This window comes from Lutibacter sp. (assembly GCF_021647475.1).
In the GTDB taxonomy this organism is placed as follows: Bacteria; Bacteroidota; Bacteroidia; order Flavobacteriales; family Flavobacteriaceae; genus Lutibacter.
In genome coordinates this window covers 1-57,671 of record NZ_JAKIUR010000008.1, presented here as the reverse complement: position 1 = coordinate 57,671, position 57,671 = coordinate 1, and the positions used below count along the sequence as shown (strand labels likewise).

Below are 57,671 nucleotides of genomic sequence, written 5' to 3'. Positions count from 1 at the left end.
GCTAAGTCCATAGTAAATTGTCTAATTGTTCTTATTTAAGACAAAACTACTATTTATTTTTAATTTAACAATAAATTTTCATTTTTTTTCATTCGTTACAATTCTTACAAATAAAATCAAAAAAAATAGCTAATTTTAAAGAAGTTAAAAGTCACTTTTTGTAACTTTGAATTTCACTACTACGCTACTAAAAAATTTGATAAATTAAAACATAATCTTATAAAATTTTATTATGAAATACAGAATTGAAAAGGACACTATGGGTGAAGTTAAAGTTCCTGCAGATAAATATTGGGGAGCTCAAACAGAACGATCTAAAAACAATTTTAAAATTGGTCCAAGTGCATCTATGCCTCATGAAATTATTGAAGGTTTTGCCTATTTAAAAAAAGCTGCTGCACACGCTAATTGCGAATTAGGAGTTTTACCAGAAGATAAAAGAGATTTAATTTCTAAAGTTTGCGATGAAATTTTAGCGGGAAAGTTAGATGATCAATTCCCTTTAGTTATTTGGCAAACAGGCTCAGGTACACAAAGCAATATGAATGTAAATGAAGTTATTGCCAATCGTGCTCAAGAACTTGCTGGAAGAGTAATTGGTGAAGGAGAAAAAGTAATTCAACCTAATGATGATGTAAACAAATCACAATCTAGTAACGATACTTTTCCAACAGGAATGCATATTGCTAGTTATAAAATGTTAAATGATATAACTATTCCTGGAATTGAAAAACTTCAAAAAACATTTGTAGCAAAATCAAAAGAATTTAAAGATGTTGTTAAAATTGGTAGAACACATTTAATGGATGCTACCCCTTTAACTGTTGGACAAGAATTTTCTGGCTATGCATCTCAATTATCTCACGGTTTAAGAGCTTTAAAAAACACATTACCTCATTTAGCTGAGTTAGCTTTAGGAGGAACAGCTGTTGGAACAGGCTTAAACACACCAAAAGGATACGATGTTTTAGTAGCAAAAAAAATTGCTGAATTTACAGATTTACCTTTTGTAACTGCCGAAAATAAATTTGAGGCCTTAGCAGCACACGATGCTATTGTTGAAAGTCACGGAGCGTTAAAACAATTAGCCGTTTCACTTAGTAAAATGGCACACGATATACGTATGATGGCATCAGGACCACGTTCTGGTATTGGAGAATTAATTTTACCAGCAAATGAGCCAGGAAGTTCTATTATGCCAGGAAAAGTAAATCCAACTCAAGTTGAAGCATTAACTATGGTTGCTGCACAAGTAATTGGTAATGATGTTGCAATTACTGTTGGTGGACTTCAAGGTCATTTTGAATTAAACGTATTTAAACCTGTAATGGCGGCTAATTTTTTACAATCTGCACGTTTATTAGGTGATGCTTGTGTTAGTTTCAACGATAATTGTGCTGTTGGAATTAAAGTGAATACCGAAAGAATAAATGAGTTATTAAATAATTCGTTAATGTTAGTAACCGCTTTAAATCCAAAAATTGGTTATTATAAAGCTGCAGAAATTGCAAATACGGCACACGCTAATGGAACAACTTTAAAAGAAGAAGCTGTTAGATTAGGATATGTTACCGCCGAACAATATGATGAATGGGTAAAACCAGAAGATATGTGTGGTTCTTTAAAATAAATTGTAATTTATTAACCTAAAAAAGAGAGTATCTAAAAAGTAAAAAATTCGTCAACCTGAACTTGTTTCAGGTTCTTATAATAACTGGTAATCAGTAAGATGAGATTCTGAAACAAGTTCAGAATGACAGTTTTCAAGACTTTTTAGATACTCTCTTTTTTGTAATTAATATTACTTAACTAATTGATAGCTTTGTTTAGCAATTTCTACTTCTTCATTTGTAGGAATAATTAACACTTTTACTTTTGAAGTTTCTGATTGAATTTCAGTAAGTTTTTTAGCTCCTAAATTGTTCTTTTCAGTATCTAAATTAATACCTAAATAATCCATATTCTTACAAACTAAATCTCTAATTAAAACAGAATTTTCTCCAATTCCTGCGGTAAATACAATAGCATCTAAACCATTCATTGCTGCTGCATAAGAACCAATGTATTTTTTAATTCGGTAAGCATTCATATCTAAGGCTAATTGACATTCTTTATTTCCTTTAGCTGATTCTGCTTCAATATCACGTAAATCACTAAAACCTGTTAAACCTAACATGCCACTTTGTTTTTGCAACATATCATTAACTTCTTCTAAGGTATATCCTAAATTATGTACTAAATAATAAATGATTGTGTGGTCAATGTCTCCGCTTCTACTACCCATAATTAAGCCCGTAACTGGTCCAAATCCAAGGGTATGATCAATACTTTTACCATTTTCAATAGCTGTCATACTACATCCATTACCTAAATGAATGGTTATTAATTTAGAATTTTGTATTCCTAAATATTCAATGGCTTTTTCTGAAACATATTTATGACTTGTTCCATGAAAACCATAAACACGAATGTGTTCTTCTGTTAAAAATTTATTAGGAATAGCATATTTATAAGCAACTTCAGGCATTGTTTGATGAAAAGCAGTATCAAAAACAGCTACTTGTGTGGCTTTTGGAAAAATATTTTCACAAACGTTGATACCTTCTAAATTTGGAGGATTATGCAAAGGTGCTAAAGAAAATAATGATTTTATTTTATCTTTAACTTCATTATTAATTATAGTTGTATTTGAAAAAGTGCTTCCACCGTGAACAACTCTGTGCCCAATAGTTTTAATTTCATCCGTAGATTTTATTACTCCAATTTTATCATCTAATAAAAACTGAACTACTTTTTTAAGTCCAACTTCATGAGTTGGAATTTCTAAAACTTCATTAATTTTATTTTCTGATGATTTATAATGAATTTCTGCATTATTTAATCCAATTCGTTCAACCAACCCCGAACAAATTACTTCTTCCTGAGGCATATTTATCAATTGATATTTAATGGATGAACTTCCTGAATTTATTACTAATATTTTCATGTTTTTATGTTAAATGCCTTGTGCTTGAATTGCTGTTAAAACAACAGTGTTAAAAATATCATTAATAGTACAACCTCTACTTAAATCGTTAATGGGTTTATTTAAACCTTGTAACATTGGTCCAATTGCTAAAGCACCTGTTTCACGTTGTACTGCTTTATAAGTGTTGTTACCCGTATTTAAATCTGGGAAAATCAAAACATTTGCATGTCCTGCTACTTCTGAATTTGGTAATTTACTTTTACCTACTGATAAATCAACTGCCGCATCATATTGAATTGGTCCTTCTACTTTTAAATCTGGTCTCAATTTTTTAATAATTTCTGTAGCTTTTCTTACTTTATCTACATCTTCTCCTTTTCCAGAAGCACCTGATGAATAGGATAGCATTGCTATTTTAGGTTCAATTCCAAAATTAACGCTTGAATTTGCAGAAGATATTGCAATTTCTGCTAATTGCTCTGCATTTGGATTTGGATTAATTGCACAATCTCCAAAAACAGAAACTCTATCATCTAAACACATAAAAAATATAGAAGAAACTACTGAAACGCCTGGCTTGGTTTTAACAAATTGCAATGCTGGTAAAATAGTATGTTGTGTGGTATGTGCAGCACCTGAAACCATTCCATCAGCTAAACCTTTATACACCATCATAGTTCCAAAATAGGAAACATCACACATTAAATCTTCTGCCATTGCCATAGTTAAGCCTTTATGTTTTCTTAATTCAAATAATGAAGTAACAAAATCTTGATAATACTCAGATTCTCCAGGTTTAATAATATTAATTCTATCAATATTAGTTTTTAAATGAAGTCTTTTAAGAGCGTTTTCAATTTTAGCTTTTTCACCTAAAATGGTCAAATCAACTACATCCATTTCAATCAATTTGCAAGCAGCAGTAATTATTCTATCATCATTTCCTTCTGGTAAAACAATATGTTTTCTAACTTGTTTTGCTCTTTTGAGTAAATTGTATTGAAACATTCTTGGTGTTATTCCACTATTAGTAAATGAAATTAATTTTTCATTAAGTTTATGTGATTCTACATATTTATCAAATGTATTTAATGATGTAATAATTTTTCGTTTATTACTCGCATACATTTGAGCCCTAACAGACCCCACAATATTAGTGGCTTCAAAAGTGCCTTGTTTTGCAGAAATTATAGGTACAATTTGATTTAAACCATCAATTAATTTTACAATGGATTCATCTAGTTTAATACCTCCTGTTAAAACAATTCCAGAAATAGATGGATAATTTGAAGATATGTTTGCTTGTAACGCTCCTAAAATTACATCAGCACGGTCACCAGGAGTAATAATTAAACTATTTTCTTCTATATGTGTTAAGTAATTACGCAATTGCATTGCACCAACTTTAAAACTTGCTGCTTGGTTATTTAAATGTTCTTTTCCAAATAAAACTTTTGCATTAAGTGCTTTGGAAATTTCTTTAACCGTTGGATTATTTAAAGAAGGAATTAATGGAATTACATTAACAAAAACATTTTTAGGTAAATTTTTCTCAACTCCTTTTTTAACAATTTCAATATTTTCTTCTTTAACTTTATTTGCAATAACCGCCAATACTTCTACTTCTTTTTCTTTAAAGGAATCGTATGCCAAATGTAATCCGTTAATAAATTCTTCTAATGTTTTGCCAATACCAGTAGAAACTATAATTGCAGGTATTCCTAAATTTTTTGCAAATAAAATATTTGCATCTAATTCAATAGCTGCCGTTTCATTAGAAAAATCAGTACCTTCCACTAGCATAAAATCATATTGTTCTTCTAGTTTTTTGTACTTTTCAATAATTATATCTAAAACTTCTCCTTCTTTACCTTCATTACGTTTATTTATAAATTCAGAACGCGTTAATCCATAGGCATCTTCTGGATTTAAATTTAACTCAAAATAAGAAATAATCGTTTTAATATGATTGTCTTTTTTTCCTTTTTTTACATCATCTATTATAGGTCTAAAATAACCAACTTTTGCTGTTTTGCCAAGCATCATTCTCATTAAACCTAAGGTTATTAAAGATTTACCACTATGAGCTTCACTTGTAGCAATATATATTGCTTTATTCATTTTTTTAATTTTTTACAAAGGTAATTCAATATTGCATGAAAACCTTAAGAAATCATTCAAAAAATAGTAACTATTATCACGAAATCGTTATAGTTTTTATACCGTAAAATCTTAAGAAATTAACTGTATATTTGAATAGATAATTCAAGTGCAAAATGAAAGTTTTATTTACAAATATAAAAGAGTTAATACAAGTTGAAGATTTTCCAAAACAAATGATTATTGGAAAACAAATGAAAGTGCTTCCTACTATTAAAAATGCATACCTACTTATTGAAAACAATATCATTAAAGATTTTGGTGAAATGGCTAAAATTCCGAAATTAAATATTGATAAGATTATTGATGTAACAGGAAAGATGATTTTGCCAACTTGGTGTGATAGTCACACACACATAGTTTATGCTGGAAATAGAGAACAAGAATTTGTGGATAGAATAAATGGTTTAACTTATGAAGAAATAGCCAAAAATGGTGGCGGGATTTTAAATTCAGCTAGAAATCTTCAAAATACTTCTGAAAATGATTTATATGAGCAATCGGCAATCCGTATTAAAGAAATTATGAAAATGGGCACAGGTGCTGTTGAAATAAAATCTGGTTACGGACTTACTAAAGAAGCTGAATTAAAAATGCTTAACGTAATAAAAAAATTAAATGAAAATTTCCCTATTACTATAAAAGCAACTTTTTTGGCTGCACATGCTTTACCAAAAGCATTTAAAAATAACAAAAGTGGTTTTATAAATATGGTTATTAATGAAATTTTGCCAGAAGTAGCAAAAGAAAATTTAGCTGAATTTATAGATGTATTTTGTGAAACTGGATATTTTTCTGTTGCTGATACCGTTAAAATTTTAGAAGCTGCTTCAAAATATAACTTAAAACCAAAAATACATGTAAACCAGTTTACTGCGATTGGCGGAATACAAGCTGGAGTGAAATTTAATGCACTTTCTGTTGATCATTTAGAAGAAATGAGAGATGAAGATATTGAGGCTTTAAAAAACTCTAAAACAATGCCTGTTGCATTACCATCTTGTTCTTATTTTTTAAGTATTCCATACACTCCTGCACGTAAAATAATAGATGCTGGTTTACCATTAGCACTTGCCACAGATTACAATCCTGGCTCTACTCCATCTGGAAATATGAATTTTGTGATTTCTACTGCCTGTATAAAAATGAAAATGATTCCTGAAGAAGCTATAAATGCTGCTACTATAAATGGAGCTTATGCCATGGGAATTGAAAAAACTCATGGAAGTATCTGCAAAGGTAAAAAGGCTAATTTTATTATTACACAATCTATACCTAGTTATAGTTTTTTACCATATTCTTTTGGAAACAATTTTATTGATAAAGTGTTTATTGAAGGAAAAGAAATTTAATAGTTAGCTGTTTTTCTTTTTAAACCATTTTTTAAAAAATGATTTCTTTTCATTTTCATGGTATCCATTAGAATATTTACCATAACCGTATCCATAACCATAAGAATATCCATAAGAATATCTGTATTTGGCTTTTACTTTAAAGTCATTTAAAATAATGCTAATGTTTGAAATTTCTTCTTTCAAATATTTTTCATTAATCATTTTTAACATCCCTTTTTGAGAATAACCATGCCTGGCAACATACATAGTAGTATCTGCGTATTTCAATAATTCAATAGCATCACTAACTAAGCCAATTGGCGGAGTATCGAGAATTATATATTCATAATCTTCTTTTAATTTATTAATCATCTCATCCATGCTAGAGTTAATTAATAGTTCTGATGGATTTGGAGGAACGGGACCAGATGTAATTACATCTAAATTAGGAATTTTAGATTTATGAATGATTGAAGATAAATCAGCATCATCAATTAAAAAATTAACAACTCCTTTTTTATTAGTAATTTCAAAATCACCAAATATTTTAGGTTTACGTAAATCTAAACCAACTAATATTGTTTTTTTCCCTCCTAATGCAAATACTGTTGCCATATTTATAGAAACAAACGTTTTACCTTCTCCACTAACCGATGATGTAACTAAAATAGTTTTAGGCTTATCTTTTAATTCTCTTGAAATTAAAAATTGAATATTTGAACGTAACGACCTAAAAGATTCTGCTACGGTAGATTTTGGTTTTAAAAAAACGGCTAAATTATTTTCAGCTAAATTTTTACCTAATACTCCTAAAATTGGAATTGGTGAAATACGCTCAATATCTTCTACTGTATTAATTTTATTGTCAAAAACTTCAAGTGCTATAATTACAAATAAAGGTAAAATAATACCTAATAAAAGTGCAATCATATAATTAAAAGAAGTTCTTGGTAAAATAGCTCCTTGACCTGTATCTTTTGCGGAATCTAAAACTGTAATATCCGATACACTTGCAGCAATGGCAATGGCTGCTTCATATCTTTTTTGCATTAAAAAAACTACATTAGATTCCGTTAAGCTATATTGCCGTTGATAATTTAAAAGTTTTTGCTCTTTATTTGGTAATTTATTTAACTTGTAATTATAAGAACTCAATCTTTTTTTGCTATTATCTAAACTCACCTCAATAGCATTAATTAAGGATGAAATATTTTCTAATAATACCTTTCTTGTGGTTTCAATTTCTTGTGTTGCTAATTTTAAAGAAGGATGATTTGCTGTAACTTCATTAGCTAATTGTTCTTTTTTTACTGATAATTCTGTTAATTTACCTACCATTCCAGCAATAGAAGCATCATCTACATTAATTATTGCAGGTGCCGGAATTTTAGCATAATTGGTATGTGTTTTAATGTAGTTTTCTAAATTTTTTAAATAGGCAATTTTATCGGTAAGTTCTTTTTGAACTTTATCTAAACCTGTAGTTTGTGAAAATATTTCAACACCTTGTGCTGATAAATCATAAATGGCATTTTTCTTTTTAAATTTACCTATATTATCTTCAATTAATTTTAAGCTATCTGAAGTGTTTTTAAATTGTTCGTCAATAAATTTTTTGGTGCTACGTGCATAATCTGTTTTTTCTGCAAGTTGATCTTTTGCCAAAACTTCTACCGTTTTGTTTAAAAAATCTACCAATTTATATTTATTAGCTCCAGTTAATGAAACTTCAATTAAGGAAGTTCCTGATAAACCTTTTGCTCTAATATTTCTATATTCGTTAGTAACTTCATTTATAGATTTTAATTGAATATAATAGGTTTTTCCCGTTAAATTACTGGTGCTGTCTTTCTTTATTAGTTCTCCTTTTAAAAAAGGTTCATTTATATATTCATTAAAAGAATATTTTTTACTAAAACTATATGTTTTTGGGATAAAATTTTTAGTAGTTTCATTGTTGTAATTCATTAATTTATACTTAGAATCTTCATTAAAATCAACAGAAACTGTAAAATTATTGTTATCCTGAAAAGTTATTTTTATAAAATTATCTAATAACTGATATTGATTAGGTTGTAATTTAATTTTAAACGGATTTTTACCATAAACATCTTCCTTTCTAAATTTCCCATCTACAAAATAATCAATATAAAATTTAAGTTCTTTCACCACTTTTTCATTATGTGATCTTGATGTAAATGTTTTTCTAATACTTTCAACTTTATCACTAACTCCTCCCCAATTAAATGCAATATTTGTACCTGTAGCAAATAGCGGATTTTGTTTTTCTTTTACTGCAATTGTTGTTTTTAAACCATAAATTTTTTGAGTTGAAATATTAAAGAAGTAAGCAATTGCTAATGCAATTATTATTGCTAATACAAACCATTTCCAATTAGCTAATATTCTAAATAAATAGTCTTTAATATCTGTAATTTGTTCGTTTGCTTTTTCGGAAAAATTAAATTGCTTATCCATCATAAACCACTATAAGTTTTTAACTAATAAAACCGAACTTACTAAAAAAGACAATACGGTAACTACCGTTGAAAATGATTGAAGTCCAGTAGTACCTGTTCCCCAAGATTTTTGTTTTAATGGAGCTACATACACAATATCATTAGGTTGTATATAAAAATGTTTTGAGTTAAATACATCAATATTTGTTAAATCTAAATGATATTTTTTTACACCATCAATGGTTTTTCTAATAATAATTACATCTTTTCTATTACCAAATTGCGTTATTTCTCCAGCATTTGCAATAGCATCTATAATAGAAACTTCATTTTGAGCTAAATTTAAAGTTCCTGGAGAATTAACTTCACCTGTTACTACAAATTTAATTCCTGTTAATTTTACGGTTACAAAAATTTGTGCTGGATTTTTAAAAAATTTACCCAATTCCATTTCAATTTTTTCACGAACTTCTTTCGTTGTATATCCTAAAACATTAATTTCTCCAATGTAAGGAATTCTAATATTTCCATGTCTATCAATAGTATAGCCTTTAAAATATAAATTACCTCCCACATTAGCTGCACTTCCAGAATTGCTTTCAACATTTTTAAACATAGAAACAATTTTAGGATTATCAGCTTTTATATCGATATATAAAATATCATTAACCTGTAACCGATAAGGTGCATTATTTAACTTATAAAGTTCTGATTTTTTTACTGGATCTCCTTGATAATAAGTCATTTGTTTTGTAGTAACACAAGAGGAAAACAAACTTATAACTAAAAGGTAAACAAAATATCTATTCATAAAATTTTATTGAAGCTAAGGCAAATATAATTTTAAATGACCTATTAAAATAATTTTTCTTTTAATTTCGCATTTAAATGTACTAATAATGTGGTTTAAAATTAAACGATATATTCTTTTTTTATTCAAATCTACTAATAAGCACGGTGTTCATTCCCCTTTTGTTTTTAATTTAATTACTAAATGTTTTAATTGTAAAACTAAATTAGAGCAAAAAAATGAATTTTACAACGTTAAAAAGTGGTTATTAAATGATAAAACAATACTTAATGTAAAGGATTTTGGAAGTGGTTCTAAAATATTTAAAACCAATAAAAGAAAAGTTTGTGATATCACAAAAATTGCAGGAATAAAAACAAAAAATGCACTTTTATTAATTCGGTTAGTCGCTTATTTTAAGCCTAAATATATTTTAGAAATTGGTACATCAGTCGGTTTAAGCTCATCTGCATTGCAAATTGGAAATCCAAAAGCTAAAATTATAACGTTAGAAGGTTGTCCAAATACGGCTAATTATGCAAAACAACTTTTTGAGAAGTTTAAATTTTCAACCATAAAAGTAATAACAGGTAAATTTGAAAACACGCTACCTAAATTAATTGATTCAAATTCTTTTGGCTTGATATATTTTGACGGCAATCACACTAAAAAAGCCACTTTAAACTATTTTTATGAATGTTTAAAAACAGTTAAAAATGAATCTGTTTTTATTTTTGATGATATTCATTTATCTAAAGAAATGTTTCAAGCTTGGAATAAAATAAAGGAACATCCTAAAGTTACGGTAACTATCGATACTTTTTATTGGGGAATTGTGTTTTTCAGAAAAGAACAAGTTAAACAACATTTTACCATTCGCATTTAAATTCAGTAATATTTATTTAAATTTACCTTATGAAAATTTACACAAAAACTGGCGATAAAGGAAAAACCTCATTGTTTGGAGGAGAACGAGTTCCTAAACATCATATTAGAATTGAAGCTTACGGCACTGTAGATGAACTAAATTCCTTCATCGGTTTAATAAAAGATCAAAAAATTGATGATGATACCAAAACAACTTTATTAAAAATTCAAACGGAGTTATTCACATTAGGTGCAATGTTAGCAACACCAACCAACAAAGAAAAATTAAAAACTGGAAAAGATCGGCTAAACATTCCAAAAATCACAACTAAATCTATCCTTTTTCTTGAAAATGAAATGGATAATCTAAATAAAAATTTAGAGACAATGACCAATTTTATTCTCCCTGGAGGTCATCCCGTAGTTTCATATTGCCACATTGCAAGATCCGTTTGCCGAAGAGCAGAACGAATTTGCACTCTATTAAATGAAAAAACAACTATTAATGAATTAATTGTAATTTATTTAAATCGATTATCCGATTATCTATTTACTTTAGCCCGCCATTTTTCAAGCTATTTTAAGGTAGATGAAATTAAATGGATTCCTGAAAAATATTAGCAATTATTTTTTTAAAATTAAAATCATAAAAAAGCTTGTTTTATTGTATAAAAAATTTATTTTTGCAAAAAAAATAATACTATAAAATTATGTATTGGACTTTAGAATTAGCATCTTATTTATCAGATGCACCGTGGCCCGCAAAAAAAGATGAGTTGATTGATTATGCAATAAGAACTGGAGCTCCATTAGAAGTAGTCGAAAACTTACAAGATATTGAAGATGAAGACGAAAATTATGAATCTATCCTTGAAATTTGGCCTGATTATCCTTCCCAAGATGATTACCTGTGGAATGAGGATGAATATTAATAACCCTAAAAAATTAAAAAAGTCTCGTTTGAGACTTTTTTTTTGTTTAAAAAGCTATATTTTTGAAGAAAATTTTAACACTTATCCAGTTAAAATAAATTAAATTCGTACACAAATTCATTATTCATTAAAATTGAGTAATAAAACATAACATTGAAAAAAAAAGATGAGTATATTAAATTCAGTATTAAAAATTTTTGTTGGAGATAAAAAGAAAAAAGATTTAAAAATTCTTCAACCAATTGTTGCAAAAGTTAGAGCTTTTGAACAGGAAATGAATAATTTAACTAATGATGAACTAAGAGCTAAAACTGCTTATTTTAAACAAAAAATAGCAGATGGAATTAGTGAATTTAAACAAAAAATTAATACTTTAGAAGAAGAAGCTAAAACTGCAAACATTGATAGAAAAGAAGAAATTTATGATGAAATTGATGCTTTAACAGATCAATCCTATGAAGTTTCTGAAACTATTTTAGAAGAAATTATGCCAGAAACGTTTGCTGTTATGAAAGAAACTGCAAAACGTTTTACTGAAAATAAATCTATTACCGTTACAACTACTGCTTTTGACCGTGAAATTTCAGCCATTAGAAATAATGTTACACTACTAAATGATGACCAAACAGAATGGGTAAACATTTGGGATGCACAAGGAATGGAAATAACTTGGGACATGATTCATTATGATGTTCAGTTAATTGGAGGTTCAGTTTTACACCAAGGTAAAATTGCGGAAATGATGACTGGTGAAGGTAAAACGTTGGTTTCAACCCTACCCGTTTATTTAAATGCACTAACAGGCAATGGCGTTCACGTAGTAACTGTAAATGACTATTTAGCAAAACGTGATGCCGCATGGATGGGAACAATGTTTGAATTTCATGGATTAAGCGTAGATTGTATTGATTTACACCAACCTAATTCCGATGAAAGACGAAAAGCCTACAATTCTGATATTACTTACGGTACAAACAATGAATTTGGTTTTGATTACTTGCGTGATAATATGGCACATTCACCAAATGATTTAGTTCAACGACCACATAATTATGCTATTGTAGATGAGGTCGATTCAGTTTTGGTTGATGATGCAAGAACTCCATTAATTATATCTGGTGCAACTGCTAATGCTGATAGACACGAATTTAATGAACTTAAACCAAGTGTAGATAGAATTGTAAACACACAAAAAAATCATTTAATTGGAGTTTTAGCAGAAGCTAAAAAACTAATTCAAGAAGGGAATACTAAAGAAGGTGGATTTTTATTGCTTCGCGTTTTTAGAGGATTACCTAAAAGTAAAGCCTTAATTAAATATTTAAGTCAAGAAGGAATTAAGCATTTATTACAAAAAACTGAAAACTTCTATATGCAAGATAATAATAGGGAAATGCCTAAAATAGATAATGACCTATATTTTGTAATTGACGAAAAAAATAATTCCATAGAACTTACTGATAAAGGAATTACATTTTTATCTGGAGATGATACAGAGGATGATTTCTTTATACTTCCCGATTTAAGTATGGAAATTCATAGAATTGAAAATGAATCAAATTCCCCAGATGATATTGCGACAAAAAAAGAAGAATTGTATCGCGATTATAGTTTAAAAAGCGAACGTATTCATACTATGAATCAACTTTTAAAAGCATATACCTTATTTGAAAAAGATGTGGAATATGTTATTATGGAAGATAAAATTAAAATTGTTGATGAACAAACAGGGCGTATTATGGAAGGGCGTCGTTATTCTGATGGTTTACACCAAGCAATTGAAGCTAAAGAAAACGTAAAAATTGAAGATGCCACGCAAACCTATGCAACCGTAACCTTACAAAATTATTTTAGAATGTACCGTAAATTAGCTGGTATGACAGGTACTGCGGTTACGGAAGCTGGTGAATTTTGGGAAATCTACAAATTAGATGTGGTTGAAGTACCTAGTAATAAACCTTTAATTAGAGATGATAGAGAAGATTTAGTTTTTAAAACAAAACGTGAAAAATATAATGCGGTTATTAATGAAATTGAAACTTTAGTAAACCTAGGTCGTCCAGTTCTAGTAGGTACAACTTCCGTAGAAATATCTGAATTATTAAGTAGAATGCTTAATATTAAAAAAATTCAACATAATGTATTAAATGCAAAACTTCATAAAAAAGAAGCTGACATTATTGCCGAGGCTGGTAAATCTGGCGTGGTAACTATTGCAACAAATATGGCGGGTCGTGGTACCGATATTAAATTAACCGATGAAGTTAAAAAAGCTGGTGGTTTAGCTATTATTGGTACAGAACGTCATGATTCTAGACGTGTTGACCGTCAGTTACGTGGTCGTGCAGGACGTCAAGGAGATAATGGATCCTCTCAGTTCTATGTTTCATTAGAAGATAATTTAATGCGTTTGTTTGGTTCTGAAAGAATTGCCAAAATGATGGATAGAATGGGATTAAAAGAAGGCGAAGTAATTCAACATTCTATGATTTCCAAATCAATTGAAAGAGCTCAACGCAAAGTAGAAGAAAACAACTTTGGTGTTCGTAAAAGATTATTAGAATATGATGATGTAATGAATTCACAACGTGAAGTTGTTTACAAACGTAGAAGACACGCTTTATATGGCTCTAGACTAAAAGTAGATATTGTAAACATGGTTTATGATACTTGTAATTCATTAATACGTGAAAATAAAGTAACAAGTGATTTTAAAAACTTTGAATACGAATTAATTAAGTTTTCTACAACCACTTCTCCTTTTACAGAAGAAGAATTTAAAACGCTATCGGAACAAGAACTTACCGATCAATTATTTGATGTTGTTTACAAACATTATAAAAATAAATTAGAGCGAAGTGCAAAAATGGCTTTCCCTGTAATTAAAGATGTTTATGAAAATCAAGGTGATAAATACGAACGTATAGTAGTACCATTTACTGATGGTAACAAGGAACTTAAAGTAATTACCAATTTAAAAGAAGCGTATGATTCTAAAGGAAAAGAATTAGTTACTGATTTTGAAAAAAACATCACCTTAGCCATTATTGATGATACTTGGAAAGATCATTTACGTCAAATGGATGAGTTAAAACAATCTGTTCAAAATGCTACTTATGAACAAAAAGATCCACTTTTAATTTACAAATTTGAATCTTTTGAGTTATTTAATGGAATGTTAGATACTATAAATAAAGAAGTATTATCCTTCTTATTTAAAGGTGAATTACCTTCTAATAATGCAAATCAAGTGTCTCAAGCTCAGGAAAGAAAACGTGAAAATGTAAAATTAACCAAAGAAGATTATAGTAATTTATCTGAAAATGCACAAACTAACCAAACGCAACAGCCACAAGTTGTAGAAACTATAGTTAGAACCGAGCGTAAAATTGGAAGAAATGAGCACATAACTATTAAAAATATTATGTCTGGTGAAAATAAAACGTTGAAGTACAAACAAGCAATTCCACTAATTCAAAAAGGAGAATGGGTTTTAGTTGATAAATAAATTACATCAATTTTAACGAAAAAAATAATTTGTATGTCCGTAATTAGTAATAATAAAGAACAACGTCATGCTGAACCTGCCTGTCGGCAAGGCAGGCTCGTTTCAGCATCTCATTTCCGTTTGATAACCAGTGTTTTATTGAATACGACCCTGAAACAAGTTCAGGGTGACGGACAATCAGAAAAACAACTATTTTATTTGAATAATTAAATCTATGCAAACATTTAAAAAAGAGTTTATTAATTACTCTTTTATAATTACTGGAAGCCTAATTACTGCAATTGGAGTTGTTGGATTTTTAATCCCTAATAAAATTGTAACTGGTGGTACGGCAGGTTTATCCATTATATTTCATTATTTATTTAATTTACCAACGGGGATTTTAATGTTTTTAATTAATACGCCATTATTATTAATTAGTATTAAACACCTAGGAAAAAGATTTGCATTTAGAACAATTGTTGCCATTATTTTGCTATCCTCTTTTATTGATTTATTAGCCGAAATTATACATTTTCCTGCTTTAAGTACAAATACTTTATTAGCTACTATTTATGGAGGAATTTGTGTAGGTGTTGGCTTAGGTTTAATTTTCAAGGGAGATTCTTCTGCTGGTGGAAGTACCATTATAGCAAAAATAGCAACCACAAAATTAGGATTGAGAGCTGGAACTGTAATTTTGTTTTTAGATATTATTGTAGTTGTTTCTGCGGGAATTGTATTTAGAGACATTGAATTATCTCTATGGAGTATGATTAGCATTTTTGTTGCTTCTAAATTTATAGATTTAGTATTAACAGGAATAAAACAAAACAAAATTGTGCATATTTCTTCAAATAACCTTGACGATTTAAAACATACTATTACTGCTGAAATGGGAATTACAGGAACCTTAATTAAAGGAGATGATCTTCATTTTGAAAATGGTAGAAATATTATTTTTCTATCTATAAATAAAAACAGAATAATTGCACTTAAAAACTTGGTAGAAGAACACGATAAAAATGCATCTATGATTGTATTTGAAGCTACTGAATTAATAGGCTCTAGTAGAAAATTATAACTTAAATTTTAAATTTTTTATCATAAGGAATACTTTTTAGCAAATGTTTAATTACCGCAACTCTTGCAAATGTTTTTTGATTTAAAAGTGTCTCTATTTGTATTATTTCTTTATGAATAAGTCTATTCTTTTTTCGTTTCATAGTTACAAATCTATTAATTTAGATTTGTTGCGTTAAGTTCTTGAATAGAGGATTCATTATAAAAAACCATCCGTATTGATTAATAGAAAAACAGGATTCCCAATCAAGCTGAGAATGAACTGTGCTCAAATACAAATATTTAATTGATAATTTTCATTATATTTTTATCCGAATTCATTTTATTTTGTTAAACTAAACCGAGCTCCAAAAACATACATATTTTCTATAAAAGTAAAATGTTGAGTTGCTTTATCTCTTTTATCTTTGGTTGTTCTAATATCCTGCATATTTATATAACCCACTTTAAAATTAGATTGTATAAAAAAGTGTTTGAAAAAAGTAAAATTTAAACCTGCATGAGCAGAAAAACCGTAACCAGATACGTGGAATTCATCATATAGTTCTTTACCCATTAATGTTGTATTTGTTTTTGGATATAAAATTCCGACACCAATTCCTTCAGTTAAATTAATATCTATATTTTTTACTGAAAATTTCAACCAATTATCTAAATTATCAAATCGGCTAACTTCCATATTTATATAGTTTAAACCATCAGTATGTTCAAATAATAAAAAGTCGCTAGTTAAAACTTTATCTACATTGCTATAAACGCCATCAAAAGCACCACCCGTATTTATAACACCGTTCATTCTAACAATTTGGTCATTTCGCATCACATATTTCATATGGTCAAGTCCTATGGAAACGGTATAATGTTCCTTTAAAAAATAACCTATTCTAAAATTAGTTTGTGGAATGGTTAATTCATCTAATTTTAAAAAATAAATTCCGAATGGTTTTGGTTTATCGTCTGCTTTTACATCATATAAAGTGAATTTATAATCAGCTCCGCTAAACTTAATATCTGAAGTTGAATAATGATCTCTATTCCAACCCCAATACACAAAAAACTTCCCTTTATTTGGACCTGCATCGTTATAATTTAAATCTTGAGATTTTACTACTTCTTGAGAAAAAGTGATAGTACTGGTTAAAATAAGTACCATTAATATTAAATTTTTCATTTTTATTTATTATTACTTGTTGTACATTTTGACTCTTTAAACTTACTGCTAGGTCAATTTGAGTAATTTTTGATAAAAAATGGTATCGAGAAGGGCTATTTTTAAATAAAAAACCTATTCTCGATACTAATTTTAAGCCTAAAAAGGCTAAAATTCACTCGAATTGACGAAATTTTATCAAAATGCACAACGGGTTATTATTTATAAGATTGATTTTATTTCTTTTATGAATCTTGCTGCCAATTCATCAGCACTTTTTTGTGAAATACTTTCAGTATATATTCTAATAATTGGTTCTGTATTTGATTTTCGTAAATGAACCCATTCATTATCAAAATTTATTTTAACACCATCAATAGTTAAAACATCTTCGTTTTTATAGTTAGAAGCCATTTTTTCTAAAACTTCATTTACATTAATTTGTGGTGTTAACTGAATTTTATTTTTACTCATATAGTAGTTAGGGTAACTATTCCTTAATTCCTTACAAGATATTTTTGATTCGGCTAAATGCGATAAAAATAACGCTACACCAACTAAAGAATCTCTTCCGTAATGTGATTCTGGATAAATAATTCCGCCATTACCTTCTCCTCCAATTATTGCATTGGTAGCTTTCATTTGAGCCACAACATTTACTTCGCCTACAGCACTTGCTGTATAATTTCCACCGTGCTTTTCTGTAATATCTTTTAATGCCTTTGAAGATGATAAATTAGAAACGGTATTTCCTTTAGTTTTACCTAACACATAATCGGCACAAGCAACTAGCGTATATTCTTCACCAAACATAGATCCATCTTCACAGATTAAAGCTAATCTATCCACATCTGGATCAACTACAATACCTAAATCAGCATTTTCTTTAACTACTAATTTAGAAATATCCGTTAAATGTTCTTTTAAAGGTTCTGGGTTATGAGGAAACTCGCCGTTTGGCTCGCAATATAATTCTACACATTCTACTCCTAATTTTTCTAATAAAGCAGGAATTGCGATTCCACCTGTTGAATTTACAGCATCAACTACTACTTTAAATTTTGCTTTTTTTATAGCTTCAATAGCTACTAAATCCAAATTTAGAACTTCATTTATATGTCTATTTATATAATGTTTCTTCTTTCTAAAAACACCTAAATCATCAATTTCTGCAAACACAAAAGCTTCATTTTTAGCAATATTTAATACTTCTTCTCCATCTGCTGCTGTTAAAAATTCTCCTTTATGATTTAATAATTTTAAGGCATTCCATTGTTTTGGATTATGACTTGCAGTAATAATAATTCCACCATCGGCTTCATCTAATTGCACTGCTATTTCTACAGTTGGCGTGGTTGACAAACCTATATCCACCACTTTTATACCTAAACTAATTAACGTATCACCAACTAAACCACTTACAATTTTCCCTGATATTCTGGCATCTCTACCCAAAATTACTGTAAGGTTTTTCTTTTTAGTTGATTTTTTTAGCCACATTCCATAAGCAGCGGCAAATTTCACGGTATCTAACGGAGTTAGATTTTCTCCTACCTTTCCTCCTATGGTACCTCGTATTCCAGATATTGATTTTATTAAAGCCATATTATTTTTTTACAAAAGTATTGTTATTCCTTATAAAAAAGAAAAAAGCTGCATTAAAATAATACAGATTTTTATAATTATATGGTGTCTCGTCCTGAAATAGCATTACACAAAAAACTAGTGTAATGAAAACAATTTATGTAAAACGGACTCAAAAAGATTACAGTTTAAGTTTAAAACTTCAAATAGTTCAATTAATAAAACAAGGGAACTTATCCACAACAGGGGTTCAGCGAGTATGGTATTCAGGCAAGGAGTACTATTGTAAATTGGCTTAGAAAATATGATAATTTTGATTGGAAAAATCAAACACCATCAAATATGGAAAAAACACCTGAACAAAAGCTATTAGAGATGGAGCAAGAAGTTCCTCTTTTTAAAAAATAAGTATCTCAATCAGATAAGAAAGCTATTCTGTTTGATATGATGATTGATTTGGCAGAAAAAGAATATAATATTCCAATAAGAAAAAACTACAAACCCGAGTAATAGATTTATCAAAAGAACAGTGCGGCCCAAAGTATTAGTCCTTCCTATAAATTACTTGGGGTAAGCAGACAGGTATATTATTGTTCCATTGTAAGAGTTGCAAAAGGTAAAGCAATAGACAAACAAGTTGTTGAAATGGTTACTCAAATACGTACTCAAATACCAAGGTTAGGAACAAGAAAGTTATATTATTTACTACAAGAAGAATTAGAATTTCTTGGCATTGGGAGAAATAAATTATTTAAAATTTTAAAAGCCAATCCTGAATTCAAGAACTTAACGCAACAAATCATATAACCACCAATTCACATCACAGATTCCGAAAGCATAAAAACCCGTATAGAGTATTTAGAAATTGTTTATCTAGAACAAGTTTGGGTTGCTGATATAACTTATGTGGAACATCGTTAATAATCCAATGTATTTAGCCTTGATAACCGATGCTTATTCCAAACCAAATGCATCAACAAAAAAATATAAAAATTAAAACCTATAAAACTAAAAATCTCCGAGAGTTGCAACTCTCGGAGATTTAAAACTATCTTTGTATAAACTTGTAACAGTTATTTAGGACGTCACAAATATACGTTTAAAAGAATTTTCCTCTATTATCTGTTATATCAGCATTATCTTGCAAAACCTGATATAATTGATAACTTCTTCCTTGTAATTTTTTAGTCATATTATTTCTAAACGCATTATAATTATTTAATTTAATAGGATTTTTGCGTTTAGTTACTTGTACTACAAACACTCCTTTATTACCCGAAATAGCTGGAGAGACTTTATTTAAAGCTAACGTTGACATTGCACCTACAACTGAAGGTTCATTACCAACTCCTGAAATTAACGGACTAGCTAAAGATACAGAACTTGCAAAACGAACCGTAGTGTTCGCATTTTTTGCAATCTCTGCTAAAGTAGTCCCTTTTATTTTTTCTTTTAATAAAGCAGCTTTTTTCTTACTTATTAATAATGGTCTAACCTTAGCAATAATTGATGAATTTAAAGAAATTTCATCAGCTGAAGTCATTCCTGTTAAAACTACAACAGCATAACCTCTTTTTTCGCCAACATTTATATCAAAACGCTTTGAGTTACCAATTTCTCTTTCTGGTTTATAAGACCAAGTTACAATTTGCCTTTGAGCACCAATACCTGGAACATTTTCAGATAATACTTTTAAATTAACCGCAGATTGCACTTTATAACCATCTGCTTTTGCAACTTCATCTATTTTTTTACCATCAGATAATTGTGAAGCAACCATTTCTGCTTTTTGGAAAATTAAATTTTCTGTATCTTCTGATGGCTCAATTGAACGAGCAAAAGTTACCAATTTAACTGCCTTTTTAGGTTTAGTTTGTTCGTTAATTTTAATTACGTGAAAACCAAAAGCAGTTTCAACTACTTTTATACTTCCTGTTTTATTTTTAAAAATAAAATTTGCAAAATCTTTATCAAATGAAGGTGAAAAGGCTTGGTTTTTTGTAATCCATCCTATACTTCCTCCTTTACCTTTAGTGCCATCAGAGTTAACTTTATCAGCCATTTCTTTAAATTTAGTATCACTATTTTTAACTAAATTATAAATACTATCTGCCATTTTTTTAGCGGCTTCTTTTGTTCTGTTTGAAGTTGAACGAACAGCTCCTTTGTAAGGAACAATAATATGGCTCGATTTAACAGAATCTGGCATTTTTATAACTTCTACTAATTTAGAAATTTTATAAAATCCATTTTCTTTATATGGTCCAAAAACATCACCAAGTTTACCATTAAATACAGCTTCTGAAATTTCTTTAGGAACCTGATTTTTAAACTTGTAAGAATTATCTAATAATAAATCTGATTTATTTTCAACTAAAAACTCTTCATAATTAGTAGCATTTTTTAATCCATGAGTTTTTATAATAGACTTAGCTGCATTACTATATTCTTCTTTATCATTAATATAAGAGGCTACTTTTGCTTTTACCGCTTCTCCATCAGCTTTTGAAGGAACAATATCAAATTTAATATATTTAATTGAGCGTGTGGCTTCTGGTTTATATGTTTTTGGATTATCTTTTACGTAGTTTAAAATATCACCTTTTGTAACGACAACTAAACTATCAGGAATTAGGCGGTAAGGCATAAATACAAAATTACCACTTACAGTTTCATTATTAAAGTTATAATCTCTTTCACCTTCTTTCAATGAAGCACCTAATCCGGCACTTACTAAAGTTGTATAAGCTTGTCTTTCTAAATTTTGCTTAATCTGTTTTTCAGTATTTAACCAATCTATCCAACCTTTAGTATTTCCTGATTTTGCATCATCTTCTAAAGTTGCAACATATTCTTTTAATTTTTCTTCATCAAATAGACCTGCTTTATTTTTAAATATTGGTGAGTTTTGAATTTCAGGCATTGCAACCATTGCATCCCAAATATCTTTTTCACCAACTACAATACCGGCTTCTTTAAGTTGAGTTTTAAAAATTTTCTCACTAACTAATGAATTCCAAACGGTATTCACAGCTTGCATTTGAGTAACTCTTGATCCATATTTAGCTCGATAATTTTCAACTTGTTTTGCAAAATCTTCTCTACCAATAACTTGTCCGTTTACTTCTCCAACTTCATTGGTTTTACTTGCATTGAAAAAACGTTGAATTGAACTTGGATTTAGTACAAATGCAAAAAGTGCTAATCCTACAATTAGGATTAAAAACATAGAGCGATCTCTAATTTTTGATAATATTGCCATTATAGTTTTCTTTTATTACAGTGTGCGAAAATACAATTAAGTATTTAATTATAAAAGTGAAATGGCTTTATTTAATGTGTTTAAGTAATTATTTTTTGATTTAAATACGAATTAATTCTCTTTATCTAAAACTTTAACGTAAACTTCCATAATTTTAGAAGAATCTACTTTTAACATTTTAAAATGAAGATGGTTAATTTCAATAATTTCATCTTGTTTTGGAATATTTTCATTGCAATACACAATGTAGCCTCCTAGGGTTTCATACGCTTCATTTTCAGGTATATTAAGATGAAAATTTTCATTTAAAAAATCTACCTCTAACCGTGCTGAAAATTCAAATTCTCTGTCATTAATTTTATGTTCTAAAAATTCAACAGTATCATGTTCGTCAATAATTTCACCAAATAATTCTTCAACAATATCTTCAACGGTAATAATGCCAGAAGTTCCTCCAAATTCATCTAATACAACTGCAATACTTTTTTTCTTTTTAGTTAAAATATTAAGCAAATTATTAATTAGCATACTTTCTGGAACAAATTCTACTGGTAAAACAATACTTTTTAAATTTTTTGGTTTTTTAAATAATTCAAAAGCATGAACATATCCTAAAATATTATCTAAGGAATTTTGATAGACAATAACTTTTGAATACCCAGTTTCTATAAATAATTTTTTAATGTTATTTATGGTTTCTGAAATATTAACTGCAACAATTTCAGTACGTGGAATCATAATTTCACGAGCCTTAACATTATCAAATTCTAGAGCATTTTTAAAAATTTGAATTTCAGAATCTACTTCTTCATTTTCGCTTGTGTTTTCTAGTTGTTCTGTAATATAATTTCCTAATTCTTCTTTACTAAATTCCGTTTGTAAATTATCTTTTGAGGTGTGAAAAAAGTGTTTTAACAAAAAGTCAGAGATTGCCGTAATAAAATTAGAAATAAAATGAAAAATTATATAAAAAAAATACGTTAGTGGAGCAAAAAAACGCAAGGTTTCATTTGCGTAAATTCTAAAAATTGCCTTAGGTAAAAATTCAGCAAAAATTAGAATAATTAATGTAGAAATAACGGTTTGAATTAGTAAAATTGAAAATGTGCTTAGTTCATTTTTTGGTAAAAAATGAGTAATAAAATCGCCCATAAAAAAACTGTAAACTACCAAAGCTATATTATTACCCACCAACATAGTTGTAATAAACTTTGTAGATTTTCTAGTGATTTTTGATAGAATTTTAGCAATAAAGCCTTCTTTTTTCTTTTCTAATTCTATTTGAAATTTATTAGAAGAAATAAATGCTATTTCCATTCCTGAAAAAAATGCGGACAACAGCATAGAAATTAATATGATAGCAATTTGGGTTTCCACTTATTGCTTGTTTCTTTTTTCAAATTTTTTTCTAAAACTTCGCCTAAAAAAGAACATTCCTAATGCAAGCACAGAGAATATTGCGAAAAAATACACTTTATCTTTTCCTAAATTCAAAAAAGTTTCAACAGCAAAAAAAATTGCGATTAATAAGTATCCGTATTCAAAAAGTTTCCAAATTTTATTCATGTTTTAATCTTTAATAGTTAGTACACCTGTTTGGTTTTTTACCCACCAATGTTTTAAATCTTCTGTTGCTTCAAAACCTACACCGTAAATTGTATCGGTTAAAGTATAAAAAGTAAATTTATTTTCAGTAAAAAAATAATGTGTTTTTTGATCCCAATAAATTTGATTCGTTTCTAATCTATTTTTTTGAGCATAATTATATATTGAAACATTATGTTTTATTTCAGAGACTTCTGTTTTAGCAAAGCTTTTTGCATAATCTCCTTTAATAAGAATGGAATCACCATCTTTATTTATAGTAGTTATTTCAATTCCTTTAGGAAAAACAGAATAAGGATCTTTAGTTCTATTACTAAAATCAAGCATTAATTTCGCTTTCATTTTAATATCAATTCTACCAGAATCCGTATGCCTTAAATTAATATTGTAAGCTTCTCCAATAGGTAAATTTTTATCAGCTAAAAAATCACGTACTTCTTTAACACTATTTGTACATGAAAAAAACATTGCTAATAAACTTATAAAAGCAATGTTTTTAATATTATTTTTAATTGACTTTGTCATACAACAAATATATCAATTATTAGTATGTAAAACTAGTAGTTTGGTACTCGTACAGTTTCATTAATCCAACAACCTATTCTATGTATTGAGCCAGGCTTAACACCTGCAACAAATAAATCTTTTTTAGTTGGAATATTTTTTGAATAGGCTCTTATAAACCTATTTGCTAATGAACTTACACTTGGATCAACTGATTTTGCTTTTCGTGCCTTATTTAAAGCTGCTACATATACCATTCTTTTTGAAACTACATCGGTACCACAAGAATTAGCACTTGAAGCATACAAGCTAGCTATAACTAAATAAGCCTTACCCATACTTGGTTGAAATTTTAAAGCTTTGTACGCATAACTTCGAGCTTCACTTTTTCTTCCTTTTTTACCTAAAATTTGTGCAACTCTAAGTAAACCTTGTGCTTTTTTATAAGGATCTGTTTCTTGTGCTATCGCTTGTTTGAAATAGTCCATTGCTTTTGTACTTTGTCCTTTTTCCATTAAAATACCAGCATAAAATACAGAAGCTTGTGGTGATGGGTCAGTTTTAACATATTGTTCAACTAAAGTGTCATAAAAAGGATCAGCTGTACATTCTTTAGTGTACATCCTTGATACGGCTCTTTTCAACCAAACTTTATCATTTTTCTTTTCTTCAAAATACTTTTTATTTAAAGGGATTAAATTCTCACAGGTTGAAATTGAAGCTAATTTTGCATCTAAACCACCTTCAACTAATGATAAATTAGTTAGAATTTGTTGATACAATTTTTTATGTCTAATATCCTTAGAACTTAATTTTGTAGAATCTTTTGCATTAATTGCATCAATTTTTTTAGAATATACCGCAAATTTATTATCAACACCTTCAGCAACCTCATCATAAGTATCAAATACTAACTGTGGGTTGGTATCTTTATTTTTGCTTAAAACTATATCAAAATATCGATACATATTTTTTGCTGATAAAGCTGTTGGATCTATTTTAAAAGCTTTTTCCAACCATTCATACACTTCAGACTCCGAAGCACCATGTTCAGCTTTAAAAGTTGCAATATCATTATCAACTCTGGCTAAGTTTTTTGTTGGATAATATTTAATTCTTTGATTATAAACTCTCATTACCAAATCAGCTGCAGCTTTTTTATCTGCTTCACTTGCGTGTGCTAATTTATACTTAGCTATTTTTGCTCCATATTTATAAATATTAATGGATAGGCTAGGACAATTATCCATACACCACATCCAATTATCAAAGGCGGCATCATATTTTTTAGCTTTAAAATCTCCTTTAAATAAATTATATTTTATACCGCAATCTTGATTAGCTTGTGCAAAAACCATTGGAGTTGCAACTAATAAAAATAATACTAACGCTAAAGTTTGTTTCATTTTTTTCATCATTTATGTATTTTCTTAATAATTAAAATATTTGTCGTTTTTTGAACCACTTATCATTTAAGGATAAACTTACTCTAAATTTAAAATAATTTTCTTGAACTAATCCGCTGGTGGTTTTACCTCTTTTACCGACTTCAAATCCAAGATTTAAATTTGATAAATGTTTGTTCATTGGTAATCCTACTCCAAAAGATATGCCAAAATCATGTATTGCCTCGTAATTTGTTCCATTTCCTAGTGCATCAACCGTTAATCCAGTGTTTTCAAATTTAAGACCCGCTCTATAAGTAACTCTTTGCCAATAACTTGAAATTGAGTTAAACTTTGGTATATAAAACCCACCAATTGCTATTTTATTATAATTATCGTAAGCAATTCTGGTATAGTTACTTAATACATCTCCTTTAATATTTAAAGCATTTTGGAAACTATAATCCCCCCCTGCATACCATTTACCTTCTTTACCGAAACCTACTCCTAAATTAGTTCTAATGGGTGATTTTATAGTTCCATTACTTTTCACATTTGAAATAGTATCTCTAGGAGATTCCACAGTATTATATACTAATGAGTAAAAATATTCGTCCCCTTCTGTTTTAATATTACTTTCTAATTCAAAATTTGCACCTAAATGCATATTAACTTTTTCAGATAATTTTTTATCGTAAATCATACCAACAGACATAGCATATCCCTTAATCCTAGAAACTGCTTGATATTTAGTTGCCAAGGCAATATCCTTTTTTTGATTAATTACACTATTATCAATATTACCAAATATATAATTTCCTTGCAAACCTACACTAAAGTCTTTAAATGCTTTGTAACCAAAATTAACAAATGCTTTATTTGTACCTCCATTACCATTATAATAAGAAGCCTCAATTACATTTCCATCAGTATCTTTAGTAGAAGTTATTAGAGAATATCCAACAGATGAATTGGGTAGCAATCCAAAGGAAAAACCTGCTTTATCACTTAAAGGAATCCCAACTGCTAAGTATGATAAATAGGTAAATGCCCCTTTTTGATTATTAATATTATCTTTAGCATTAATATTTACATTTTCTAAAGCTAAAGAATAATTTGTAGATTTAATGAATGCAATTGCCGCTGGATTTAAAAAATTAAGATGAAAACTATCATGAAAAGAAACTCCAACACCTCCCATACTTAATTGTTCTACTGTAGTTTGATTATTTTTATCTCCTATTCCAAAAAAAGAATATGCTGAAACATCATTAACTTGAGCGAAACTTACTATTGAAATAAATAGTGTACAAACTACTATTATTTTTCTTATCATTTATTACAAATTATAGGTCAAAATTATGTTTAATCCTTCTAATAAAAAATTAGGATTGGCAAATATGCCATTTTTTAATCTATTATTCAAGAAATTAACGTCTCCACCTGTTAAAACTATTGTTAAATCTCTATTTTTTTTTCTATATTGTTCAATAAAACTATCAATTTCGCTTATAACTCCCTTTATTACTCCAATATGAATACTTGAAATTGTACTGGTTCCAATTAACTCATTTTCAAAATTGGGGTTAAGCAAAGGTAAATTTTCTGTAAAATGGTTAAGTGACTTATATCGCATAGTTATTCCTGGAGAAATAGCTCCCCCAAAATAGTTTCCTTCTTTGTTTATAAAATCATAGGTTATGCAAGTACCCGCATCTATTACTAAAACATTTTTATTTGGATATTGAAAAACAGCTGCTGATGCAAGTGCTATTCTATCAACTCCAAGCGTTTTTGGTGTATCGTATTTATTTTTAAAAGGAATTTTAGTGCTAGCATTTAAAATAATAAGATTTATCTTTTCTTTAATCTGAGAAATTTGAGATTTATTTAAAGTTGAAACGGAAGAAATTATAGCGTTTACACATTCAAATTTATTAATACTTTCAACTACATTTTCTACTATATTTTTATGGCTAAATGTTTCAGAATGAATTATTTCACCTTTATCAAAAATAGCACTTTTTATTCTTGTATTACCAACGTCAATTACTAAGTTCATTTTATTTTTTTAATACTGCTCAAAAATACAACAGATTTTTTTAAAATTGTTTTGTCAGGTATAAAAAATACATATATATTTGCATCCGCTAAGGCAATGGTACCTTAGCTCAGTTGGTAGAGCAAAGGACTGAAAATCCTTGTGTCCCTGGTTCGATTCCTGGAGGTACCACAAAAAAGCCGAACTTTTAGTTCGGTTTTTTTATTTTAATCATCTATTAATTCAGTAGCATCTAAGTCTATATCTTCTTCAATATCAATACCCTCAACTATTGGATCAATTATAGAATCGTCACCTAATAGTTCTTCATGAATTACCATACTATCTACAAGTTGATCACTAACTTTAACTAAATAAGTAGTTTCTTCGGTTTTTACTTCAACCGCTTCAATGTATTGCCCTTTATGATTTGTGAACTTAATAATATCTCTAATTCCGTAACCGTCAGGAAACTTTTCAACGAGTAAATTTAAAATTTCAGGTGTCAATTTTTTATAATCTACAATTACTCTATTCATAACAAAAGGATTATAATTATAAGTAAATTTTCTTAACCAATTTTAATTTAATAGTATTTCAAATATATAAAATAATTGAGTTATACGTTTAGAAAACGTAATTTTTTTTAGTTTGGCTATTTTCAATTAGTTATAATTTTTAAAATTAATTTCACCTTACTTCAATACCAAAAGATAGATTATTTTAAAATATAAGAGATTATAACTTACTGATTATCAATTACAATATGAACTTCGTTTAAGTGTATAACTCAATAAAATAATTTAAACCAAAAAATGATTTTTTTAAAAGAACAAGTAAATTTTTAGCCTTGTTTATCAATAATAAATTAACCCGTTGTACATTTTGATTCTTTAAACTTACTGTTACGTCAGTTCGAGCCTGCCTGACGGCGAGGTAGATAATTTTTGATAAAAAATTGTATCGAGAACATCTGTTTTTAACTGAAAAACCTATTCTCGATACTAATTTTATGCCTAAAAAGGCTAAAATTCACTCGAATTGACAAAATTTTATCAAAATGCACAACGGGTTAAACTATAACATTTTTAATGTATTCACTTCCATTTCAGTCAAATTCCTATACATTCCTCTTGGTAAATCTTTTTTTGTAAGTCCTGCAAAAATTACTCTATCTAATTTAACCACATTGTAGTTAAAATGTTCAAATATTCTACGTATAATTCTATTTCTTCCAGAGTGAATTTTGACTCCAACTTCACTTTTTGGTTGGTTCATTATATACGAAATTTCATCAACTATTACGCTTTTATCATCTAATACAAAACCTTCTGCTATTTTTTGCATATCACTCATTGCTAGCTTTTTATCAAGACTTGCATGGTATAATTTTTGGATATGATGTTTAGGATGTGTTAGTTTTTTTGCCAACTCTCCATCATTGGTGAAAAGTAATAATCCTGTTGTGTTTCTATCTAATCTACCCACAGGATAAATGCGCTCTTTAGTAGCATTTGCAATTAAATCCATTACGGTTTTTCTACCACGTTCATCATCCATAGTAGTAATGAAATTTTTAGGTTTATTAAGTAAAACATATCTTTTTTGCTCTAAACTAATTAAGGAATCATCAAATTTAACCTCATCTGTTGGTTGAACTTTATAACCCATTTCGGTAATTAGTTTACCGTTTACTTTAACATTTCCTGCTTTAATATAAACATCCGCTTCTCGACGTGAGCAAATACCCGCATTGGCAATAAACTTATTTAAACGAACTTCATCCGTATTAAAAGTTAGGTTAGCTTTTTTATCCGTAGTTTTTGGTTTATCGCTAAAGTTTGATTTATATTTTTTTTCAATACCTCTTTTATAAGAAGATTTTTTTTGAAATTTCTGATTTCCTTCTTTTCTAGATTCATTCTTCGAAAATTTTGAATCAAAAGTTCTTTTAGTGTTTTTTTTAGAATCTCTTTTTTCGGAAGATTGTCGTCCTCTCGACGAGTTTTTATTTGGTTTCATTTTAAAAATTTTTGCAAAAGTAAGGTTATTCTTTGAATAAGAAAGAATTAACTATTTTATTAAAAGTATTCTATTAATAATTACAGAATAATCAATTAAAGATAAGCTGAATACGCCTGTAATAATTAACAATTTTAAAAGTACGTGAAGAATTAAATATTTTTTATCACTTTTATTAATCCATAAAAATAAATTAAAAATAAAAAGGACTACAATACTCACGTAAAAATAGTATTTCATTCCGCCAATTTCAGGATATTTTAATAAAAAATAAATTGGATTTAAGGTTAGAATTGTTATAAGTGAAATTAACAATTTTGTAAAATATTCTCCATATCTAACGGCAATGGTTTGATAGTTTTGCACAAAATCGCCTTTAATTTTTTCTAAATCTTTTATCAATTCCCGTATCAATAATATAAAAAACAAAAAGGCTGCGTGGGTAAATATTATTTCTGAAAAATTTTTATAATATACAAAGATTGCAAAAAATGGTAAAATTGCTAAACTTACTGCTGAAAACAATCCAATTAGTGGATATTTCTTTAATTTATGTGAATACAACCAAATTAAGAAAATATACACGGAGAAAAATAATGCAGCCCTCCAAGAAACTAAAAAGGCAAATAAAACTCCTATAAAATTTAATAAAAAATAGATAAGTAATTTAGTTTTTTGAGTAACTATAGCATCAATTTTATGTTTTATTGGTCGGTTTATTCTATCCGCATCTAAATCATAAAAATTATTAATAATATACCCCGAAGCAATTACGCAAACTGTTGAAAGTACAATAAAATATAGGTTTATATCAAGTAAAACGTATCGTAATGATTTCTCTGGAGAAAAAATAAAAATAGAAGCTAAATATTGTGCTATTACAATTAATAGAATATTATAACCACGCACCACAGAAAACAGACTCAGTATTTTTATATAAAACGGAGCTTGTTTTTTACTGTTGTTTTTAGAAATTTCTAATAAATCCATTTAAATAAGTTATAAAATTTAATAGTTAGTTTATTAAATTTTATTTGAGCATAAATTAAGTTACTAAAATCTATAAACTAGTTCCAGCTTATATTTTTTTAGTATATTTTTTGTCTTTGCATAATCTTCAGTAAAGCCTAAAATATAACCACCACCACCTGAACCGCAAAGTTTTAAATAGTAGTCGTTAGAATCAATTCCTTTTTGCCAAATAGTATGGAATGTTTTTGGAATCATTGGTTTAAAATTTTCAAATACTACTTTTGAAAGTTGCTTAACATTACCAAATAACGATTTTACATTTCCATGTAAAAAATCGTCAATACAAGCATCGGTGTATTTTGCAAAATCTTCATTTAGCATTTTTCTGAATCCTTCATTTTTCATTTTATTCATAAAAATGGTTACCATAGGTTCTGTTTCACCCATCATTTCAGAATCTAATAAGAAAACGGCTCCTTTTCCTTCTTTTTGAGATGGAATTCCGGTAGGTTCTAAATTATCTTTTGAATTGATTAGTATTGGCAAGCTTAAGTATGAATTTAATGGATCTAAACCTGAGCTTTTCCCATGGAAATACGATTCCATAAATGAAAAAATATGTTTTAGTTTAAGTAATTTTTCACGTGTTAAATTTTCTAAAACTGTAATTTTATCATCAGCGTATTTATCATAAATTGAAGCGACTAAAGCTCCAGAACTCCCTACTCCATAACCTTGAGGAATACTGGAATCAAAATACATTCCTTCCTCTAAATCAACCTTAAAATCTTGTAGCCTTAGATAAATCAACTCTTGATTTGAGTTCTCAAGATATTCATAAAAATTCTGTAATTTTTTATTTGATTTTTTTACTTCTTCAGTTAAAACGTCAGCTTTTTTTAAAGCTCCTTGATAACTATTGTATGGTATTGCCAACCCTTTGGAATCCTTTATAATTCCATATTCACCGAAAAGTAAAATTTTTGCGTAAAAAAGTGGTCCTTTCATAGTTCTATTTAATTGATAATTGTTTTGCCCCAACTCCAATTCTATCGCAAATATAATGATTTTTATTACACAATTGAATTAACTCGTTTATTATAAAATTGTGACCAATCTCTTTTTCTCTCTCAGGGAAAAGCACGTGAACATTTGCACCTGCATCTAAAGTAAAGCATATATTTGAGTTAGTTTCTGCTCTAAACTTCCAAATTTTATTGATAATTTTTAGTGTATCTGGCTTCATCAACATAAAATATGGATTGCTAGTCATCATCATTGCATGCAAGGTTAATGCTTCACTTTCCACTAAACTAATAAATTCCTTTAGATTTCCAGTTTGAAGAATTTTTGACAGTTTTGATATATTTTTATTTGCTTGTAAAAAGCGTTGCTCTGCAAACGGATGATTATTCATTAATTGATGTCCCACAGTACTTGAAACCTGTTTCTCTCCTTCGTCAACCAGCAAAATAGTATCGTGATAGTTTTTAAAATTTACATGAATTTCATCTGGAAATTTTATTCCAAATAAATCGGAACTTCCTTTAATTTCTTTATGTTTCCCCCAAACAACTACAGACCCTTCAATACTTCTGCAAGCACTTCCCGAACCTAATCGTGCTAAAAAAGATGCTTTTTTATTGAAATATACATCCGTCATTTCAATGTTACTTAATGAACGTTCTAAACTCATAATACACAATGCCAATGCACTCATACCGCTTGCTGAAGATGCAATTCCGCTACTATGTGGAAAAGAATTTCTAGATTTTATTACAAAATTATACTCTTTTATAAAAGGAACATATTTTTCAATTCTTTCAAAAAATTTTTGAATTTTAGGTTTGAAATCATCCTTTTTTTCTCCTTCAAAATAGACATCAAAGTTGAACGAGTTATCGTCAACCTGTCCCGATAGTTGTCGGGATTGTTTCAGCATCTTACTATGAGAACCTGAATCAAGTTCAGGTTGACGTTTTTGATATTCCAAAGTTGTCAACGTAAAACAAGCATCTAACGTAAAACTGATGGAAGGATTTTTAGGTATTTGAGGTGCTTCTTTTCCCCAATATTTTACTAAGGCGATGTTGCTTGGTGTTTTCCAAGTTACACTTCCGTTAGTTATTTTAGTTGTATCAAAACTATTTAAAATAAAATCAGATGCAATCAAAGTAAAAATTTTGCTCAAAGATAATTTATTCTTATTGTTAAGACAACAAAAGTTATATTCTAACCCGTTGTGCATTATAATAAATTTCGTCAATACGAGTGAATTTTAGCCTTTTTAGGCTTGAAATTAGTATCGAGAATAGGTTTTTTAGTTAAAAACAGCCGTTCTCGATACCATTTTTTATCAAAAATTATCTACCTCGCCGTCAGGCAGTCTCGAATTGACCTAATAGTATGTTTAAAGAGTCAAAATGCACAACGAGTTATTCTAAATTAAACTTAGAAAAACTAGTATTTAATGAAGCCTCCAATAAAGTCAATTTACGTCAACCTGAACTGGTTTCAGGTTCTCTTAATAATTAGAAATTAGCTTAATGAGATTCTGAAACAAGCCCGCCTGCTGCTGGCAGGTTCAGAATGACGATTTTCTTAGTTTATCATAGGTACACAAGCTTTAAACATTTTCTAATCTTAGCAACACTTCTTTTTTATAACTTCTACTAATTGGAATTGCCTTTTTTTGTACTTCAATAAACTCATTGGTAAACGAATTAATTTTAGAAATTGAAACAATATAAGAACGGTGAATCCTCATAAAATCGTTTTTAGGAAGTTTTGCTTCAATATTTGTGATGGTTTCACGCGTAATAATTATTTTATCGCTTAAATGAATTTTTATATAATCGCTAAAACTTTCAATGTAATTGATTTCCGAAAAATTAATTTTAATCATTTTTCTATCAGAACGCACAAAAATAAAATTACTTTTTTCCTGAATTATTTCAGAAGTGGCTTTGGTTTCAATAAAAACACTCTCATCTAAAAATTTATTTACAGCTTGCAATAAACGTTCAAACGAAATTGGTTTTAATAAATAATCTACAGCTTGCAAATTAAAACCATCCACAGCATATTCTCTATAAGCCGTAGTAAATATTACTTTGATATTCTTATTGATAGCTTTTGCAAAAGACAAACCTGAAATCTCAGGCATATTAATGTCTAAAAAAATTAAGTCAATTTTATTTGAACTAATTTCATTAAAAGCTTCCACTGCATTTTTACACGTTGCAACAACAGTTACTGCATCTATTTTTTGCAAATGACTCTTTAAAATATCACGGGCAACCGGTTCGTCATCAACTATAATACAATTTACTACTTTACTCATTTTTAAATTGTTTTAAATTACGAATAGTTAGTTTCACTTTAAAATAATTGGCTGTTTGATTGGTTTCTAACGAGTATGAATTGGCAAACAGCATTTCCAATCGTTTTGCAATGTTTTCCAATCCAATGCCATTACTAGTTTTATTTTCTTTAATAAACGTGTTTTCAATTCTAAAAAATAACACATCATCTTCTGTTTTTATATGAATCGTTACGTTTAAACTTCCATTAACAATATCTCCGTGTTTAAAGGCATTTTCGACAAAAGGAATTAACAACATTGGAGCTATTTGAATAGTATTGCTAGAAACATCAATAGTTGTTTTAACTTCTAGTGTATCGTGAAAACGCATTTTTTCGAGCGAAACATAATCTAATAAATGATTTACTTCATCCATTAACAGCACTTGAGGTTTTTCTATTTGGTATAAAATGTAATCTAATAAGTTTGATAGTTTTAAAATCATTTCAGGAGCCTCATCCTTTTTTTCCAAAGCAAAACCATAAATTGTATTTAATGAATTGAACAAAAAATGAGGGTGGATTTGCATCTTTAAAAACCGTAATTCCTGATCTTTTATTTGCAATTGTGTTTCTAATATTTTGTTCTTCAGATTTTCATTGTTTACTATTGAATTATAATTGTGCATTATTAAACTTAACGAAACCACAATTAAAACGACAAAATACACACCTAAAATAATAAAAGGAAGTGTTTTGGTTAGTGGAGAAGTATCATTCGAATTTAGCTCTATTAAAAAAACCAACCCATATAATATGGAAAGAATAATTAAAAATACCGAAATAATAAATGTATACGCACTATATACTAAAAATAAAACACGCTTTCGCTTTAATAAATAGTTAGGAATAAGAAAGTATAAAAAAAAGTAACTAATGCCAATTGTTATAGGCATTAAAAATGCTGAAAATCTGTTTACATAGTTGGTGTTATTACTTCCATAACCTAAAAAATAGGTATAAAAGAAATACACTACTCCCCAAAATAGTAGGTGTAGAATTACCTCAACACTATATTTAAAAAACACTTTTGGTATCTTCATTATTCTGCAATATCTACTTTTTTAACTAAAAAAAAATGCTTTTGCGATGAAATTCAAAAAAGTAACGATATTTGGCATTTATTACAAGTTATATACCAAAAGAACCAGAAAACAAGTTATTTTTAATTCTCTTTTTGTAAACTATCGCAATTAAATAAATACTAGCTAGTATCAAGATATATTTGAAACATATTAACATTAAAAACATTTTTTATGAAACTTTTATTTTTAAATTTATTAAACGATGGTGGAGCCACTTTTTCATATCCAACTTTTGCAATGCTCCTAATTTGTATCGCATTAATTGTAAAAGCACTTATTAAAGGTGATGCTGAAGGCAAAACCCGAAAATTAATAAGTCATATTAGTTTATTTGCATTGGTTTGGGGCTTTTTAGGACAAATGATTGGACTAATAGGAGCTTTTGATTCAATTCAAATAGTTGGCAATGTTTCTCCTGCTGTTTTAGCTTCAGGACTAAAAATTGCGTTGTTAAGTCCAGTATTTGGAATGGTTGTTTTCTTAGTTAGTAGATTAGGAATAATTATTATTACTTGGATGCAGAAAGAAGAAATACCTTCGAAAATTTAAATTCAAATGCCTTTTTAGTTAATTTTGCCTTATGAAATCTAAAAAGGCTTTTGTTTTATTAAACGGAGAGAAACCGACAGTATTTCCTAACTTATCTAATTATCAAATTGTTTGTGCTATTGATGGTGCTTATAACCATTTTAAAGAAAAAAATATTGAACCTGATTTGATAACTGGTGATTTTGATTCTATTGAATCAATCCCAACAACTGCGGAAGTAATCAACACTCCCAATCAAAATTTTACTGATTTTGATAAAGCACTAGCTATTTTAAATAAAAGAGGTTTTAATACTATTGATGTTTATGGAGGAAGTGGTAAAGAACACGATCACTTTTTAGGAAATATTAGTACCGCTTTAGCTTGGAAAACCAAACTAAATATCACTTTTTATGATGATTTTGGAATGTATTTTTTTATAAATAATACGTTTAAAATATCTAATGTTTTAAATAAAAATATTTCGTTAATTCCTTTTCCGAAAGCAAAAGGAATAACCACTTCAGGATTACAATATCCGTTAGTAAATGAAAGTTTAGTTTTTGGCAAACGTATTGGCACCAGAAATAAAGCTATTGAAAACACCATTGAAATTACTTTTAAAAAAGGAGATTTATTAATTTACATCAGTCATTAAAATGAATAGAAAACTGAAATTAATTTGGGATTTTAGAGGTTTAGATGCTTTAAAAACTGCTGAACATCAAGCTATTCACTTAAAAGAATTTGCTAACAAAGAAAAGTTGCATTTTTATGAAAGTAATTTCACACAAATTTCTGAAACACATACCATTGCATTTATTATTGTTGATGAAGCAGATATGAAAATTTATAGAGATGCTTTAATTCCGCATCGTGGAGAATTAGCGAAATAGTTAAAATTTAGATTATCTCGTCAACCTGAATTTATTTCAGGTTCTCATACCTATTATACTTTTCTAAGTGAGATTCTGAATCAAGCCCGCCTGCGGCTGGCAGGTTCAGAATGACGTATTTTTTCAATTTAATACTAGTTCCCAACAGCATTCGCCACAATCCAACCACCTGTCCAAGCATTTTGAAAATTAAATCCGCCTGTAATGGCATCAATATTTAGTACTTCGCCTGCAAAAAACAGATTTTTATGCAATTTACTTTCAAATCGCTTAAAATTTATTTCTTTTAAATCAATTCCTCCAGCAGTTACAAACTCATCTTTAAACGTACTTTTTCCCGAAACTTTAAAGGTACATTTGGCTAACTGATTGGCTAAATTCTCTAATTCTTTATTACTTAATTGCGCCCATTTAACTTCTGAAGTAATTTGAGCTGCAAGTACAAATTGTTCCCACAAACGTTTTGAAATTTCAGAAAAAGGAGATCGTACAATTACTTGTTTTTTGGCTTGTTCTTTCTTTACTGATTTTAAAATATTCAATACTGTTTCAAGATTTGTAGATAACCAATTTACTTCAATTTCAAAACTATAGCCTTTTTGGTACAATTCAACCGCTCCCCAAGCCGATAATTTTAAAATTGCTGGTCCACTCAATCCCCAATGTGTAATTAATAACGGTCCATTTTCTTCTAATTTAGAATTTACAATTTTTACAGAAGCATTTGAAACTGATATTCCTGGAATATTTTTTAACAAAGCATCATTAATATTAAATGTAAAAAGAGAAGGAACGGGTGGTATTATTTTATGCCCCAACCCTGAAATCATATCCAAAACTTTAGCATTACTTCCAGTTGCAATCAATAAATAATCAGCTATAAATTCTTCGGAAGTAGTTTTTACTAAAAACTGGTCGTCTTTTTTGAGAATGGCATCAACTCGAGCACTTGTTTTTAATACAACTCCAGCATTTTTAGTGCTTTTCAAAAAGCAATCAATAATAGTTTGTGATGAATTACTTTCAGGAAAAACCCGATTATCATCTTCAATTTTTAATGGGATTCCTCTATTTTCAAACCATTCCATTGTATCTCCAGTCATAAATTGATGAAATGGTCCTAGCAATTCTTTTTTACCTCTTGGGTAAAATGCTACCAATTCATTTGGCGTAAAACATGCGTGGGTAACATTGCAACGTCCTCCTCCAGAAACTTTTACTTTTTGTAAAACTTTATTATTTCCTTCTAAAATTAGCACTTCCAAATCTGGATTTAATTCTGCGGCATTTATTGCCGCAAAAAAACCTGCTGCACCACCTCCAATAATTATAAATTTTTTCTTCATTTATTTTCTGTCATATTATTTTTTCGTCAACCTAAACTTGTTTTAGGTTTACAGAATATTGAGATATTTACTTGATGAGATTCTGAAACAAGCCCGCCTGCTGCTGGCAGGTTCAGAATGACGACTTTACACAAGGTTATATGTTATAAAATTAAATCTTTATAAAGAATCACGGTTTGAAATCCTTTTTGTTTAAAATAGCTAGGTGTATCTTCATTTCCTGTAGCCAAAATAAAATCGCCACCCCAAGCTCCTAAACTTTTTACTTGCCCAAAATAATCAGCGAACAATTCTTCCTGTACTGTTTTCAACTGAATTGTTTTTGATACGATTTGTTCATGTTCAAAAAGTAATTTTTCAAAATCAAGCAAATTTTTACAATTCACAATAGCATCTGTTATTTCTGAAATGTCTTTTATTTCAGAAGTTAAATTTTCTTTTAAATTTTTAAATCGTTGAATGCCTTCTCTGCTATTTTGTTTTTTGTTTAAATACACAAAATACAAGTTTTCTTTAAATGAAGGATTGAAATCGACCTGCTTAGCAATTGGATTTATTACGTTTCTTGTGTATAAAATTGGTGTATTATGTTGAGCACAAGCAATATCATAACCGCTTCCTCCAAATGTGTTTTCTAATAATTTATACGGATTAACTTTTGCCCAATTTGCAATATTATTTATTAATGTTGAAGAAGTTCCCAATCCCCAATTTTTAGGAAAAGTAAGAGTTGTTTTTACTGAAAATCCTTTTTCTGAATTTAAAAAAGTTGGATTCAACTTTTGAGTTTGAAACAATATTTCCCTTAAATTTTCAGCAAGCTTATCGTTTCCTCCATCTTTTTCTGAATCAAACGTTGCACTAATTAAACGTAATTTTGGCAACTCAAAAATTGCCTCCAACCAACAAATACCTTCATTTGTAAAACTATTCCAAATTAGTTTTGGTTCTTCTATAGGCTGAATCATTAAATATTGACCGCACGTAGTTGGAACAGCCAATGATTTTGCTCCATCCAGCACAAAATATTCGCCTGTTATTAATAATTTTCCGTTGCTGTAAAATTTGTTCATTAGTTATTATCTACTCTTTTATGACGACCAAGAAAATCGAAGCCAAAATCTTAAATCATTTCGACTCCGCTCAGCTACCAAATTATTATTTGTCTTTTGCTAACTTTTTATAAGCCTCAACAACCGCATTATGAGTTACCGTTTTATGCTCAAAATAATCGATTAAAAAGGCTTTTTCTTCCTTGCTTGCACCTAATTGTTTAATAATATTTGTCAAGTGCATTTTCATATGTCCTTTTTGAATTCCTGTAGTAGTTAATGCTCTTAAAGCTGCAAAGTTTTGAGCCAATCCAGCCACGGCTATAATTTCCATCAATTCTTTTGCAGATGGGTTTTCTAATAATTCTAAGGATAATTTTGATAATGGATGTAACTTGGTTAAACCTCCAACAGTTCCTAATGCTAACGGAATTTCAATCCAAAATTTGAAGATACCATTTTCAATAGTTGCATTGGTTAAACTCTTATATTTACCATTTCTTGCAGCAAACGCATGTGCACCAGCTTCAATAGCTCTAAAATCGTTTCCTGTTGCAAGTACAACTGCATCTACTCCATTCATAATTCCTTTGTTGTGTGTTACAGCTCTGTGTGGTTCTGCATTGGCAATTTGAATTGCTTGTATAAATTTTTGTGCCAATACTTTAGAATTTTCAGCATATAAATCATCTACTTTACAACTTACCTCTGCATGCACCAAACATTCTGGAACATAGTTTGATAAAATACTCATAACTATTTTAATAGCTTCATTTTCGAATTCTTTGGCAATGGCTTCTAAACAAGAATTTATAAAGTTAGCTCCCATACTATCAACTGTCTCAAAAGTAACATGCAACTGATAATAATTAGCTAATTCTTCAGTTTTATCACGCAATTCTATCTCTAAAATTCCACCACCACGTTTTCGCATGTTTTTAGTGATATCAGCTGTAGCTATAAATAATTCTTTCTTTTTTAAGGAAAAATAATTCTGAAGTTTCTGTTTATCACCATCATACATAAAATGAACTTGACCTACTTTTTTAGTAGCAATTACTTTAGCTTTAAATCCACCACGAGTTCTCCAAAACTTTGCCACTAAAGATGCTGCGGCAACTACTGAACTTTCTTCAATAACCATTGGAATGGTATATTCCTTATCGTTTATTAAAAAATTGGGAGCAACAGCAAAAGGCATGTAAAAATTAGAAATGGTATTTTCTATAAAATCATCATGTAAATTTTGCAATACTTTATTGGTATTCCAATATTGTTGAATTACTTTTTTTATTTTTTTATTATCATTAAAAAAGGTAGTTACTAACCAATCTATTTTTTGAAGTTTTGATAGTTTTGAAAATCCATGAACACTTTTTCCCATTTTAATCTTAAAATTAATGTAGCAACAAATATAAATCAATAAAAATAAAATACTCCATAATACATTTTATGAGTTATTTTATGAGTTATCTCAGGTTTAATTTGCTAAATTTTTAGTAAACTTGGCACTTATTTTAAGAAAGTTAATTTTATGAAAAAAATACTTCTCATTTTTATAGCTATTACTTCCATAGCAAATGCACAAAAAAAAGACATTACATTAAACGAAATTTGGAATGGTTCGTTTAGAACTCAACGAATGAATGAGTTAAATTCTATGAATGGTGATTTTTATACGCTATTGAATTTTAATAAGGAAACTAGAAGCACTTCCGTAGATAAATATAGTTATGAAACTTTAAAAAAAGTAAAAACTATTGTTGATAGCAAAGATTTAAACAATTTAAAATATTTCGAAAATTACGTTTTTAATAACAATGAAACTAAATTAATTTTAGGAATTGATATTGAACCTATTTACAGAAGATCTTCTTTAGGCTTATTTTATGTTTACGATATTGCATCAAAATCTTTGCAATTAATAGATAAAGATAAAATACAGGAACCAACATTTTCTCCCGATAATAAAAAAGTTGCTTACGCAAAAAATAATAATATTTACATTAAAAATTTAGAGACAAATATTGTTACTCAAGTAACTTTTGATGGATTGAAAAATAGTATTATTAATGGTATTTGTGATTGGGTTTACGAAGAAGAATTTGAATTTGTTAGAGCTTTTAAATGGAGTAACGACAGTAAAAATATTGCCTATTTAAGATTTGATGAAAGCGAAGTCCCAACTTTTTCTATGGAAATTTATGGTAAAACATTGTACCCAACACAACACGTTTTTAAATATCCGAAAGCAGGTGAAAAAAACTCGATTGTAACCCTAAATTTGTACAATGTAAGTTCAAAAAAATCTACTAAAATTGATTTAGGTAATTATGAATATATTCCTAGATTTAAATGGACTAAAAATACCAATATTTTATGTGCAACCACCCTAAACCGACATCAAAATAATTTGAATTTATATTTTATAAATACTACTAATTTTTCTTCAAAAGTAGTTTTTAATGAAGCCGATAAGGCCTATGTTGATATAACCAATAATTTAACTTTTTTAAGTGATAATAGCTTTATTTGGACTAGCGAAAAAAGTGGCTTTAATCATATTTATCATTATTCAAAAACTGGAAAATTAATAAAACAAATCACCAAAGGAAATTGGGAAGTAACTGATTTTTACGGAGTTAATGAAAAAACAAAAACGCTTTTCTATCAGTCTACTGAAGATGGCTCCATAAACAGGACTATTTACTCCATCAATTTAAATGGTAAAAACAAAAGAAGATTAACAAATTCTTCAGGTACAAACAACGCTTCATTCAGTAAAAATTTTAATTATTTTATAAACTCTTTCTCTGATGTAAACACGCCTCCAATTTACACCTTATACAATGGTAAAGGCGAAAAGCTAAAAGAAATATTAAACAATAATGCTTTGTTAACCAGACTGAAAAACTACAACCTTTCGCCTAAAGAATTTTTTACTTTAAAAACCAAAAATGGAGAATTCAATGCTTGGATGATAAAACCTACAAACTTTAGTTCAGCAAATAAATATCCATTATTTATGACACAATATTCTGGCCCAGGTTCACAATCTGTGAGTAATACTTGGAATAGATCAAACGATTACTGGTACGAGTTATTAGCCGAAAAAGGCTATGTTATTGTTTGTGTGGATGGAAGAGGAACTGGTTTTAAAGGAGCAGATTTTAAAAAAGTAACTTACAAAGAATTAGGAAAATATGAAGTTCAAGACCAAATAGAAGCAGCCAAAGAATTAGGTAAAAACCCTTATATTGATGCAAATGAAATTGGAATTTGGGGTTGGAGTTATGGCGGATTTATGTCGGCAAATTGCATTTTAAAAGGAAATGATGTGTTTAAAATGGCAATTGCGGTTGCTCCTGTAACCAGTTGGCGTTTTTATGACTCAATTTACACTGAACGCTATATGCAAACTCCTCAAGAAAATCCTTCAGGTTACGATGATAATTCACCATTAAACTATGCTACTTTATTAAAAGGAAAATTGTTATTGGTACATGGAACCGGAGATGATAATGTTCATTTTCAAAATACTATGCGATTTTCAAATGCATTAATAGAAGCGAACAAACCATTTGACGAAGCTATTTATCCAGATAGAACTCACGGAATTTATAGAGGTAAGAATACTCGATTACACCTTTACAATAAAATGACTACTTTTATCGAGCAAAATTTAAAAATAAATAAACAAACAATTAAATTATGAAAGAAATACCATTTAGAAAATCACATCCTAAAGGGCTATATACCTTGTTCGCAACTGAAATGTGGGAACGATTTAGTTACTACGGCATGCGTGCTCTTCTTACCTTATATTTAACTGCAACCTTAGTAGATAATGGTTTTGGATTAGATAGAGAAGCTGCCTTAGAAATTTATGCAATATTTACAGGTTTAGTTTATCTAACTCCTATTATAGGTGGATGGGTTTCCGATAGATTATTAGGACAGCGAAAAACCGTATATATTGGTGGTTTAGTTATGGCTGTGGGACAATTCTTTCTAGCTTCAAGTTCTTTTTTAGATCATTCTTTATCCGTTGATGCAAGATTATCTTTATTTCATTATGGCTTAGGTATTTTAATTATTGGTAATGGTTTTTTTAAACCAAATATTTCTACAGTTGTAGGTGAGTTTTATAATGATAACGATCCTATGAAAGATGCTGGTTTTAATATTTTCTATTTAGGTATCAACTTAGGTGCTATTTTAGGAACTTTTATCGCTGGTGGATTAGGCGAAAGTGTGAATTGGGGTTACGGCTTTTTAGCAGCTGGTATTGGAATGGTTTTAGGCGTTTTATGGTTAAACTGGAGAGAAAACACCTTAGAACATTATGGATTACCTCCAAACACAAAAGACAGCAAAAATAGATTAGATGCAAAAGATTGGTCAACCATTGTTATTTATGCAATTTCATTAATTGTTGGAACTTTAGTTTTAATTTATGCCTGGGGATTTTTACCTGAAATTGTTAAAACTGGAATTACTTATGTTGGTTTTGCAGCTATTATTATTGGTTTATCATATACCATTTTTAAAGGAACTAGCGGTTCACATGAATGGAGCCGAATGGCAGTAATTATTGTATTGGCAATTTTTAACATTGTGTTTTGGGCTGGGTTTGAACAAGCCGGAGGTACTTTTAGTTTGTTTGCAAAAGAAAACACCAATAGAATGATGTTTGGATGGGAAATGCCAGCAACATGGTTTCAAAACGTTAACTCCTTTGCTATTTTAGTATTTGTGCCTATATTTTCAATAATGTGGTTATGGTTAGATAAAAAAGGATGGAATCCAAGAACTCCAATTAAATTTTCATTAGGGTTGTTTTTAGGTGCATTAGCCTTTTGGGTAATGACACAAGCTGCAAATGCAGCAAGTGGTGGAAGTTTAGTATCTCCTTGGTGGTTAGTTTCGGTTTATACTTTACTAACCTTAGGAGAATTAATGTTATCTCCAATTGGTTTATCTATGATTACTAAATTGGCTCCAACCAAATTAGTTTCTGTAGTTATGGGCTTATGGATGGCTAGTTTTGCTGCAGGTAATTTTATGGCAGGAATGCTTGAAAGCATTTTACAAAAATACAACTTTGAACTATATCCATTTATTATGATGGTTATGTTAGGTTCCGCTGTTGCATTATTAGCAATATCACCATTTTTAAATAAAGCAATGAAAGGAATTCACTAATAATGAACATTAAAAAATCTAATAAATACTAATAAAAGGCTCAGCTAACTTGTTTAGTTGAGTTTTTTTTATATTAAAAACAATTAAAATGAATACAGAGAATAAAAAAATAGGATTTATTCCATTGATGAAATCTTTTCCTAAAAGGTTTTGGATGGCAAGTGTTTTTGAATTATTAGAACGTTTTGCTTGGTATGGAATGTTTGCCATATTAGCCATGTATTTGGTAGCCTCAAAGGATAAAAACGGACTCGGATTTACAGATGACCAAGGAGGTAAAATTATTGGAGATGTTACAGGATTATTATATTTTTTACCATTAATTACTGGAGCTATTGCTGATAGAATCGGTTATAAACTTAGTTTAGTAATATCATTTGTTACCTTGGCAATTGGATATGCAACCCTAGGTTATGTGCATTCTTATTGGTCATTTTACTTTGTGTTTTTATTTTTAGCTTTAGGTGCTGCTATGTTTAAGCCAGTTGCATCAGCTATTGTAACTAGAACAACTAATGAAGGTAACTCTTCAATGGGCTTTGGAGTTTTTTATATGATGGTGAATATTGGTGGTTGGATTGGTCCTTTTATTGTTGGAAAACTAAGAGGAGAAACTAATTGGGTAATCGCTTTTAAAATGGCTACCGCAGTTATTCTTGTTAATCTTCTTTTTAATATTTTCTTTTTTAAACAAGATAAAATAGAAAAATCTGATAATAGCATTTTTGAAACAATTAAGAAATCTTTTTTAAATATTTGGGAAGCATTAAAAGATTCCAGATTAACCGTATTACTAATTATAATGATAGGTTTTTGGACACTTTTTAACCAGCTGTTTTACACCTTACCAAAATACATTCAAGATTGGGTAAATTTGAAACAACTTTTTACTAGTGTTCATAATTTTTCTCCTATACTAGCATCTTTAATAAGTGATGGTACTGCACCAATTGCAAAACCTGAATTACTGGTTAATTTAGATGCTTTTGCAATCATAATTCTGCAAATGCTTATTTCATATGTAATCATTAAATGGAAACCTGTTAATGCAATGATTATTGGATTCATTATTGTTTCTTTTGGTATTGGATTAACTTTTTATTTTAGAGATGGATTATTCATTATTCTTGGAATTATCATTTTTGCCATTGGCGAAATGACAGCAAACCCAAAATTTTCAGCTTATATTGCCGAAATATCACCAAAAGGTAAAGAAGCACTTTATATGGGAACTTATTTTTTACCCGTATTTGTTGGTAATAAAATTGCAGGATGGCTATCTGGAAGCGTTTATGGTTCCATCTCTGCAAAAATATCTTTAGCACAAAAAGAAGCTATTGCAAAAGGTTTTGAAATGGTTGATAAAAACGGACAACTTATTCATTATACCAAAACAGGATTTAAAGCGGTAGATAAGGTTGGCAAAGTTTTAAAAGATGTAAAAGTTGATATCACTAAAAATGACTATATAGCCCAAGTTGCAGATAAATTACATATGAATGTAGATCAATTAACAACACATTTATGGGATACTTATCACCCAAACGAAATATTGTATATTTTTGTTGGAATAGGTTTATTTACCTTTTTTGCATTGTTAATTTATGATAGGATATATAATTCAAAAAAGAAAAAGATTTCCTAATCTAAAACAAACACCTCTTTTTGCAAAGTAAAAAGAGGTGTTTGTTTATGCATTAATAATTAAAACACATGAATAAATCTTCAAACGAATTTTTTGAAACTCAAGTACTAGGACATCCTGCTGGGCTTTTTGTGTTATTTTTTACTGAAATGTGGGAGCGATTTTCATTCTACGGAATGCGTGCTTTACTTGTATTATTTTTAGTAAGTGCTTTAGGAATTGGCGGTTGGAATTGGCCTCGCGAGAATGCTTTGGCACTTTATGGAACTTATTTAGCACTACTCTATTTAACTCCCATAATTGGAGGAATCTTAGCCGATAAATACCTAGGAAATAGAAAAGCAATAATTATTGGTGCTTTAATTATGACTTTAGGGCATGCAAGTATGTCAATAGAATCCAATGCATTTTTTTTATATCTAGGACTTGGTTTATTGATAATTGGTACAGGTTTTTTTAAACCTAATATGAGTTCGTTTATTTCAATTTTATATAAAGATTTTCCCGAAAAAAAAGATGGTGCTTATACTATTTTTTATATGGGTGTTAATGCTGGTGCTTTTTTAGGGATTATGCTTTGTGGTTATATGGGAGAAGAATTAGGCTGGAGTTGGGGCTTTGGTTTAGCAGGTATTTTTATGCTATTAGGATTACTACAATTTACCTTTGCCCATGATATTTTTGGCGATGTTGGAAAGAAACCAAATAAAGAAAATAAAAACATTGAAGCTGATAATCATACTGAAATTGAAGATAAATTAAATCCGTTTACACTTTTAGATAAAACATTAATAATAATCGTTGCTGTTTTAGGATTAACTTGGATAATTAACGATCCTTTATCAAAAATAATTAATTATAACCTCCTAAGTTTTCATAAAACAGATTATTCGGGAGTTGCTATTACAATTACGCTCGTCATTTTTTTGTTTTTATTGGCATCAAGAATTATACGATATAGCAAAATTACTCGTGATAAAATGATTGCCGTAGTAATTTTTGCATCATTTATTATCTTTTTTTGGGCGTCATTTGAACAAGCAGGAGGCTCAATGAGTATTTTTGCAAAAGATTATACTAACCGTATTTTATCTGGCAATGCCGCTTTCATTTTTAATATTGTTGATGTAATTATTACCGTGGTTCCAATTGCTCTTATTACTTGGGTTTTATTTTTACTTTTTAGACAAACATTTAAAAAATATTTTATTTCTAACCTTATTTTAGGTTTTAGTTTTGTTATAATTTGGGGATTGGTAATTTGGAAAATTAATAGAAATTTCAACACCTTTTCTTATGAAATAACCTATCCAACTTATCAATTAAGTCAACTAGATGCTGATGGCAAAAAAAGTATAAAAGATTTTGAAATAACAAAAGAAACTAAAATTCCTGAAAATGTAAAAATAATTAACAAAAACACAGTCATTCGTTCTTCATCAGAATATGTAAAAAATGATAAAATATCGATTATAGATATAGATAAAAAAGGAACTAATTTTAAACTAATTGGGACTCAAGAGTCCCAAAAAATAGCTTCAACAATTAATGCAACTATTATAAAAAAACGTGAAAACGAGATTCAAATTCCTGCTACATGGTTTTTAATTTTAAACTCATTATTTATTATTATTTTAGCTCCTTTATTTTCTAAATGGTGGGAAAGTAAATATAATCCTAATCCCGCATCAAAGTACGGTATTGGACTTTTCTTTTTGGGAATTGGTTTTGCATTTTTAGCATTTGGTGCTTCAGGGATTCCTCAAGGAGCAAAAACTGCATCAGTAAGTTTTATTTGGCTTATTTTAGCTTTTCTATTTCATACTTTGGGAGAACTTTGCGTATCTCCTGTAGGTTTATCTTATGTTAGCAAACTTGTACCTGCACGCATGATTGCTTTTATGTTTGGCGTTTGGTATTTAGCATTGGCTATAGGAAATAAAGCATCAGGAATAATGGGCTCTATGATTGATGATATTACAGCAAGGTATGATATAGCCACTTTCTTTTTAATATTTACCATTGTACCATTTATAATTGGTATAATTGCTTTTCTATTAAACCCTGTTCTTAAAAAATTAATGCATGGCGTTAAATAAATATAAACCCAAAATTGTAATTTTGGCAACATTATTGCGTCTTATACATATAAACCTGAGTTCGATGTAAGCAAATTACTTGATTTCGATACAAAATTCTTTCAGAATTTCACTCAATCTGACGTAATTTGCAAACAAAACACGTCAATTCGAGTAATTTTCAATAGAAAATTGTATCGAGAATAGCGTTTTGAACAACTAAATCCTTATATCGAACTCAGGTTATAACTAACTAAAATTTTATAAATGAAAAAAATAATTTTTACCCTTATTTTAATAACTACCTTATCAATAAATGCTCAAGAAATTCACTGGATGAACTTTGAACAAGCTATTGAGGCTCAAAAAACAAATCCTAAAAAAATAATGGTTGATGCTTATACCAAGTGGTGTGGACCTTGTAAAATGCTTGATAGAAATACTTTTCACAATCCTGATTTAGTAGCTTATGTTAATAAAAACTACTACGCCGTAAAATTTAATGCGGAAGGAAATGAAAAAATTGAGTTTAAAGGAAAAACATTTAGTAATCCAAATTTTGATCCAAATAAAAAAGGAAGAAATAGTTCACATGAATTAGCAGGGTATTATGGTGTAAGAGCCTATCCAACTATCCTTTTTATTGATGAAAAATCGGATTTTATTGGTCCCTTGGTTGGTTATAAAACCCCTAAACAATTAGAAATTTTTTTAAAAATTTTTAAGAACGATGATTATAAAAATATAAAAACTAAAGAAGATTTTGAAGAATATTCTTCTAATTTTGCTTATAAATTTAAAGATTAAAATCTCTTAATTTATTATTTTAAAAACTCCTTTTTGCATTGTATTGTAAAAAGGAGTTTTATATTTTATACATGTTTTTTTCCAATTTACAACATAACTTTTATAATTAGAACCATCTACAATTATTGTGGTTGGTTTTAAAGTAATTAATAACCTTTCCAAATTAATTTTTGGTGATTTTTGTAGTATAATTACAAGCGGCTTTTTAAATTTTGAAGGATACAATCCTAAACTATCTATTCTTAAAAAATTAACTGTATTAAATTGATACAGCTTACTTTTTTGAAGTGAAATCTCAATATTTTTTAATCCAGTACCAACCAAATAAGAGTTTATAGGATTAGAAGTTTTATTTAGTTTATTAGTTGACAAATAAACTTTGAAATTCTCTCCATTACGAATTCCAAAAATAGAAGATTTTGTTTTATTAAATACAATGAATTCATTTACGGTTTGTAGCTTGTGCTTTTCATAAATAAATAATATTTGTAAGAAGATTACACTAAAAAACACCAATATCAACCTATTAAATTTTTGCTTTTCTACATATTTAAAAAACAATAAAACAAACAGATAAAAACAGAGCATAACAGCAAATGATATAGAAATATTTTGAATTAAAAATTGATGTTGATTAGCAATAAAAGCAACTATTTCATTCATAAAATGAATAATAAAACTATATAATTTAGCTAAAAATTCAGGCAAAATATTTAATAAGGAAAGTACAATTACTAAAATTCCTGTAATTAAAATTATTCCTAAAAAAGGAATAATAATCAAATTAGCTACAAAAAATAAACCAGGAAATTGATGGAAATAATAACTACTCAAAGGCAAAATACCAATTTGAGCTGCGATAGAAACGGTAAATAATTGCCATAATTTATCAAAAATCCAATTAGGCATTTTTATTAATTTATAAAATTTTGGTTGTAACCAAACTATAGCAAAAACAGCCAAATAACTTAATTGAAAACCTACATCAAATAAATAAATTGGGTGAAAAAGCAATAAAAAAAACATGGATATTATCAAAACATTATAAATATTTGACAGTCTATTTACATTTAAACTTATGGCAATAGCTGTAAACATAGCAACTGCCCTAACCACTGATGCTGATAATCCGGCTAGAATAGCATAGAGCCATAACAAAATAACTATGATTATTAATGCATAAGTTTTTCCGTTTTTGAGGTTGTGAAGTGGTTTAAATAACCAAGTTAATAATAACAATAATACACCAATATGTAAGCCTGAAACAGCCAAAATATGAATTGCACCCGCTCCTGCATAGCTTTTTAACAAATCACTAGATACCGTGTTTCGCTGCCCTAATAACAAAGCATTTATTACTGCTAATTCATTATTTTTAAAACCTTTTTTTTGTAATGATTTATTAATTTTACTTCTAACTGAATATGCCAATCCATTTAAAGTGATTTCATTTTTAGTTAACTTTTTGTATTGATTTTTATATAAAGTTAGCTGATAATAAATCTGTTTGTTTGCTAAGTACTTTTTGTAATTAAAACTATATGGATTTTTAGGATTCGGAATTGTTTTAAAATGAGCTTTTGCTAACAAAACAGCATCAATACCAAGTTCAGCTTCAATACTATCCTTTTGAATATTTACTAAAACTTTACCGATAGTTTTAGTAGTATCTAGCTGAATTACTGCTACTTCAAACTTCTGATAATACTTATTAGCCTTTAAAATTTTTATTATCCGAAGATAAATTAATGGATTTTCATTTTTAGAAATTTCGATATTGTTACCATAATAATTAATACTATTCTTACTATTTTGAAATGTAATTGTTGCAATTCCTATAAAAATAGTAATCACAAAAAACAAGGAATTGAAGAAACTATTTCCTCTTTTCTTTTTTAAGATTAAAAAGTAAATTATTCCAAAAAAAAGAATTAAACCAAATAAACTTTGAGTGATAAAAACATTAGAAAATTGAAAATAATTTCCAATTAAAATTCCAATAATTAAAAAAAAGGTAAGTTGTACAGGTATAAACTTCAAAAACTTAATCATAGCAGGATAAAACTACAAAAAAATTATTAGATCATTTTTTATTAACCCTTTATCCTTTTAAATAATATGATTTAAATCATAATTAAGCTATTGCTAATAACGTAAATTTGATACGTTATAAAATATTAAAATTATGAAAAAATTAATTCTCAGCAGTATTACAATTATTTTATTCAGTTCAAGTGTTTTTGCACAAGATATTTCACCTTATATAAAAGTAGGAGAAACCACAAATACCATGCAACAAACATCTGAAGCTGTAATAAATGCTTTAAAAAACAATTCGTTTACAATTTTAGGAAAATACAATCCTGAAAATAAGAATACCTTTCAAGTAATTGTTTTTACAAATAAAAATTTAAAAAACACTGTAGTTAAGGTAAGCGATAGAGGTGCTCTTGGTGCAGCTTTTAAAGTTGGTTTAATAGAAAAAAATGGAAAAATCACCATTTCTTACACAAATCCTGATTATTTTTTGCGTGCTTATATGCAAGATAATTATGTTACTTTTAAAAGTGTTTTTCAAAAATTTAGTGCAGATGTAAAAAATGCATTAGCTACTTTAGGAAATGAGTTTAAACCTTTTGGAGGTAGTATTGAAGCAAACAAAATTAAAAAATATCATTATAAAGTATTTATGCCTTATTTTACTGATCCTGTTGAATTAAATGAATTTGCATCTTTTGATATTGGTTTAAAAACCATTGAAAATAATTTAAAAGCTCATAAAGGAAAAACTATTTTAGTTTATAAAATTATTTATCCAGAACAAAAGGTTGCGGTATTTGGCATTGGTTTACAAAATAAAGAAGATGGCGAAGCTTATTTTTTACCAAAAATTGGAGAACAAAATATTGCGGCTATGCCTTATGAAATAATTTTACAAGGAAAAACTGTAACTATGTTACACGGGAAATATAGATTAGCTTTAAGTTGGCCAGAATTAACTATGGGAACTTTTATGAAAATAATGAGTACTCCTGGTGATATTGAAGATACTTTAAAAGCAGTTTGCGAATAAATAAAAACCATTAATAAAAAAGACTTTTAGATTATAATCTTTCTAAAAGTCTTTTTTTATGCAGTAATATAGGCTGCAACTTTTTCAGATGCACCTTTACCACCTAACTTTTGCTCTAAATCATAATAATCTAAAAATAAAATGGCACGTTTATAATCATCTAGCAATAATTTTAATTCTTTTTCCAATCGGTTTTCATTAAAATCACCTTGAATTAATTCGGTAACCACTTCTTTATCCATAATTAAATTTACTAAGGAAATATATTTCAATTTAACCAACTGTTTACCAATCTGATATGAAATCCAACTAGTTTTATAACACACAATTTCAGGCACTTTAAACAAAGCTGTTTCTAGTGTTGCCGTACCAGAAGTAACTATTGCAGCATACGAAATAGACAATAAATCGTAGGTTTTATTGCTTATAAATTTTACGTTTTTACGTTTTATAAAAGGTTTGTAAAACTCGTAATGTTGACTTGGTGCTCCAGCAATTATAAACTGATAATCTGTAAATTTAGATGCCATTTTTAACATTACGGAAAGCATTTTTTTTATTTCTTGTTTTCGGCTACCAGGTAATAAAGCAATAATTGGTTTTTTAGATAATCTGTGTTCTTTTCTGAAAGCATTTTCATCTACTTGAATTCTATTGGCTATAGCATCAATAAGCGGATGACCTACAAATTTAACTGGAAAATGGTGTTTTTGTTCATAAAATTCCTTTTCAAAAGGAAGAATTACAAACATTTCATCAACATCACGTTTAATTTTTTTAATTCTATTTTCTTTCCAAGCCCAAATTTGTGGAGAAATATAATAGTAAACTTTTATCCCTTTTTTTTTGGCGAAATCCGCAATTCGCATATTAAACCCCGGGTAATCTATTAGAATTAAAGCATCTGGTTTAAACTGTAAAATATCGTTTTTACAAAAAGAAATATTTTTAAAAATGGTGTTAATATTCATTAAAACTTCTGCAAAACCCATAAAAGCTAAATCTTTATAATGTTTTACTAAAGTTCCTCCAGCTTTCTGCATTAAATCGCCTCCCCAAAACCTAATATTTGCATTGGGATTTTTTTCCAACATTGCCTTTATTAAATTAGCACCGTGCAAATCACCAGAAGCTTCACCAGCAATAATATAATACTTCATAACACAAACAATTATTTACCAAATATGGTTAAAAATAACACTAAAAAAGCAATTAAAAAAGTGGCTAATAAAACACCTCTAGCTCTATAAATTTGTTTCTTTTTTAAAAAAATAAAAAACACAAAGAAATTTGCAATAGCTCCTATTACTAATACTTTGCTTTCCAAATTGCCTTCAGTTATAAGTTTAATGGTTTCATAAAACCCTTTATTTGAAAAGTATTCAATAAATAAATAGCACCCAAAAAAGGTAGCAATTAAAGCCGTTAAAAAACCTATAACTATTTCCTTTTTCACTTTTTATTATTGGTATGAAAGTTATTTAATTTCCAATTATTAAGCTCATTAATAACGTGATATGCCGTTAAATCGAATTGCACAGGTACTAAGGAAATATAGCCATTCGCTAATGCCCATTCATCGGTATCTTCACCTTTATCCATATTCACAAATTTACCCGTTAGCCAATAATATTCCTTACCTCCTGGATTAACACGCTTATCAAATTCTTCTACCCAATTTGCACGAGCTTGCCTACATACTTTTATTCCTTTAAATGTTTCCTGTTTAGGGAAATTGACATTTAAAACTACACCATCTGGCAATCCGTTTTCTAAAACATTTAAAGCAAGTTGTTTAATATATTTTTTTAAAGGCTTAAAATTAGCACTCCACGTATGATCTAAAAGTGAAAAACCAATAGCTGGTATTCCTTCAACTCCTGCTTCAACCGCTGCACTCATAGTGCCTGAATAAATAACATTAATTGAAGAATTTGAACCATGATTAATTCCTGAAACGCATAAATCTGGTTTTCTATCTAAAATTTCACTAACCGCCAATTTAACACAATCTACAGGAGTTCCTGAAGATTTATATTCACGTTGTGGACCATCATCAATTTTTATTTCTTCACAATACAAGGTTTCATTAATAGTTACCGCATGTCCCATTCCACTTTGTGGACTATCAGGTGCAATTACAACCACTTCTCCTATTTCATTCATCACAGAAATTAAGGTTCTCATTCCTGGTGCGGTGATACCATCATCATTAGTAACTAAAATTAAAGGTCTTTTTTTCATCATCCTATTTTTAAATAACAAAACTAATCTATTTTAATGATTTTGCTACTTTTAAACTTTAACATTTTGTAAAGAATTATACACGATATTTATCTATATTTTTGTTTTAAATATTTTTCTTTAAAGAATTTTCATTCAGAATACTTTAATTCAAAAAACAAATTAAGTTTATTTTTTACTAAAAAAAACTTAAATAAATCAACAAATTAAATTATTGGCATTATTTTAGTAGCTTACTAAAGCATTTAACAAAAAAGAAATAGACAGATGATGAGTAAAAAAATTAAATTTTTAATACCTATATTATTGGCTTTTGCATTATTATTTGGGTATAACACACAAGCAAACAACAACAATCCTAACGATAAATTATTATTATCTATTTTAAAATATGTATTAACTCAAGGCCATTACAAACCTAAGCAGCTAAATGATGATTTTTCTAAAAAAGTTTATAAAAACTTTATTAACGATTTAGATCCTTCTAAACACTATTTTTTACAATCTGATATTGATGAATTTTCAAAATATAAAACTGATATTGACGATCAAATAAAAAATGATGATTTAAGTTTTTTCTATTTAGTTTATAATCGTTTATCTGAAAGAATAAAAGAAGCTGAAAGTTATTATCCTGAAATTTTAGCTCAGCCATTTGATTTCAATAAAAAAGAAATTTTAAATGTTGATTATGATAAAATGCCGTATGCTAAAAGTAAAGCCGGATTAATCAATATTTGGCGTAAACAATTAAAACTAAGTACTTTATCAAGGCTGTATGACCATATAACTTTAGAAAATGATAAATTAAAAAAAGATAAAAACTATAAAAAGAAATCGTTTGTAGAACTTGAAAAAGCAGCCCGAGCAAAAACAAAAGAAAATATGAGCGACTTTTTTATAAGAATGCATGATATTTCCTATCAAGATTGGTTTTCTACCTATTTAAATAGCATTGCTAAAGAATTTGATCCTCATACCGCCTATTTTGATGCCAGTGTTAAAAAGCAATTTGATATTTCAATGTCCGGCAAAATTGAAGGTATAGGTGCTAGGCTTCAAAAGAAAAACGATTATACCAAAGTTAGTGCATTAATTTCTGGAGGTCCAGCTTGGAAAGAAGGAGAACTTGAAGTAGGCGATATTATTTTAAAAGTAGCTCAAGGCGATAAAGAACCCGTAGATATTGTTGGTATGCGTTTAGATGATGCCATTGAATATATAAAAGGTAAAAAAGGCACTGAAGTAAAGTTAACTGTAAAAAAATTAGATGGTACCATTAAGGTAATCTCCATTATTAGAGATGTAGTTGAACTAGAAGATACTTTTGTAAAGTCTAGTGTTGTTACTAAAAATAATAGAAAATTTGGCATCATAAATTTACCTAAATTTTATATTGATTTTGATGAAAAAAACTTTAGAAATTCTGCTACCGATATGGCTCAAGAAATTAAACGTCTAAAAAAAGAAAATGTAGAAGGATTAGTTATTGATTTACGAAATAATGGTGGAGGTTCTTTAAAAACTGCCATAGAAATATCAGGATTATTTATTGGTAAAGGACCCGTTGTCCAAGTAAAATACAGAGACAGAAATGCAACCGTAAAAAGTGATAAAAAGGCCCAAATTGAATGGGATGGCCCATTGGTAATTTTAGTGAATGAATTATCAGCCTCCGCTTCTGAAATATTTACCGCAGCAATGCAAGATTATGGAAGAGCTGTGGTTATTGGAAGTAAACAAACCTACGGAAAAGGTACCGTTCAAAGTCTGTTAGATTTGAACAGATATTCAAATTCAAAAGAAGATTTAGGTGCATTAAAAATGACCATTCAAAAATTCTACAGAATTAATGGCGGTGCTACCCAATTAGAAGGCGTACATTCTGATATTATGTTACCGGATAGATATACCTATTTAAAAATTGGAGAACGCGATTTAGAAAATCCTTTACCTTTTGATAAAGTTCCAGCGGCAACCTATTCGCTTTGGAATAATTATACAAATTTTAATGAAACTATAAACAATAGCAAAAAACGAATAGCAGATAATAAATACTTTAAACTTATAGATGACAATGCAAAATGGTTGAAAAAAAATCAAGATGACACTTCCATTTCCCTAGATTATAAAGATTATAAAAATGAAATTAATACTACCGAAACAAAAGCTAAAAAGTATGATGCTTTAAAAAAATACACTACTAATTTGACCTATAATTCTCCATTATATGAAAAACCTTTAGTTGAAAAAAGCAAAGATTTATTAGATAAAAGAAACGCTTGGCACAAAAACTTAAAAAAAGATATTTACATGCAGGAAGCTATAGACGTTTTAGCAGAATTAAAATTAAAACCCGAATTACATTTGGTTAAAAATTAATACTTACTTTTACGTTTATAGTCTAAATCAACCTTTTGAAACGTAAACTTAACTCATTAACCTTATTAGCACTTCATAAGTTTAAAAAAAACAAAATTGGAGTGCTAAGTTTTTGGTATATAATACTCTGTGGATTTATTGCTGTTTTCGCATACGTTCTAGCTCCAGATAATAGCAGTAATGCTAATCAAATGCATATAGAAATCCATACCAAAAAACCCGGTTTCAAGGTGTTAATGCTTACTATACCTTCTAAAAAAATCAGTAAACAACCTTTTTTTAATTCACTTTTATTCGGAAAAAAAAATCAACAAACCGAAATTCCAATTAGTAATTATAATATTTCTAAAAATAATATTATCGTTCAGCTTTATTCTGAGAATAGCCTAGAAAGTTTAAGTAAAACTTCTCCTATTTCTTTATTTCCTAAAAATGATATAAAACCATATATTAAAACCAAAATATTTTATCTTGGAACCGATAAATATGGTCGCGATTTATTGAGTAGAATGCTAATAGGAACACGAATTTCCTTTTTTATAGGATTTATAGCAGTATTTATTTCTCTAGTTATTGGTATTTCTATGGGTGCAATTGCTGGTTATTTTGGTGGAAAAATAGATGCTTTTATTATGTGGTTAATTAATATAACTTGGTCTATACCTACATTGTTATTAGTTATTGCAATTACGTTAGCTTTAGGCAAAGGATTTTGGCAAGTGTTTATTGCAGTTGGTTTAACTATGTGGGTTGAGGTAGCAAGGATAGTTAGAGGACAAATATTAAGTGCTAAAAAAATGCAATATGTAGAAGCAGCAAAAGCATTAGGGTTTTTAAATTTCAGAATTATTTTCAGACATATATTACCTAATATTTTAGCTCCAATTATTGTTATTTCTGCTGCTAATTTTGCAGCAGCTATACTAATTGAAAGCGGACTTAGTTTTTTAGGAATTGGGGCTCAACCTCCTACTCCTTCTTGGGGTGCTATGATTAAAGACCATTACAATTACATCATTTTAGGAAAAGCTTATTTAGCTGTATTTCCTGGGTTGGCAATTATGAGTTTAGTTATGGCTTTTATGCTGATTGGAAATGCATTACGCGATGCTTTGGATGTGAAAGGCTAATCATCATCTTTTATTTCAAATTTTTATTTTTAAAAAATAATCATACATTGTAACAAAAGTTTCTTAAAGATAGTTTTTATCCCAATTCTAAACTTTTATATCACTAACTGACCTTACGCAAAAATAATGATTAAATTTGCAAGCAAGACTGATGGCTGTTAATAACTTAAAAGAGTTGTATATGGATTACCTTATAAGTTCAACACAATTAACTACTTGCACAGGTTTGTCA

General features: G+C 28.6%; 48 protein-coding genes and 1 tRNA gene (1 of these 49 running past the window's edge). 21 read left to right on the top strand and 28 right to left on the bottom strand.

What is annotated here, in order from left to right:
* A protein-coding gene (locus L3J60_RS03365) for a hypothetical protein (RefSeq protein WP_291974075.1) crosses the window boundary here: on the bottom strand, nt 1-11 show its 5' portion. It extends 151 nt beyond the left edge of the window; only the first 11 of its 162 coding nucleotides appear in the window; its start codon is at nt 9-11; its stop codon lies beyond the left edge, outside the window.
* A 221-nt stretch (nt 12-232) separates the two neighbouring features.
* Between L3J60_RS03365 and fumC the strand changes: the two genes are divergently transcribed.
* Nucleotides 233-1,630, top strand: a complete 1,398-nt coding sequence (gene fumC, locus L3J60_RS03360) for a class II fumarate hydratase (protein ID WP_291974074.1) — start codon at nt 233-235, stop codon at nt 1,628-1,630.
* A 171-nt stretch (nt 1,631-1,801) separates the two neighbouring features.
* On the opposite strand, the gene L3J60_RS03355 is transcribed toward fumC, so the two are convergent.
* A complete protein-coding gene (locus tag L3J60_RS03355) occupies nt 1,802-2,986 on the bottom strand; it encodes an acetate kinase (RefSeq protein ID WP_291974073.1) in 1,185 nt (394 codons plus the stop codon).
* A 9-nt stretch (nt 2,987-2,995) separates the two neighbouring features.
* Complete coding sequence (pta, locus tag L3J60_RS03350) at nt 2,996-5,089, bottom strand: phosphate acetyltransferase (protein WP_291974072.1); 2,094 nt, start codon at nt 5,087-5,089, stop codon at nt 2,996-2,998.
* A 155-nt stretch (nt 5,090-5,244) separates the two neighbouring features.
* On the opposite strand from pta, the gene hutI reads away from it, so the two are divergent.
* The gene (gene hutI, locus L3J60_RS03345) at nt 5,245-6,480 is read left to right on the top strand and encodes an imidazolonepropionase (protein ID WP_291974071.1); all 1,236 of its coding nucleotides are present in this window, start codon (nt 5,245-5,247) and stop codon (nt 6,478-6,480) included.
* A gap of 3 nt (nt 6,481-6,483) precedes the next feature.
* Here hutI and L3J60_RS03340 read toward each other — a convergent pair whose 3' ends face one another.
* Nucleotides 6,484-8,943, bottom strand: coding sequence for a tyrosine-protein kinase family protein (locus L3J60_RS03340; protein ID WP_291974070.1), 2,460 nt, complete (start codon nt 8,941-8,943; stop codon nt 6,484-6,486).
* A 6-nt stretch (nt 8,944-8,949) separates the two neighbouring features.
* Nucleotides 8,950-9,666: a polysaccharide biosynthesis/export family protein gene (locus L3J60_RS03335; protein WP_291974069.1), complete on the bottom strand. Its 717-nt coding sequence runs from the start codon at nt 9,664-9,666 to the stop codon at nt 8,950-8,952.
* A 154-nt stretch (nt 9,667-9,820) separates the two neighbouring features.
* Here L3J60_RS03335 and L3J60_RS03330 point away from each other — a divergent pair, with 154 nt between their 5' ends.
* The 5 genes from L3J60_RS03330 (at nt 9,821) to L3J60_RS03310 (ending at nt 16,081) form a co-directional block, all read left to right on the top strand.
* Entirely contained in the window at nt 9,821-10,597 is a 777-nt protein-coding gene (locus L3J60_RS03330; RefSeq protein WP_291974068.1) for a class I SAM-dependent methyltransferase, read from the top strand.
* A gap of 29 nt (nt 10,598-10,626) precedes the next feature.
* Nucleotides 10,627-11,199, top strand: a complete 573-nt coding sequence (locus tag L3J60_RS03325; protein ID WP_291974067.1) for a cob(I)yrinic acid a,c-diamide adenosyltransferase — start codon at nt 10,627-10,629, stop codon at nt 11,197-11,199.
* Between the two features lie 89 nt (nt 11,200-11,288).
* Entirely contained in the window at nt 11,289-11,510 is a 222-nt protein-coding gene (locus tag L3J60_RS03320) for a DUF2795 domain-containing protein (RefSeq protein WP_291974066.1), read from the top strand.
* 166 nt (nt 11,511-11,676) lie between these two features.
* Nucleotides 11,677-15,018, top strand: coding sequence for a preprotein translocase subunit SecA (gene secA, locus L3J60_RS03315; protein ID WP_291974065.1), 3,342 nt, complete (start codon nt 11,677-11,679; stop codon nt 15,016-15,018).
* Nucleotides 15,019-15,232: 214 nt separating this feature from the next.
* The gene (locus tag L3J60_RS03310; protein WP_291974064.1) at nt 15,233-16,081 is read left to right on the top strand and encodes a YitT family protein; all 849 of its coding nucleotides are present in this window, start codon (nt 15,233-15,235) and stop codon (nt 16,079-16,081) included.
* 1 nt (nt 16,082) lies between these two features.
* Here L3J60_RS03310 and L3J60_RS03305 read toward each other — a convergent pair whose 3' ends face one another.
* The 3 genes from L3J60_RS03305 to glmM form a co-directional block, all read right to left on the bottom strand.
* Nucleotides 16,083-16,223: a hypothetical protein gene (locus tag L3J60_RS03305; RefSeq protein ID WP_291974063.1), complete on the bottom strand. Its 141-nt coding sequence runs from the start codon at nt 16,221-16,223 to the stop codon at nt 16,083-16,085.
* 179 nt (nt 16,224-16,402) lie between these two features.
* Nucleotides 16,403-17,251: a hypothetical protein gene (locus L3J60_RS03300; RefSeq protein ID WP_291974062.1), complete on the bottom strand. Its 849-nt coding sequence runs from the start codon at nt 17,249-17,251 to the stop codon at nt 16,403-16,405.
* A gap of 201 nt (nt 17,252-17,452) precedes the next feature.
* The gene (gene glmM, locus L3J60_RS03295) at nt 17,453-18,835 is read right to left on the bottom strand and encodes a phosphoglucosamine mutase (protein ID WP_291974061.1); all 1,383 of its coding nucleotides are present in this window, start codon (nt 18,833-18,835) and stop codon (nt 17,453-17,455) included.
* Nucleotides 18,836-18,960: 125 nt separating this feature from the next.
* On the opposite strand from glmM, the gene L3J60_RS03290 reads away from it, so the two are divergent.
* Nucleotides 18,961-19,113, top strand: a complete 153-nt coding sequence (locus tag L3J60_RS03290; RefSeq protein WP_291974060.1) for a hypothetical protein — start codon at nt 18,961-18,963, stop codon at nt 19,111-19,113.
* 346 nt (nt 19,114-19,459) lie between these two features.
* Nucleotides 19,460-19,621 carry a hypothetical protein gene (locus L3J60_RS03285; protein ID WP_291974059.1) on the top strand — a complete coding sequence of 54 codons (162 nt, stop codon included), beginning with the start codon at nt 19,460-19,462 and terminating at the stop codon, nt 19,619-19,621.
* 292 nt (nt 19,622-19,913) lie between these two features.
* Here L3J60_RS03285 and L3J60_RS03280 read toward each other — a convergent pair whose 3' ends face one another.
* The 6 genes from L3J60_RS03280 to L3J60_RS03250 all read right to left on the bottom strand — a co-directional run bounded on the left by L3J60_RS03280 (nt 19,914) and on the right by L3J60_RS03250 (nt 27,632).
* A complete protein-coding gene (locus L3J60_RS03280) occupies nt 19,914-22,076 on the bottom strand; it encodes a SurA N-terminal domain-containing protein (protein WP_291974058.1) in 2,163 nt (720 codons plus the stop codon).
* A 111-nt stretch (nt 22,077-22,187) separates the two neighbouring features.
* The gene (locus L3J60_RS03275) at nt 22,188-23,453 is read right to left on the bottom strand and encodes a hemolysin family protein (protein ID WP_291974057.1); all 1,266 of its coding nucleotides are present in this window, start codon (nt 23,451-23,453) and stop codon (nt 22,188-22,190) included.
* Nucleotides 23,454-23,645: 192 nt separating this feature from the next.
* The gene (gene lptC, locus L3J60_RS03265; RefSeq protein WP_291974055.1) at nt 23,646-24,206 is read right to left on the bottom strand and encodes an LPS export ABC transporter periplasmic protein LptC; all 561 of its coding nucleotides are present in this window, start codon (nt 24,204-24,206) and stop codon (nt 23,646-23,648) included.
* Nucleotides 24,207-24,238: 32 nt separating this feature from the next.
* Nucleotides 24,239-25,591 (bottom strand): hypothetical protein, encoded by a 1,353-nt coding sequence (locus L3J60_RS03260; protein ID WP_291974054.1) that lies wholly within the window; start codon nt 25,589-25,591, stop codon nt 24,239-24,241.
* A 31-nt stretch (nt 25,592-25,622) separates the two neighbouring features.
* On the bottom strand, nt 25,623-26,906 hold the full coding sequence (locus tag L3J60_RS03255) for a hypothetical protein (RefSeq protein ID WP_291974053.1): 1,284 nt from the start codon (nt 26,904-26,906) through the stop codon (nt 25,623-25,625).
* Nucleotides 26,907-26,909: 3 nt separating this feature from the next.
* Nucleotides 26,910-27,632: a type III pantothenate kinase gene (locus tag L3J60_RS03250; RefSeq protein ID WP_291974052.1), complete on the bottom strand. Its 723-nt coding sequence runs from the start codon at nt 27,630-27,632 to the stop codon at nt 26,910-26,912.
* Between the two features lie 98 nt (nt 27,633-27,730).
* Between L3J60_RS03250 and L3J60_RS03245 the strand changes: the two genes are divergently transcribed.
* Nucleotides 27,731-27,803: transfer RNA gene (locus tag L3J60_RS03245), tRNA-Phe, on the top strand.
* Between the two features lie 35 nt (nt 27,804-27,838).
* Here the strand turns inward: L3J60_RS03245 and L3J60_RS03240 are convergent.
* The 7 genes from L3J60_RS03240 to L3J60_RS03210 form a co-directional block, all read right to left on the bottom strand.
* Nucleotides 27,839-28,150 (bottom strand): hypothetical protein, encoded by a 312-nt coding sequence (locus tag L3J60_RS03240; protein WP_291974051.1) that lies wholly within the window; start codon nt 28,148-28,150, stop codon nt 27,839-27,841.
* Nucleotides 28,151-28,688: 538 nt separating this feature from the next.
* A complete protein-coding gene (locus L3J60_RS03235) occupies nt 28,689-29,633 on the bottom strand; it encodes a pseudouridine synthase (protein ID WP_291974050.1) in 945 nt (314 codons plus the stop codon).
* A gap of 51 nt (nt 29,634-29,684) precedes the next feature.
* Nucleotides 29,685-30,623, bottom strand: coding sequence for a geranylgeranylglycerol-phosphate geranylgeranyltransferase (locus L3J60_RS03230; RefSeq protein ID WP_291974049.1), 939 nt, complete (start codon nt 30,621-30,623; stop codon nt 29,685-29,687).
* A 63-nt stretch (nt 30,624-30,686) separates the two neighbouring features.
* Nucleotides 30,687-31,613: a mevalonate kinase gene (locus L3J60_RS03225; RefSeq protein WP_291974048.1), complete on the bottom strand. Its 927-nt coding sequence runs from the start codon at nt 31,611-31,613 to the stop codon at nt 30,687-30,689.
* Between the two features lie 4 nt (nt 31,614-31,617).
* On the bottom strand, nt 31,618-32,778 hold the full coding sequence (locus L3J60_RS03220; RefSeq protein WP_291974096.1) for a diphosphomevalonate decarboxylase: 1,161 nt from the start codon (nt 32,776-32,778) through the stop codon (nt 31,618-31,620).
* Nucleotides 32,779-33,231: 453 nt separating this feature from the next.
* A complete protein-coding gene (locus L3J60_RS03215) occupies nt 33,232-33,948 on the bottom strand; it encodes a LytTR family DNA-binding domain-containing protein (RefSeq protein WP_291974047.1) in 717 nt (238 codons plus the stop codon).
* Nucleotides 33,941-35,011, bottom strand: a complete 1,071-nt coding sequence (locus L3J60_RS03210; RefSeq protein ID WP_291974046.1) for a histidine kinase — start codon at nt 35,009-35,011, stop codon at nt 33,941-33,943. Before L3J60_RS03210 ends, L3J60_RS03215 begins: the two co-directional genes overlap by 8 nt.
* A gap of 213 nt (nt 35,012-35,224) precedes the next feature.
* Between L3J60_RS03210 and L3J60_RS03205 the strand changes: the two genes are divergently transcribed.
* The 3 genes from L3J60_RS03205 to L3J60_RS03195 are packed head-to-tail and all read left to right on the top strand — an operon-like array spanning nt 35,225 to nt 36,477.
* On the top strand, nt 35,225-35,602 hold the full coding sequence (locus L3J60_RS03205; protein WP_291974045.1) for a MotA/TolQ/ExbB proton channel family protein: 378 nt from the start codon (nt 35,225-35,227) through the stop codon (nt 35,600-35,602).
* A 31-nt stretch (nt 35,603-35,633) separates the two neighbouring features.
* Entirely contained in the window at nt 35,634-36,239 is a 606-nt protein-coding gene (locus tag L3J60_RS03200; RefSeq protein WP_291974044.1) for a thiamine diphosphokinase, read from the top strand.
* A 1-nt stretch (nt 36,240) separates the two neighbouring features.
* Nucleotides 36,241-36,477, top strand: a complete 237-nt coding sequence (locus L3J60_RS03195) for a hypothetical protein (protein WP_291974043.1) — start codon at nt 36,241-36,243, stop codon at nt 36,475-36,477.
* Nucleotides 36,478-36,611: 134 nt separating this feature from the next.
* Here L3J60_RS03195 and L3J60_RS03190 read toward each other — a convergent pair whose 3' ends face one another.
* The 3 genes from L3J60_RS03190 to L3J60_RS03180 all read right to left on the bottom strand — a co-directional run bounded on the left by L3J60_RS03190 (nt 36,612) and on the right by L3J60_RS03180 (nt 40,259).
* Nucleotides 36,612-37,823 carry an NAD(P)/FAD-dependent oxidoreductase gene (locus L3J60_RS03190; protein WP_291974042.1) on the bottom strand — a complete coding sequence of 404 codons (1,212 nt, stop codon included), beginning with the start codon at nt 37,821-37,823 and terminating at the stop codon, nt 36,612-36,614.
* A gap of 143 nt (nt 37,824-37,966) precedes the next feature.
* Nucleotides 37,967-38,896: a GYDIA family GHMP kinase gene (locus L3J60_RS03185; RefSeq protein WP_291974041.1), complete on the bottom strand. Its 930-nt coding sequence runs from the start codon at nt 38,894-38,896 to the stop codon at nt 37,967-37,969.
* An 85-nt stretch (nt 38,897-38,981) separates the two neighbouring features.
* Nucleotides 38,982-40,259, bottom strand: coding sequence for a hydroxymethylglutaryl-CoA reductase, degradative (locus tag L3J60_RS03180; protein ID WP_291974040.1), 1,278 nt, complete (start codon nt 40,257-40,259; stop codon nt 38,982-38,984).
* A 150-nt stretch (nt 40,260-40,409) separates the two neighbouring features.
* Between L3J60_RS03180 and L3J60_RS03175 the strand changes: the two genes are divergently transcribed.
* From L3J60_RS03175 to L3J60_RS03155, 5 genes are all read left to right on the top strand, one after another.
* Entirely contained in the window at nt 40,410-42,590 is a 2,181-nt protein-coding gene (locus tag L3J60_RS03175; RefSeq protein WP_291974039.1) for a S9 family peptidase, read from the top strand.
* A complete protein-coding gene (locus tag L3J60_RS03170; protein ID WP_291974038.1) occupies nt 42,587-44,080 on the top strand; it encodes a peptide MFS transporter in 1,494 nt (497 codons plus the stop codon). Before L3J60_RS03175 ends, L3J60_RS03170 begins: the two co-directional genes overlap by 4 nt.
* Before the next feature lie 88 nt (nt 44,081-44,168).
* Nucleotides 44,169-45,725: an MFS transporter gene (locus L3J60_RS03165; protein ID WP_291974037.1), complete on the top strand. Its 1,557-nt coding sequence runs from the start codon at nt 44,169-44,171 to the stop codon at nt 45,723-45,725.
* A 68-nt stretch (nt 45,726-45,793) separates the two neighbouring features.
* Nucleotides 45,794-47,824 (top strand): peptide MFS transporter, encoded by a 2,031-nt coding sequence (locus L3J60_RS03160; RefSeq protein ID WP_291974036.1) that lies wholly within the window; start codon nt 45,794-45,796, stop codon nt 47,822-47,824.
* A 246-nt stretch (nt 47,825-48,070) separates the two neighbouring features.
* On the top strand, nt 48,071-48,610 hold the full coding sequence (locus tag L3J60_RS03155; protein ID WP_291974035.1) for a thioredoxin fold domain-containing protein: 540 nt from the start codon (nt 48,071-48,073) through the stop codon (nt 48,608-48,610).
* 6 nt (nt 48,611-48,616) lie between these two features.
* Here L3J60_RS03155 and L3J60_RS03150 read toward each other — a convergent pair whose 3' ends face one another.
* Nucleotides 48,617-50,650: a ComEC/Rec2 family competence protein gene (locus tag L3J60_RS03150; protein ID WP_291974034.1), complete on the bottom strand. Its 2,034-nt coding sequence runs from the start codon at nt 50,648-50,650 to the stop codon at nt 48,617-48,619.
* Between the two features lie 145 nt (nt 50,651-50,795).
* On the opposite strand from L3J60_RS03150, the gene L3J60_RS03145 reads away from it, so the two are divergent.
* On the top strand, nt 50,796-51,683 hold the full coding sequence (locus L3J60_RS03145) for a hypothetical protein (protein WP_291974033.1): 888 nt from the start codon (nt 50,796-50,798) through the stop codon (nt 51,681-51,683).
* A 56-nt stretch (nt 51,684-51,739) separates the two neighbouring features.
* On the opposite strand, the gene lpxB is transcribed toward L3J60_RS03145, so the two are convergent.
* Genes lpxB through surE form a run of 3 tightly spaced genes read right to left on the bottom strand, consistent with a single transcriptional unit; the run spans nt 51,740 to nt 53,927 of the window.
* A complete protein-coding gene (lpxB, locus tag L3J60_RS03140; protein ID WP_291974032.1) occupies nt 51,740-52,843 on the bottom strand; it encodes a lipid-A-disaccharide synthase in 1,104 nt (367 codons plus the stop codon).
* An 11-nt stretch (nt 52,844-52,854) separates the two neighbouring features.
* On the bottom strand, nt 52,855-53,139 hold the full coding sequence (locus L3J60_RS03135) for a hypothetical protein (protein WP_291974031.1): 285 nt from the start codon (nt 53,137-53,139) through the stop codon (nt 52,855-52,857).
* Entirely contained in the window at nt 53,136-53,927 is a 792-nt protein-coding gene (gene surE, locus L3J60_RS03130) for a 5'/3'-nucleotidase SurE (RefSeq protein ID WP_291974030.1), read from the bottom strand. Before surE ends, L3J60_RS03135 begins: the two co-directional genes overlap by 4 nt.
* Before the next feature lie 270 nt (nt 53,928-54,197).
* Here surE and L3J60_RS03125 point away from each other — a divergent pair, with 270 nt between their 5' ends.
* Both L3J60_RS03125 and L3J60_RS03120 read left to right on the top strand, forming a co-directional pair.
* Entirely contained in the window at nt 54,198-56,309 is a 2,112-nt protein-coding gene (locus tag L3J60_RS03125; RefSeq protein ID WP_291974029.1) for a carboxy terminal-processing peptidase, read from the top strand.
* A gap of 35 nt (nt 56,310-56,344) precedes the next feature.
* The gene (locus L3J60_RS03120) at nt 56,345-57,439 is read left to right on the top strand and encodes an ABC transporter permease (protein WP_291974028.1); all 1,095 of its coding nucleotides are present in this window, start codon (nt 56,345-56,347) and stop codon (nt 57,437-57,439) included.
* Nucleotides 57,440-57,671 lie beyond the last annotated feature (232 nt).

What these genes read in the sequence shown, in the direction of transcription:
- L3J60_RS03335 (WP_291974069.1), bottom strand. Translation starts at nt 9,666, where the DNA reads ATGACTTATTATCAAGGAGATCCAGTAAAAAAATCAGAACTTTATAAG.
- L3J60_RS03340 (WP_291974070.1), bottom strand. Translation starts at nt 8,943, where the DNA reads ATGATGGATAAGCAATTTAATTTTTCCGAAAAAGCAAACGAACAAATT.
- lptC (WP_291974055.1), bottom strand. Translation starts at nt 24,206, where the DNA reads ATGACAAAGTCAATTAAAAATAATATTAAAAACATTGCTTTTATAAGT.
- L3J60_RS03180 (WP_291974040.1), bottom strand. Translation starts at nt 40,259, where the DNA reads ATGGGAAAAAGTGTTCATGGATTTTCAAAACTATCAAAACTTCAAAAA.
- secA (WP_291974065.1), top strand. Translation starts at nt 11,677, where the DNA reads ATGAGTATATTAAATTCAGTATTAAAAATTTTTGTTGGAGATAAAAAG.
- L3J60_RS03240 (WP_291974051.1), bottom strand. Translation starts at nt 28,150, where the DNA reads ATGAATAGAGTAATTGTAGATTATAAAAAATTGACACCTGAAATTTTA.
- L3J60_RS03145 (WP_291974033.1), top strand. Translation starts at nt 50,796, where the DNA reads ATGAAAAAATTAATTCTCAGCAGTATTACAATTATTTTATTCAGTTCA.
- L3J60_RS03255 (WP_291974053.1), bottom strand. Translation starts at nt 26,906, where the DNA reads ATGATAAGAAAAATAATAGTAGTTTGTACACTATTTATTTCAATAGTA.
- L3J60_RS03290 (WP_291974060.1), top strand. Translation starts at nt 18,961, where the DNA reads ATGAAAACAATTTATGTAAAACGGACTCAAAAAGATTACAGTTTAAGT.
- L3J60_RS03185 (WP_291974041.1), bottom strand. Translation starts at nt 38,896, where the DNA reads ATGAACAAATTTTACAGCAACGGAAAATTATTAATAACAGGCGAATAT.
- L3J60_RS03235 (WP_291974050.1), bottom strand. Translation starts at nt 29,633, where the DNA reads ATGAAACCAAATAAAAACTCGTCGAGAGGACGACAATCTTCCGAAAAA.
- L3J60_RS03325 (WP_291974067.1), top strand. Translation starts at nt 10,627, where the DNA reads ATGAAAATTTACACAAAAACTGGCGATAAAGGAAAAACCTCATTGTTT.
- L3J60_RS03200 (WP_291974044.1), top strand. Translation starts at nt 35,634, where the DNA reads ATGAAATCTAAAAAGGCTTTTGTTTTATTAAACGGAGAGAAACCGACA.
- L3J60_RS03260 (WP_291974054.1), bottom strand. Translation starts at nt 25,591, where the DNA reads ATGAAACAAACTTTAGCGTTAGTATTATTTTTATTAGTTGCAACTCCA.
- L3J60_RS03225 (WP_291974048.1), bottom strand. Translation starts at nt 31,613, where the DNA reads ATGAAAGGACCACTTTTTTACGCAAAAATTTTACTTTTCGGTGAATAT.
- L3J60_RS03230 (WP_291974049.1), bottom strand. Translation starts at nt 30,623, where the DNA reads ATGGATTTATTAGAAATTTCTAAAAACAACAGTAAAAAACAAGCTCCG.
- L3J60_RS03210 (WP_291974046.1), bottom strand. Translation starts at nt 35,011, where the DNA reads ATGAAGATACCAAAAGTGTTTTTTAAATATAGTGTTGAGGTAATTCTA.
- L3J60_RS03250 (WP_291974052.1), bottom strand. Translation starts at nt 27,632, where the DNA reads ATGAACTTAGTAATTGACGTTGGTAATACAAGAATAAAAAGTGCTATT.
- L3J60_RS03330 (WP_291974068.1), top strand. Translation starts at nt 9,821, where the DNA reads ATGTGGTTTAAAATTAAACGATATATTCTTTTTTTATTCAAATCTACT.
- glmM (WP_291974061.1), bottom strand. Translation starts at nt 18,835, where the DNA reads ATGGCTTTAATAAAATCAATATCTGGAATACGAGGTACCATAGGAGGA.
- L3J60_RS03355 (WP_291974073.1), bottom strand. Translation starts at nt 2,986, where the DNA reads ATGAAAATATTAGTAATAAATTCAGGAAGTTCATCCATTAAATATCAA.
- L3J60_RS03280 (WP_291974058.1), bottom strand. Translation starts at nt 22,076, where the DNA reads ATGGCAATATTATCAAAAATTAGAGATCGCTCTATGTTTTTAATCCTA.
- L3J60_RS03175 (WP_291974039.1), top strand. Translation starts at nt 40,410, where the DNA reads ATGAAAAAAATACTTCTCATTTTTATAGCTATTACTTCCATAGCAAAT.
- L3J60_RS03300 (WP_291974062.1), bottom strand. Translation starts at nt 17,251, where the DNA reads ATGAAAAATTTAATATTAATGGTACTTATTTTAACCAGTACTATCACT.
- hutI (WP_291974071.1), top strand. Translation starts at nt 5,245, where the DNA reads ATGAAAGTTTTATTTACAAATATAAAAGAGTTAATACAAGTTGAAGAT.
- L3J60_RS03205 (WP_291974045.1), top strand. Translation starts at nt 35,225, where the DNA reads ATGAAACTTTTATTTTTAAATTTATTAAACGATGGTGGAGCCACTTTT.
- L3J60_RS03320 (WP_291974066.1), top strand. Translation starts at nt 11,289, where the DNA reads ATGTATTGGACTTTAGAATTAGCATCTTATTTATCAGATGCACCGTGG.
- fumC (WP_291974074.1), top strand. Translation starts at nt 233, where the DNA reads ATGAAATACAGAATTGAAAAGGACACTATGGGTGAAGTTAAAGTTCCT.
- L3J60_RS03195 (WP_291974043.1), top strand. Translation starts at nt 36,241, where the DNA reads ATGAATAGAAAACTGAAATTAATTTGGGATTTTAGAGGTTTAGATGCT.
- L3J60_RS03160 (WP_291974036.1), top strand. Translation starts at nt 45,794, where the DNA reads ATGAATAAATCTTCAAACGAATTTTTTGAAACTCAAGTACTAGGACAT.
- surE (WP_291974030.1), bottom strand. Translation starts at nt 53,927, where the DNA reads ATGAAAAAAAGACCTTTAATTTTAGTTACTAATGATGATGGTATCACC.
- L3J60_RS03285 (WP_291974059.1), top strand. Translation starts at nt 19,460, where the DNA reads ATGGTTACTCAAATACGTACTCAAATACCAAGGTTAGGAACAAGAAAG.
- L3J60_RS03190 (WP_291974042.1), bottom strand. Translation starts at nt 37,823, where the DNA reads ATGAAGAAAAAATTTATAATTATTGGAGGTGGTGCAGCAGGTTTTTTT.
- pta (WP_291974072.1), bottom strand. Translation starts at nt 5,089, where the DNA reads ATGAATAAAGCAATATATATTGCTACAAGTGAAGCTCATAGTGGTAAA.
- L3J60_RS03170 (WP_291974038.1), top strand. Translation starts at nt 42,587, where the DNA reads ATGAAAGAAATACCATTTAGAAAATCACATCCTAAAGGGCTATATACC.
- L3J60_RS03310 (WP_291974064.1), top strand. Translation starts at nt 15,233, where the DNA reads ATGCAAACATTTAAAAAAGAGTTTATTAATTACTCTTTTATAATTACT.
- L3J60_RS03155 (WP_291974035.1), top strand. Translation starts at nt 48,071, where the DNA reads ATGAAAAAAATAATTTTTACCCTTATTTTAATAACTACCTTATCAATA.
- L3J60_RS03125 (WP_291974029.1), top strand. Translation starts at nt 54,198, where the DNA reads ATGAGTAAAAAAATTAAATTTTTAATACCTATATTATTGGCTTTTGCA.
- L3J60_RS03305 (WP_291974063.1), bottom strand. Translation starts at nt 16,223, where the DNA reads ATGAAACGAAAAAAGAATAGACTTATTCATAAAGAAATAATACAAATA.
- L3J60_RS03165 (WP_291974037.1), top strand. Translation starts at nt 44,169, where the DNA reads ATGAATACAGAGAATAAAAAAATAGGATTTATTCCATTGATGAAATCT.
- L3J60_RS03215 (WP_291974047.1), bottom strand. Translation starts at nt 33,948, where the DNA reads ATGAGTAAAGTAGTAAATTGTATTATAGTTGATGACGAACCGGTTGCC.
- lpxB (WP_291974032.1), bottom strand. Translation starts at nt 52,843, where the DNA reads ATGAAGTATTATATTATTGCTGGTGAAGCTTCTGGTGATTTGCACGGT.